The sequence below is a fragment of the Pseudomonas sp. P7759 genome (genome assembly GCF_013386445.1).
Classification (GTDB): Bacteria; Pseudomonadota; Gammaproteobacteria; order Pseudomonadales; family Pseudomonadaceae; genus Aquipseudomonas; species Aquipseudomonas azotoformans_A.
On sequence record NZ_JACART010000039.1, the window covers coordinates 54546 to 109955 of the forward strand.

A 55410-nucleotide genomic window follows, 5' to 3' on the forward strand; every position below is an offset into this window, starting at 1 on the left:
GTTGGTGCCCATCACGCGGTAGCCGCGATGGGAGTCACCTAGGGAAATCGGGATCGCCCATTTTACCTGGGGGCTGGCGGCGAAATGCTCGAAGCTGTCCCAACGGATGTTGTTGGTGGCGTTGCCGATGCGGAACACCGAATACAGCAGCAGGTTCACCGAGCCGGAGCGGGCGCCGACAATCAGGTCGGTGCCGCTGATGGTGCTGGCGAAACTATTGCGCGCCTCGACGCGCACGCGTTCCACCGCGAGCAACAGGCATACCGACAAGGCGATGGCGAAGGCGGTGAGGATCGCGGTAAAGCGGCGGTTAGCCAGGCTGGCCATGGCTAGACGGAACAGATACATCTCAAACCTCTGCGGGCGTGGCGGCGCGATTGAGTTCGGCCAGCGACAGGTTGCGGTCGAACAGCGAAGCCAGGCTCTGGTCATGGCTGACAAACAACAGGCTGGCGCCGGCTTCACGGCATTCGGCGAACAACAGCTGAAGGAAGGCTTCGCGGGCGTCGTAGTCCAGGGCCGAAGTGGGCTCGTCGGCGATCACCAGCTCCGGTTGGCCGATCAATGCACGGGCGGCGGCCACCCGTTGTTGTTGGCCGATGGACAGCGAGTCGGCGCGGCGCTCCAGCAGGGCTTTGTCTTTCAACCCGAGGTGTGCGAGTAAAGCGGCGGCGGCCTGGTCGACACTGCCGTGGCGCTGTTTCGCCCGTTGTGCACGCAACTTGGAAAAGTGGCAGGGCAACTCGACGTTCTCGCGCACCGACAGGAACGGCAGCAGGTTGAACTGCTGGAAGATGTAGCCGGTGTGGTCGACGCGAAAACGGTCGCGGGCGCCGGCTGAAAGCTCGGTCAGCTCCTGGCCGAGCAGGCGGATGCTGCCCTGGTTGGGTGTCTGCACGCCGCCCAGCAGGCCCAGCAACGTGGTTTTGCCGCTGCCGCTCGGGCCCTTGAGAAAAAGGGTTTCCCCCGCTTCCAGGCGGAACGCGGGGATGTCCAGCAACTGCGGGTGACCGGGCCAGTTGAAGCCCAGGTCAGACAGTTCGATCAATGCGTGGGTCATGTGAACTCAGAACTTCAGGGTGGCTGCTGTGGCCGTCGCTTCAACACCTTGCTGGCCGCTCGGGCCGATCAGTTGTACCTGAATTTTCTGGGTGGCGGGGAAGGTCTTGAATACCTGGGTCAGGTCGAGGTTGCTCAAAGCCGTCGGCGTGGCACAGGTGAACTGGTAGTGGGCGTGGATTTCGCTGTGGTCGTGATGGTGTTCGTGGGCGCCGTCTTTGGCGTCGTGATCGTGGTCATCATCGTCGTCGTGGTCCGCTTCAGGCTTGTCGCCAAACAGCGGGCTATTGAGCTCCTGGCTGCTGACCACGCAACCGGCACCCTTAGGCAGGTTGAACAGGGCGGCTGGGTTTTCCAGCTGTTTGCGCACGGCGGCGACCTTGGCTTTGTCCGACGGGGTGGTGGCCAGGTGTTCGAAACCCACCAGGTTCATCGCCGGGCTGTCCAGCTCCAGCTCCAGCGCCTGGCCGTCGAGTACCGCGTTGAGGCGACCGACGCCATGTTCGTGGGCGCCAAGGCTGCCGTGCTCATGGTCGTGATCATCATGAGCGTGGGCAACCGCCAATGGCAGCAGGGCAAACGGCAAAGCAAGCAACAGACGGCGCATGAGAAGGCTCCAGAACATGAAAGTTTTGTTATGTGATCTTATAACAATAGCGCCAGAGTTTGACCGCCCGCTTGGCGTTGCGCAAGCCGCATGGGAGCATGCCTGTCAGAAAAACTGCAGGAGGAAGGACGATGTTGCGAATTCGTGGAACCGTCGGCGACTTGCCGGTGGACTTGACCCTGGAACTGGACGACGGCGATTGGGCACGGCTGGGCGCACAGTTGCAGGCGGCGCCTGTACCCGCCGCAGCAACAGCGACACCGGTGAAGCAGAATGACGACCTGTGGCAGAACGCCCAGGACCTGTTGCGCAAAGCCGGGCAGCTCAGCGGCCTGGAGCTGCTCGATCAGTTGGAAGGTTTGGCCGGTGATGCCGCCTCCGGCAAGCGTCTGCTGGTGCGCCTGCGCCACAGTTCGAACGTTAAAGTGGCCAGCGGCGCCGATACGCCGCTGTACAGCTGGGTCGGCGATTAGTACAGCGCGGCAAACAACTTGCGGCGGTACACGGTCACCAGCGGGTGATCATTGCCCAGCAGTTCGAACACCTGCAGCAAGGTCTTGTGTGGCAGGCCTTCGCTGTAGCTGCGGTTGCGGATGAACAGCTTGAGCAAACCTTCCAGCGCCGCGTCGTACTGCTGGCGCGCCAGTTGCTGGATCGCCAGCTGATAGGCCGCTTCGTCGTCCTGCGGGTTTTGCGCCAGGCGGCTTTTCAGGTCGGCGGCGTCTGGCAGGTCGGCAGCCTGGCGCAGGAAGGTGATTTGCGCCTTGGCGCCGGCGAGGGCGGCTTTGTGGTCGTCGCTTTTCACCGCGTCCAGCACGGTCTGGGCTTCGCCCAGTTCACCACGCTCAGCCAGGCAGCGCGCGTACAGGATTAACGCCGCAGCGTTGGTGTTGTCCTCGCCCAGCAACGCCACCAGCACGGCCTCGGCATCGCTGATGCGACCCTCGGCAAACAACGCCTGGGCCTGCTCCAGCGGATCCGCCGCAGCTGGCGGCGGCATCTGTACATGGGGCTCCAGCATCGCGCGCACCGCCGACTCCGGCTGCGCTCCGGCAAACCCGTCCACCGGCTGGCCGTCCTTGAACAACACCACCGTCGGCAGGCTTTGAATGCCAAAGCGCGCAACAATATCCTGCTCGGCCTCGCAATCGACCTTGGCCAGCAGCAACTCACCCTGATAACTCTCGGCAACTTTCGCGAGCATCGGCATCAACGCCTTGCACGGCGCGCACCACTCGGCCCAGAAATCCACCAGCACGGGTTTTTCGAAGGAATTCTGGATCACTGCCTGGTCAAAATTGGCGGTGGTGACATCGAAGATGTACGGCGTGGGCTCACTCATGGGGCGTCTCGAATAAAGCGGGAATGGCGCAACTATAAGGTCTGGCGCTGGCTATCGGAAGCAGCATGGCGTTCAGGTTCGAGGTGCGTGCCAAAAAGGGTCTTGGTACCAGTCGTCAGGGAACCCCATTGCTTTCAGGCTGACTTCGGGGAACTCGCGGATGAGTTGATACAGGCGTTGGTCCCAACGGGTGTGGGGGCTCACTCGATGCATCAAGTGATATAAGAATGCAGAGCGCTGCGAAAATACGCGTGTGTGGCCCTGGCTGAAAAAGGTGTTCCGGCCATGGGAAGTTGGCTTTCCTCGGCAATTCGGGACGAATGCCCAACTCCCGGTTCCACATTCGCGAATGATGAGCGCACATGTTTCGAATGGTGGTCAGAGTGTGCAGCCATGACTGCAACAGGGGCGCTGCAAGTCCCAGGCGCTTGGCAATGGCCTTTTTATCCAGGTCCTTGGCCAGACCTTTGTACAAATGTGACAAGTCACCCAGCGTCAATTCTTCCAGCATGGCCCAGCCAGGCATCAAAGGAGGTTGAGCGTAGGTTGTCGAGTAATGACGGGCATAGCTTTCTTTCGCTCTGTGGCGTTTAAGCTTGGCTTTACTTTGCTCATCTGTGTGCAGTCTGTCGATGCGCTCGCATTCGCGCAAATAGTCACGGGTTGCGTTGGATTGTTTGATCGACAGAGTGGTCAGCAGGCGTTGATGATCAAATGCAGGGTTGAACATCTGTGGACGGGTATACCAGTGACTGCCATGTGTAGTTCCCATGTGGTTACTGATAACTGAGCGTGATGCAATTTCGACGCTTTCGATGGCATCCATCGTCAGTAAACGGAGCCGTCGGTCAAAATCGTATAGGCGGGTCAGTTGACGAAACTGGCAACCGTCACGAAAGCGATGGTCGATATCTTCTGGCTGTTGAAAGGGGCGCATGTAGGGGGTTAATCGAAAGAAGCTGACGGATTGTAAAAAAGACCCGGCCCGAACCTCATTTTGAATAAGCAAGCCGCGGCGCTTGAGCAGTTCCAGCTGAGCAGGAACGTCGATGGCAGGCTTGCTGAATGACCTCATGCCGAAAAAGCACCGGGCATAAAAAACCCGCACAATTTGTGCTTGGCTACTGACGCAACCAGAGGCATGGCGGGTGTATTGCCGCTGAGGTTAGGCAGCTGCCCTCGTTTTTGCAAGGCCTTTACGCGGCCTTCGATAAGCGAAATTGTTTGCGAATGCATGCTGGTCAATGGTCCATGCCGCGTGCGAAAGGGGGCATTTTCCACAGCCTTCGTTTTTTTGTCCTGACCAACGTATTGCTGGAAATTTGTAACGCACGGCTTACCTTTTCGAGTGGTACAGACTCACCTTGCGAAACTCCCAAGGCTCCGCCAGATCCGGCAACGTCAGCGCATCAAGAATCTCCAGCCGCCGATAATCCGGGTGCTGAAAATCCCGTACGCGTGAATCCGCTACCAACGCTTCGCGGCCTCGCGTGAGGAACTGATCCAGCAGCGGCAGGTTCGCCCGGTCGTAGAGCACATCCGCCACCAGAATCAGGTCGAAGCGGTCGGCCTCGGCGAAGAAGTCTTGCGAATAACCCAGCTCTACGCCGTTGAGTTCGGCATTCGCCCGGCAGGATGCCAGCGCCAATGGGTCGAGGTCGCAGGCCACCACTTCCAGCGCGCCGGCTTTGACCGCCGCAATCCCGGCCACGCCGGAGCCCGCGCCAAAATCCAGCACGCGCTTGCCCGCGACCCACTGCGGGTTCGCCGCCAGGTAGCGCGCCAGCGCCAGGCCACTGGCCCAGCAAAAGCTCCAGTAGGGCGGTTCATGCAGGATGCGCCGGGTTTCTTCGGGGCTGAAGGCGCGGTCCATGTTGTCTGCATCCAGCAGCCACAACGATAACGCGGTGCCCGGCAGCGGGCAGGGCACCAGGTGCGCGTCGCCGATCAAGTCGCTCAGTGCGGCTTGCAGGTCCAGCGGTGGCGTCATGGTGCCTTGACGAGTTGCAGGGGGCCGGTGGTCTGGGTGATCGCCTGGGTGATGCGCACGGCGGGCAGGTGCAGGATCAGTTGGCCGGACTGGCTGGCGCGGCCACGCAGTTCAACCCGCGCACCGGCCGGGAACGCCTCGGGGTTGAAGCGCAGGCGGAAGGCCAGGGGCTTACCGTTGCCGCTCAACACGCTGCTGGCGAGCAGTTGTTGCGGGCGCGAACGGTCATCGATCACCAGCAACGCCATCTCGACTTCGGCACCGGCTGGAATGTTGGTCAGGCTGCCGCTGATTTCCCGCTGGTAGGCGGGCAGGGGGCCCATGTCTTCAAGGCCGGGGACTTTTTTCTCTTGGGCCGGTGTGGGCTGAGGTGCGGCCGGCTTGGGGGTTTCGCTGCTGCAGGCGACCAGGAAACTGAACAGGGTGAGCAAAACAAGTGGTCGTAACTGCATGTACGGCTCCAGAAAGGACAAAATCCGTGGCTTGAAAAATATGAAACATAATAGTCAGCCTATATACCGTAAAGGCTATGGCTTGTCTTGCCACGGGGATGCGCTACCATGGCCCTCCCTTTATTTGTTGCCTGCCTACCATGCACTGTCCCTTCTGCGGTGCCAACGACACCAAGGTCATTGACTCGCGTCTGGTCGCCGAGGGCGATCAAGTGCGTCGCCGGCGCGAATGCCTGGCCTGCGGTGAACGTTTCACCACCTTCGAAACCGCCGAACTGGTATTGCCACGTCTGATCAAATCCGACGGCAGCCGCCAGCCTTTCGACGAAGAAAAACTGCGCGCCGGTATGCAGCGCGCCCTGGAAAAACGCCCGGTGAGTGTCGAGCGGCTGGAGGCGGCGCTGGTGCATATCAAGCACAAGCTGCGTGCAACCGGCGAGCGCGAGGTCAAGAGCCTGGTGGTGGGAGAACTGGTGATGGGCGAGCTGCAAAAGCTCGACGAAGTTGCCTACATCCGTTTCGCCTCGGTGTATCGACGCTTCCAGGACCTCAATGAGTTCCGCGAAGAGATCGACCGCCTGGCCCGTGAGCCTGCCAAAGAATGAACCCACCGTCTGCCGAACAAGCTGTGCTCGATGCCCATTACATGGCCCGTGCCCTGGAACTGGCACGCAAGGGCCTGTACACCACCCATCCCAACCCGCGCGTGGGTTGCGTGATTGTGCGGGACGGGCAGATTGTCGGCGAAGGCTGGCATGAGCGTACCGGCGAACCCCACGCTGAACCCAACGCCCTGCGCGCCGCCGGAGCCAAAGCCCGTGGCGCCACGGTGTACGTGACCCTCGAACCGTGCAGCCACCATGGGCGTACGCCGCCTTGTGCCGATGCGTTGGTTACGGCGGGTGTGGCCCGTGTCGTGGCCGGCATGCAGGACCCGAACCCGGAAGTGGCGGGGCGCGGCATGCAGCGCCTGGCTCAAGCCGGTATCGAAGTCCGTAGCGGTGTGTTGGAAGCGCAAGCTCGCGCGTTGAATCCGGGGTTCCTCAAACGCATGGAGCACGGCCTGCCCTTCGTGCGGGTCAAGCTGGCGATGAGCCTGGACGGCCGCACCGCGATGGCCAGTGGTGAAAGCCAGTGGATCACCGGCCCAGCCGCTCGCGCCGCCGTGCAACGCCTGCGTGCCGAGGCCAGCGTAGTGCTGACTGGCGCCGACACGGTGCTGGCCGACGGTGCTCGCCTGACCGTGCGCGCCGCCGAACTCGGCCTGGATGAAACCACTACCGCCCTGGCCATGTCGCGCCCGCCGTTGCGTGTGCTGATCGACGGCCGCCTGCGCGTGCCGCTCAATGCGCCATTCTTCAAGGCCGGCCCGGCGTTGGTCATCACCTGCGTGACCCCGGAAAACCAGTTCCCCCGTGGCCCCGAGTGCCTGGTGGTGCCGGGCGTCGACGGCCAGGTTGACCTGCGCTCGGCGCTGGTCGCGCTGGCGGCCCGTGGCGTCAACGAAGTGCTGGTGGAAGCCGGCCCAAGCCTGGCCGGTGCATTTGCCCAGCAAGGCCTGGTGGATGAATACGTGATTTTCATCGCCGGCAAATTCCTCGGCTCCGCCGCCCGGCCTTTGTTGGACTGGCCGCTTGAGAAACTGGCCGATGCCCCCCAACTCAAGATCACTGAAATGCGCGCTGTAGGCGACGACTGGCGAGTCACTGCCATCCCTGTGCCAGCAGCGAGCGTATAATTCTGACCGGACGCTCAAGTGTCCCGTACCGTTTTCCAGGAGAAGGCCATGTTCACCGGCATCATCGAATCCATCGGCAGCATTCGTGCAATGACCCCAAAAGGCGGCGATGTTCGCTTGTCGGTTGAAACCGGCAAGCTCGACCTGGGCGACGTAAAACTGGGCGACAGCATTGCCATCAATGGTGTGTGCCTCACCGTCATCGAGTTGCCAGGCAACGGTTTTGCCGCCGATGTCAGCCGGGAAACCCTGGACTGTACCGCGATGAACGACCTCAAGGCCGGCAGCCCGGTGAACCTGGAAAAAGCCCTGACGCCGACCACTCGCCTGGGCGGCCATCTGGTCAGCGGTCATGTGGACGGCGTCGGCGAAGTGGTTTCGCGCAGCGAAAACGCGCGTGCAGTCGAATTCCGCATCCGTGCGCCGAAGGAACTGGCTAAGTACATCGCCCACAAAGGCTCGATCACCGTCGACGGCACCAGCCTGACCGTGAACGCCGTGAACGGCGCCGAATTTGAACTGACCATCATTCCCCACACCCTCAGCGAAACCATCATGGCGTCTTACCAGCCAGGTCGCCGGGTGAACCTGGAAGTGGACTTGCTTGCCCGTTACCTGGAGCGCCTGTTGTTGGGCGATAAGGCCGCAGAGCCAGCCGCCGGGAACATCACTGAAAGTTTTCTGGCCGCTAACGGCTACCTGAAATCCTGACCAAGGGGGTGCCGCGTGGCGCTCAATAGCATCGAAGAACTGGTTGAAGACATCCGCCAAGGCAAGATGGTCATCCTGATGGATGACGAAGACCGCGAAAACGAAGGCGACATCATCATGGCCGCCGAGGCCTGCCTGCCTGAGCACATCAACTTCATGGCCAAGCATGCCCGCGGGCTGATCTGCATGCCCATGAGCCGTGAACGCTGTGAACTGCTCAAGCTGCCGTTGATGGCACCGCGCAATGGCTCGGGTTTTGGCACCAAGTTCACCGTCTCGATTGAAGCCACCACCGGCGTCACCACCGGCATCTCTGCCGCGGACCGCGCACGCACCGTGCAGGCCGCCGCCGCCAAAGACGCCAAGGCCGAAGACATCGTCAGCCCTGGCCACATCTTCCCGTTGATGGCCCAACCGGGCGGCACCCTGGCCCGTGCCGGCCACACCGAAGCCGCCTGCGACCTGGCGCGCATGGCCGGTTTTGAGCCGAGCGGGGTGATCTGCGAAGTGATGAACGACGACGGCACCATGGCCCGTCGCACCGAACTCGAAGCCTTTGCCGCTGAACACAACCTCAAGATCGGCACCATTGCCGACCTGATTCACTACCGCATGATCCACGAACGTACCGTTCAGCGGATTGCCGAGCAGCCACTGGACAGCGAACTGGGCCAATTCAATTTGGTGACCTACCGTGATTCAGTGGAAGGCGACGTGCACATGGCCCTGACCCTGGGCACCATTTGCGCCGAAGAACCGACCCTGGTGCGCGTGCACAACATGGACCCATTGCGCGACCTGTTGATGGTCAAGCAGCCGGGCCGCTGGAGCCTGCGCGCCGCCATGGCTGCGGTTTCCGAGGCTGGCAGTGGTGTGGTGCTGTTGCTCGGTCACCCGCTGGATGGTGATGTGTTGCTGGCGCATATCCGCGAAACAGCTGACCACGCACCGGTGAAAAAACCGACCACCTACAGCATCGTCGGTGCCGGTTCGCAGATTCTGCGTGACCTGGGCGTGCGCAAAATGCGCTTGATGAGTGCGCCAATGAAATTTAATGCGATATCCGGTTTCGACCTGGAAGTAGTAGAATACGTGCCCTCCGAATAAAGGCTGGCGATTTTCGCCCCTTGTTCGCGGTTCAAATATCACTAAGGGACGCGTCATACACGCGTCCCGGCTCTTTAAGAGATTTGTCGAATGACCCTGAAGACCATCGAAGGTACCTTCATCGCCCCCAAAGGCCGCTACGCCCTGGTGGTTGGCCGCTTCAACAGCTTCGTGGTTGAAAGCCTGGTAAGCGGTGCCGTTGACGCCCTGGTTCGCCACGGTGTGAGCGAGAGCGACATCACGATCATCCGCGCGCCTGGCGCCTTCGAAATTCCACTGGTTGCGCAAAAAGTTGCTCAACAGGGTGAATACGCGGCGATCATCGCCCTGGGCGCGGTCATTCGTGGCGGTACTCCGCACTTCGAATACGTGGCTGGCGAATGCACCAAGGGCCTGGCCCAGGTGTCCATGGAGTTCGGCGTGCCAGTCGCTTTCGGCGTGCTGACCGTGGATTCCATCGAGCAAGCCATCGAGCGTTCCGGCACCAAGGCCGGTAACAAAGGCGCTGAAGCTGCCCTGTCCGCCCTGGAAATGGTCAGCCTGCTGTCGCAGTTGGAGGCCAAGTGATTTCCGACGAGAGCGACAACTTCAACCCGCGTGAGCCACGTCCAGCCGATGCTGGCAAGCCGTCCAAGAACGAGAAGCGTCGTGCTGCTCGTCAATTGGCGACCCAGGCGCTGTACCAGCGTCACCTGGCGGGCGCTTCGTTGAACGAGATCGAAGCACAGTTTCGCGTCGACAACGATTTCACCTTTGCCGACCTGCCGTACTTCCACGACATCCTGCACGGTGTGCATGCGCACCTGACCGAGATCGACACGGCCCTGGCACCTTGCCTGGACCTGACCATCGAAGAGTTGGACCCGGTTGAACTGTGCGTGATGCGTCTGTCTGCCTGGGAACTGCTGTATCGCGTCGACGTGCCGTACCGCGTGGTGATCAACGAAGGTATCGAACTGGCGAAAGTCTACGGTTCGACCGACGGCCACAAGTTCGTCAACGGCGTGCTCGACAAGCTGGCGCCGCGCCTGCGTGAAGCCGAAGTGAAGGCGTACAAGCGCTAATTGGCGCTTGAGTCCTGAATGGGCGAGTTTGAGCTGATCCGCAATTACTTCGCCGCCGCGCCCTGTGCGCAAGGCGGCGAAGGCATTGCACTTGGGATCGGCGACGACTGCGCCTTGCTGGCGCTCCCTGCCGGGGAGCAGCTGGCGATCTCCACCGATACACTGGTGGCCGGGGTGCATTTTGCCGACCCCTGCGACCCGTTCCTGCTGGGCCAGCGCTCGTTGGCCGTGGCGGTGAGCGACTTGGCCGCCATGGGCACCAACCCCCTCGCCTTTACCCTTGCTCTCACCACACCGACGGTCGACGCCGATTGGCTGCAACGCTATGCCCAGGGGTTGAACCTGATGGCGCAGAGCTGTGGCGTGGGCCTGGTGGGCGGCGATACCACCCGTGGGCCGTTAAGCCTGACCCTCACCGTATTTGGTCGCGTACCCGCCGGGCAAGCCTTGACCCGCAGCGGGGCGCAGCCGGGTGACTTGCTGTGTGTCGGCGGCGAATTGGGCAATGCGGCTGGCGCGCTGCCGTTGGTATTGGGCCAGCGCAGTGCCGACGCAGCCATCGCCGACCCGCTGCTGGCCCATTACTGGTCGCCGCAACCGCAGTTGGCCCTGGGGCTGGCGTTGCGCGGCAAGGCCTCGTCTGCCATGGATATTTCCGATGGGCTCCTGGCCGATTGCGGGCATATCGCCACGGCCTCGGCTGTCAGCCTGTTGATCGAGCGTCAGCGGTTGCCTTTGTCCCAGGCGCTGTTGGCGTTTGTCGGCGATGACGCCGCGCGCGTGGCGGCCCTGAGCGGGGGCGACGATTATGTGCTGGCGTTCACCCTGCCACCCGCCGAGCTGGCGCCGTTGCTGGCCGACGGCTGGCCAGTCCATGTGATCGGCCGGGTTGAGGCGGGGCAGGGCGTGACGCTGCTCGACGCCAACGGGCAGGACATCACGCCGGTCATTCGTGGCTATCAACATTTTCGCGGGGCGCCCTGAATCGGCGAGCTGCGCTACCCTCTATAGCGTAATCACGGATGCAAGGCCCTGTAGGAGGTCGCCACCATGGATGTGCGCCGCTGGCTGCTGATAGTGCTGTGTGCCTTTACGTCGTTGGTCCAGGCGCAGGACGTGCCCGGCAAGGTCATGCTCGCCAGTGAAGAGTGGAACGACTACACCAACAAAGACGGCAGCGGCCTGGCCTGGGACGTGCTGCGCCAGGTGTTCGAACCCGCTGGAATCACGCTGCAGACCCGCTCCGTACCCTACACCCGCTCGGTCGGCCTGGCCCAGCGCGGCGAAGTGGATGGCTGGGTCGGCTCCTATCGCGATGAAGCCACGGGTGTGTTGTACCCCCACTGGAACTTCGATTCCGATCATATCTACGCCCTCGGCCTGGCCAGCACGCCAGCGCCGACGGCAGCCACGCTGGGCAATTACCGCCTGGCCTGGGTGCGCGGCTACAAGTACGAGGAGTACTTGCCCAATGTGCACCGCTTCAACCAGATCGAGCGGCGCGACGGTATTTTGCCGATGCTGCAACACGCGCGGGCCGACTTCTACATCGATGCGCTGACCGAGGCCAAGTACGTGCTGAATCAGGCGGATGACCCGTCCAATTTCACACTGACCCACATTGCCGAACTGCCGCTTTATATCGGGTTTGCCGATAACGAGCGAGGTCGCGCCTTGATGGCCGTGTTCGACCAGCGCATGGCGGCTCTGGTGAAAAGCGGCGAGTTAAAGGCGATTTTCGAGCACTGGAAACAGCCGTATCCGTTCTGACCTGCATAGAACCAAGGCGAAGGCCAATCGAACCTATTGATCTTTATCAGCGATAATTCAGCTTAAGCGTCTGTAGGAACCTGCTGTTACAATGGCCGCCATCGTAAAAACTGAAATCAGGAGCACACGGTGCCCGTCGTTTTCGTCGCCGCTTCCAAGCTGCCTACCCCTTTTGCCACGTTCACCATGAACGGCTTCCTCGAAGAAGCCACCGGGCGCGAGCACGTTGTGCTGAGCCTGGGCGATATCGCGGATGGCGCGCCAGTGCTGGGGCGTGTGCATTCCGAATGCCTGACCGGCGATGCGCTGTTCAGTCAGCGTTGCGACTGCGGTTCGCAACTGGAAGCTGCCATGCGGGCCATCGCCCGCGAAGGCCGTGGCGTATTGCTGTACCTGCGTCAGGAAGGCCGTGGCATTGGCCTGATGAACAAGATCCGCGCCTACGAGCTGCAAGACGGCGGCGCCGATACCGTCGAGGCCAACGAGCGCCTGGGTTTCGCCGCCGACCAGCGTGACTACGCGATCTGCCTGCCGATGCTGGAGCACTTGGGCGTCAAATCCTTGCGCTTGATGACCAACAACCCGCGCAAGGTCAAAGCCTTGACCGAGATGGGCATCACCGTGGCCGAGCGCGTGCCGCTGCACACCGGGCACAACCCGCACAACAAACTCTACCTGGCCACCAAGGCCAGCAAGCTCGACCACATGATGGGCAACGAGCATCAGGGCGAGGTCGACCGCGCGTGACCCGTGGCCAGGTGAAACGGCGACTGTCCTTCAACTGGTGGCAGTACCTGGCCCTGGCGCTACTGCCCCTGTTTGTGATCAACCTGGTGTTCGGCCAAGCCGAATCCTTGCTGCCAGTGCTGGCCATGCCGTTCTTCATTGCCGGCGTGGCCTCGATGTTTCTCAGCCTGCGTTACTTCAACGGCTATAAACACGCGTTGATCGCCACCTCCAAAGCCCTTGATACCCCGGAAGAACCGGCTGCCTGGATCACCCTGGCGGCCCGTCGGCGTACGGCGTTGCTGGTGGCGGCGGTTCCGGCCTGGATCGGCGCGCTGGCGGTGTTCGTCGGCCTGGAAGCGGTGCCGCTGTTTCTGCTGGCACTGTCGACGCTGGTGTTGTTCTACCTCTACCGCATTCCCCGTCAACTGGGATGAAGCGTGCTTGGCTGGCGGTCCTGCTGCTGGCGTTGAGTGCCCAGGCATTGGCGGCCGAGCGGGTGGTCAGCCTGGCGCCGTCCCTGTCTGAAATCGTTGCTGAGCTGGGCGCCGCTGACGTGCTGGTGGGTGTGCTCGATGGTGGCGAGCGCCCGGCTGCCCTGGCGCACGTGGCCTCGGTGGGGCATTACGGCCAATTGGATATGGAACGCCTGCTCAGCCTCAAGCCCGACTTGATCCTGCTGTGGCCCGGCAGCGTCGGCCCAGCCCAGCGTGAGCAGTTGCAACGGCTGAACATCCCGGTCTACGTCGCTGAACCCCATAGCCTTGAACAACTCACCACCCAGGTCCAGGCCATCGCCGAGCAATTGGGCCGTGCTGAAGCCGGCCGGCAATTGGCCGCGCAGCTGCGCCAACGCCTGGCCGAGCTGCGTCAGCGCTATCAGCGTGCGCAGCCATTGCGCGTGTTCTACCAAGTGTGGAACCAGCCGCTGTATACCGTGGGCGGCGGGCAGATCATCAGCGATGCGTTGAGTGTGTGCGGCGCGCGCAATGTGTTCGATGACCTCAAGTTGCCCGCGCCGCAGGTGAGCATCGAGTCGGTGTTGCAGCGTGATCCCGAGATGATTCTGGTGGGGGACCAGGCTCAGAAGGATGCGTGGAAGGTCTGGCCAGCGATGGCCGAACGGGTGCGTGTGGTGCCGGATAAAGGCCTGGAGCGGCCCAGCGGGCAGATGCTGGAGGCGGTGGGGCGGTTGTGTCAGGTGATTGCGCCCCGTTAGAGGTCCGGCGTCCAGATCATACCCACCATCAGCGCCCGGCCAGCTTCCCGGTAGCCATATTGCTGGCCTTGATACTGATACAGCGCGCGGCTGTAGGCTTTGTCCAGCAGGTTATCGACCTTCATGTTCAGCGTGATTTCACGGTTCACCGCCCAACTGGCGCGCAACCCGAGCAACCCATAGCCTCCCAACGGTTGCTGGTTCTTCGGGTCGTCGTAGCTGCTGCTGACCGCCTGCCAGCTGGCGCCGACGCCGAATTGGTCGAACTGGCGATCCAGGTCCAGGCTCACCGTGCGCCTGGCGCGCCGTGCCAACGTACGCCCGGAATCGCGGTCTCGTGGATCAATCATCGCCAGTCCCAGGCTGCTTTGCCAGCCGAACAGCTCCTGCTTGAGTGCGGCCTCGAAACCGTTGATGCGCGCCGAACTGACGTTTTGCGGGCCGTCGCTGCCGAACACGACCGCATCCTGGATATCGGTGCGGTACAGCGAAGCTTCCAGGCGGCGGGTGTCGCTGAGTTGGCTGCGCCATTGCATCTCGTAGCTTTTCGAGGTTTCGGGCTTCAGGTCAGGGTTACTGTTCTTGAAGCCGTATTCGTCCGGGTAATACAGATCATTGAAGGTCGGGGCGCGGAAGCCCTCGCTGTAGCTCAGCAGCAGTTCATTGTCCGGGTTGACCGGCAGGGTCAGAGTGCCGCTCCAGCTGTTCTGCCCACCGAACTGTTGGTTCTGGTCACGCCGCAGGCCCAGCTCGGTGGAAAACCATTCACTATGGAAGCGATGCTGCACAAAGGCGGCGCGGTTCCAGCGACTGCTCTCGGTAAAGGTGGTAGAGCCATGGAGGCGGTCTTCATACCAGTCGCCGCCGAGTATCAGGCTGTTCTGGTCATTGAGTGTCAGGTCGTTCTGCCAGTTGACCGAGTCGCGGTAGGTGTTGAACACGCTGAAATCGTCACTGAGGGTGTCGCGCTTGGTATCGCGGTTCTCGCTGTGGCCCAGTTCCAGGCGCGACTGCCAGCGCTCGTTGAGTTGGGCATCCACGTAGCCGCTGGCGCTGCTCACGGTGTAGTCGGTGTAGGGCTTTTGCCCCAGCGTTTGCCCGGTGACGTCGTCGTAGCGGCCGAAGCTGTTGTCGTACTCCGACTTGCCGCGGTTATCCAACAGATTGAAACCCGCTTCCAACTCATCGCTGAAGGCGTGGCTGAGGTTCAGGCTGACGGACTGGTTGCGGTAGGCATCATGGTCGCCATCGCTGGGGAATGACGTGTGTGTCGAATCGATGCCGGCGGTCTCATCCAGGCTCGCGCCGAGGTTGAAGCGCGTGTGCTCATCGCCACCGGACAGGCCGAGGCTGCGCTCCCACGTTTGGTGGCTGCCAAAGCCCACTTTCAGGCGCGGCTGTAGGCCCTGCTCGGCATTACGCCGGGTAAATACCTGTATCACCCCGCCTATCGCATCGCTGCCATAGATCACCGAACGTGAACCGCGCAGCACTTCCACCCGCTCAATCTGGTCGACGTTCAGGTATTGCAGGCCGCTATCGCCTGAGGTGGTGTTGGCGATGCGCTGGCCGTCCACCAACACCAGGCTTTGTGCGGATTTGGTGCCACGGATATAAATCCCCGGCAGGCTGCCACGGCCACCGGTCGGCGCGACTTGTACGCCAGGCACGCGGCTAAGCAGGTCCGTCACGCTGGTAGGTTGCAGGCGGTCGATATCGTCGCGGGTGAAGACGGTGTTGGCGGCGCTGCTGTCGTTGCGGGCCTGGACCTGGCGGTTGGCGCTGATGACTACGTTGGGGAGTTTCAGGGCGTCGTCGCGCTCGAACGTCTCGGCGAGCAAATCAGTGGTGGGCAAAAGCAGCAGGGGCAGGGCGAAGCGCAGGCTTTTCATGGCTATCCATAGCAAAGGTGGGAGCAGGCTCCCACCTTTCGTGGGTTACAGGCCGAGCAACGACATGCGCTCGCGAACCGATGCCTCGATACCGGCTTCATCCAGCCCGCATTCGGCCAGCATCTGCGCCGGCTTGGCGTGTTCGACGTACACATCCGGCAAGCCCAGGTGCAGCACCGACTTGAGGATGTTCTCCCGCGCCAGGAACTCGCTGACGGCCGCGCCGGCACCGCCCATGATGGCGTTTTCTTCGACGGTCACCAGCAGCTCATGGCTGCCGGCAATCTCACGCACCAACGCTTCATCCAGGGGTTTGACGAAGCGCATGTCGACCACGGTGGCGTCGATCTTCTCGGCCACCTTCAGCGCTTCGGCCAGCTGCACGCCGAACACCAGGAACGCAGTCTTGCTGCCTTGGCGACGCACGATGCCCTTGCCGATCTCGATAGGCTCAAGGTCCTTCTCGATCACTGCATTCGGGCCATTACCGCGCGGGTAACGCACGGCGGCCGGGCCGTTGTACAGGTGGCCGGTGCTGAGCATCTTGCGCAGTTCGTTCTCGTCGCTCGGCGTCATCACCAGCATGCCGGGGATGCAGCGCAGGTAGGACAGGTCGAAGCTGCCAGCGTGAGTCGGGCCGTCTTCGCCCACCAAACCAGCACGGTCGATGGCGAACAGCACGTCGAGGTTCTGCACCGCCACGTCATGCACCAACTGATCGTAACCGCGCTGCAGGAAGGTGGAGTAGATCGCCACTACCGGCTTGGCGCCTTCACAGGCCATGCCGGCCGCGAAGGTCACCGCGTGCTGTTCGGCAATCGCCACATCGAAGTAGCGCAGCGGGAAACGCTCGCTGAACGCGACCAGGTCCGAGCCTTCCTTCATCGCCGGGGTAATGCCCACCAGGCGCGGGTCGGCGGCGGCCATGTCGCACAGCCATTCGCCGAACACGCCGGAATACTTCGGCCCGCTGGCCTTTTTCGGCGCGGCGGCAGGCGCGTCCAGCGGTTCCAGCTTGGTGATGGCGTGGTAGCCGATCGGGTCGACTTCCGCCGGGGCGAAGCCTTTGCCTTTCTTGGTGACGATATGCAGGAACTGCGGGCCCTTGAGGTCACGCATGTTGCGCAGTGTGGCGATCAGGGTGGGCAGGTCGTGGCCGTCGATCGGGCCGATGTAGTTCCAGCCCAGCTCTTCGAAGAGGGTGCCGGGTACCAGCATGCCCTTGGCATATTCTTCGGTACGGCGGGCAATTTCCCACGCGCCAGGCAGACGCGAGAGTACCTTCTTGCTGCCTTCGCGCATGCTGGCGTAGGTGCGGCTGGAGAGGATCTTGGCCAGGTAATTCGACAGACCACCGACATTGCGCGAGATCGACATGTCGTTGTCGTTGAGGATCACCAACATGTTGGCGTCCACTTCCGGCGCATGGTTGAGCGCTTCGAAGGCCATGCCGGCGGTCAGCGCGCCATCACCAATCACCGCAATCGCCTTGCGATCGCTGCCTTGCAGGCGGGCGGCAATCGCCATGCCCAGCGCGGCGCTGATGGAGGTGCTGGAGTGGCCGACGCCAAAGGTGTCGTACTCGCTCTCGGCGCGGCGCGGGAAGGCGGCAATGCCGTCCTTCTGGCGCAGGGTGCCCATCTGCTCGCGGCGACCGGTGAGGATCTTGTGCGGATACGCCTGATGGCCCACGTCCCACACCAGCCGGTCGTCCGGGGTGTCGAACACGTAATGCAGGGCGATGGTCAGCTCGATGACGCCCAGCCCGGCACCAAAATGCCCACCGGTCTGGCCGACCGTGTAGAGCAATTCCAGGCGCAACTCATCGGCCAGGGTTTCCAGCTCGGCTTCACCCAGTCGACGCAGGCCGGCCGGCGTGACAGCACGGTCAAGCAGGGGCGTGGACGGGCGCTTGCGGGGAATCTCTTGAAACGTCGTGGGCATCAGGCGAATCGTTATAGGTATAGAAGAGGCTGCAGTTTACCTCAAGCATCGCGAACTGCCCACGCAGAGCGCTGAACTTGGCCGATATGCGGCCGCAATGGCCGCCGTTATCAGTGCCGGCGTTCGACGATATAGCGCGCCAAGTCACGCAGTGGCTCGGCCGCCGCGTCGAAAGGTCGCAGGGCGTCCAGGGCCTGGTCACGCAGTTCCAAGGCATAGGCCTTGGCTGCTTCCAGCCCGAGCAACGCAGGGTAAGTCGGTTTATCCCGTGCGATATCGGCGCCTTGGCGTTTGCCCAGGGTGGCCGTGTCACTTTCTACGTCGAGAATGTCGTCCTGCACCTGGAACGCCAGGCCGATGGCCAGCGCGTAGGCCTTCAACGCCGCCAGTTGAGCGGCTTCGGCACGCCCACTGGCCAGCGCGCCCAAGTGCACGGCGGCTTCAATCAAGGCGCCGGTCTTGTGGCGGTGCATGTATTCCAGGGCTTGTTGATCGAGCTTCTGGCCGACCGAACCCAAGTCGATGGCCTGGCCGCCGACCATGCCGGCCGGGCCTGCCGCCACGGCCAGCGCCGTGACCATGCGCAAGCGGATCTCGGCATTCACGCTGCTCAGCGTCGGGTCCAGCAGTGCGCTGAACGCCAGGCTTTGCAGGCCGTCACCGGCGAGGATCGCGCAGGCTTCATCAAAGGCTTTGTGGGTGGTGGGCTGGCCGCGACGCAGATCGTCGTCGTCCATCGCCGGCAAGTCGTCATGCACCAGGGAATAGGCGTGGATCAACTCCACCGCACAGGCCGCGCCATTCGCCTGTTCGGCGGTTGCGCCCAAGGCTTCACACGCTGCATACGCCAGCAACGGGCGCACGCGCTTGCCGCCGTTCATCACGCTGTAGCGCATGGCTTCGTAAAGACGCTTGAGTTCGGGGCTTGGCGCAACAAACAAGGGTTCCAAGGCCGCATTGACCCGGGCTTGGCTACTGGCCTGATACGCGTCGATCATTCGGGCTGTTCCGCATCGAAAGGTTCTTCGGCCAACTCCCCGTCGCGTTCCAGCAGCACTTGTACCTTCTGCTCCGCCTGCGCCAAGGCGCTCTGGCAGTCGCGGGTCAGGCCAATGCCTTGCTCAAACGCTGTCAACGAGTCTTCCAGCGACAACTCGCCGTTCTCCAGACGCTCGACCAGGGTTTGCAGGTCGGCGAGGGATTGTTCGAAATCGAGTGCAACTTTTTTGCGGGCCATGGCGGCTATTCCGGTAGACGGTAAACCGGCGCGACACTAGCAGACATGGGGATTCTGGGCAAATAAGCGGGCAAATGAGTGGGGATGTGCGTGCAAGACGGTGAGCCGAATAAATGGGCTATTCGGCTCACCAAATAAGCCGATTAGCGACTCTATTCGGCTCACACCTCTTTCAGTTCATTATTAGAAGTCGTACTTGAACCCCGTCATCACATTACGCGGCGCCCCATAAACCCCGGCGCTGGTGGTAGTGAAATACTCCTTGTCAAACACGTTGTTGAGGTTCACCGAGGCCGACAGGTTTGGCGTGATCTCATAGCGGGCCATCAGGTTGGCCACGGCGTAGCTGTCCTGTGTGTAGTAACGCAGGTCAAAGCCGGTTTTGCTCTGCCAGTTGAAGCCGCCGCCGACGGTCAGTTTGTCCAGTGGGCCGGACAGGCGGTATGTGGTGAACATCTTCACGCTATGACGGGGGATTTGCGTGGCGATGCGCTTGTCATCCGCGTCGGTGCTGACGCTATAGGTATAGCCGCCGGCAACGTTCCAGCCTTGGGCCAGTTCGCCGTTGAGTTCCAGTTCCACGCCCTGGGTGGTGGTGCCTTGCACGGCTTTGTAGGCCTGAAAACTCGTGGGTGTGAGGTTGTTGCCGTCGGGTTGCGACAGGTTGTCCTGCTCGAGTTTGAACAACGCCAGGCTGGCGTTGAGCATGTCGTCGTTGAAGCTGCCCTTGACCCCCAGTTCATAGCCGGTGCCTTCCAGCGGCGCCAGGTAGGAACCCGTGACGGTCTGGTCGCTTTGCGGGCTGAAGATCTTGGTGTAGCTGGCGTACACCGACCAGCTGTCGCTCAGGTCGTAGACGAGGCCACCATAAGGGATGAACACACCGTTTTCTTCACGATCAAGATGGATGTCGTCGTAGCCGGCGGCGGTGTAGGTTACGTCATCAGTCTGTTTCCAATTGATCAGGCGTCCGCCCAGGATCAGGCTGGTGGCGTCATTCAGATGCCAGCGCGAGGTCAGGTAGGCCGAGTACTGGTTTTCTTTGAAATCCTCTTCGCCTTTCTTCTCGAAATTGGGTTTGGGCGCGCCGCCGTCCCAGTCGTAGATAGGTCCGATGTTGCCGTTGTAGCCGGTCCAGGCGCGCATCCATCCGCCGTAGTCCGGCGCGTTGGTATTGCGGATCTGCGACAACTGCATGCCCGCAATCAGTTCGTGTTCGCGCCCCAGAAATTCGAACGGGCCAGTGACATAGGCGTCGATTGCATTCTGCTTGGGGTTGCCCTGGAATTTGTTGGGGATCACCACGCCGCCCAGGCCAGTGACTGGGTCTGGGTTGCCGGAGAGAAAATCGATGGCCGAGTCGTATTTGTTCTCGGTGCGGGTGAAGTCGAGCTTGGCACTCCAACCGTTATCGAACTGATGTTCCAGAGAGGCGAAATAGCTGGTCTGGTCGTGATCGTAGTAGGACCAATTGGCGGCGGTGTTGTAGGACCGCTTGAAATCCGTACGCCCGCCGGCACTGTCGAACAGTGGGAAACCGCTGCGAGGCGGCGCATTGGTGTGCACAGTCTGGTAGCTGAAACCCAGGGTCAGCAGGGTGCTTTCGTTGAGGTCGAATTCGCTGATGCCATACACCAGGTTGGTGTCCTGTTTATAGCGGTCGACCCAGGAGTGTTGGTTCTTGTAGTCCAGCACCATGCGGCCACGGATGTTGCCGGCGTCGTTGAGCGGGCCGGACACGTCCACCGATGTGCCGTAACGGTCCCAAGTGCCGGCTTCGCCGCTGATACTGGCCTGAGGCGTGGCGGTGGGGCGCTTGCGGATCAGGTTGATGGTGGCGGACGGTTGGCCCATGCCGCTGATCAGGCCAGTGGCGCCGCGCACCACTTCAACCCGGTCGTACATGGCGGTGTTCTGGGTGTAGTTGTCCATCCTCGATGAGGTGGGCACGCCATCGACCTCAAAGTTGGTGATGGCGAAACCGCGCGAGTAGTAAGCGTCGGAATCCGCACCCTGGCCTTCGCGGACCACGGTGATGCCGGACGTAGCCTCCATCGCGTCGGTCAGGTTCGACAGCTTTTGGTCAGCGATACGCTGCTGGGTAATCACCGTGACGGACTGGGGTGTTTCCTTGAGTGCGATGTTCAGTCGGTTGGAGCTACTGGAGGATTGCGTGGTGTAGGAGCCGGTACCTTCGGTGGTCGAACCAGGCGCCTTGCCAGAAATACTCACAGGCGACAATTGCAAGGTATCGCCGGCGCTGGCCGGGATATCAATGACAAAACTGCTGGCATTGGGCTGGCTGTAACGGGCGTGAGTGCCGCTGGTGAGAATGGCCAGGGCTTGCTGCGGCGTATGTTCGCCGTTCAGTGTCGTGGAGCGCAGACCGGTGGCTTGCGCCGCGTCGTAGATCACCTGATAGCCACTTTGCCGGGCGAACTCGTCCAATGCATCAGTAAGCGATTGCGCGGCGATATTGAAATTCACGCGCTGGCTCGTGGCTTCGCTCGCCGCAGGCGTGGCGGCTTGGGCGTAGGACAAAGGCAAGCCGGCCGCCATCAAGGCGACCGCCAGCGGTAAGTAGTTGAACCCTGTGACCTGTGAATACTGCATAGATTCTCCCCCGAGCTACAAATGATAATGCTTCCTAAGTGCGGGGTGAGACGCAGCAGAAATCCAAATTACCGTGGGCAGCGTAAATAATTTTTCGAAGGCCTCAGCCGCGGACGATCAGGATGCGGCGAGTCAGGGAGGTGGCGCGCAGTTTATGCGTGGTGATCAACGCGTCGAGAGCACTGTCGATTTGCTTGAGATTGAAGCTGGCACTGATAGGGCGTTGCGCGGCCTGGTCGTCGAGCCAGATCACGCGGCCGCCCTGGTAACGCATCAACTCGTCCAGCACTTCGCGCAGCGGCGCATTGCGCACCCGCAGTTGGCCGTCGCGCCAAGCCAGCAGGCGGTCGGCGTCGACAGCAAGAGGCGCTTGGATCTGGCCACTGATGACCTTGAGTTGTTCGCCTGGTTGCAGCGGCTGATGCCTGCCGCCAGCCATCACTTCAACGCGGCCGCGCAGCAGCGTGACCTCGTCCTCGGCCGATCCGTGACTGACGGAGAACGCGGTGCCCAACACCTTCACCCGCGTGTTTCCAGCCCGAACCACAAAGGGGCGACCGTCGTGACTCACGTCCAGAAACACCCGACCGCGCAACAGGTTCACGCGTCGTTCATCGCTGGTCAGCGTGATGTCGACTGCGCTGTCGCTGTCCAGATGCAGCTGTGAGCCGTCAGCCAGGGTAATGTCTTGTTGCTGCCCGGTGGCCGTGGCGTAATCGCTGCCCCAGGTACTCATTGGCGGTGTCATCAACATCACTGTGGCGAACGCGAGTACCAGGCAGGCTGCCGCCGCATAGATCGCCCGTCGCGGCACCGGCTTACGCCGCTCGTGACGCCGAACCGCGTGTGCAGGCTGCTCCAGTAGTTTCCAGAGCGTTTCCACATTCTGATAGGCGTTGGCATTCAACGGGTCCGCACGCCAGAGCTCGAACGTGTTGCGCTGCTGGGCCGTGACGTGGTCGCCACGCAGGCGCGTCCACCAATCCAGCGCTTGCTGATCACGTTCGGACGGCGAGGGGCTTGGCTGATTGTTCATCGCGACTCGTTGGCGTGCAGGACAGCGGCGCAATGCGCCATGGCCTTGTTCAAATGCCGCTCGACCGCACGGGCATCCAGGCCCAGGCGAATGGCGATCTCCTTGTAACTCAACTGCTCGACCCGGGCCAGCAGAAACACTTCCCGTGTGGGCGAGGGTAGCCCATCGATCAAGCGCTGCAAATGTTCCAGAGTATTTCCGGCAATTGCACTGCTTTGCGGATCGGCATCACTCGCCAGATCCTGCAAATCCTGCTCGTCATTGATGCCACGCACACGGTTTCGCCGCGCATGGTCGATGCTCAGGTTGTTGGCAATACGGTACAAAAAGGCGCGCACATTACCAATCTTGGTCACTTCGCTGTTCATCAAGCGGATGAACGCGTCCTGCAGCAGATCGTTGGCGGTTTCGCGACAGTTGACCCGGCGAGCGAGGTAAGCCAGCAGCTCACTACGGTGCCGGCGGTAGAGCGGGCCGAGGTTGCGATTGCCAGGGTCTTCGGACATGGCGGAGGACGCCGCTCTGGGGAGTAGGGGAAGGCGATGTTAGTGCTAATGAGAAATTGTCGCAAGAACGTCAGGTGTTCAAGGCACACTGCCCATGCGCCGTTTGCAACTGCGCCTCAAATGCCTGCAAACCGGCGTGCATCTTCTGCAATTCGGCTATTTGCATGGCCAGTTGATGTTTCTTGTTGGCAATGGCCTGGTCTGCGCGGTCCCACGGCAATGCATCGCCTTGATGATCCTGCAGAATCGCCTGCAATTCCTTTAGCTTGAAACCCAGTTGCTGCGCGCACTTGATAAACATCAACAGTTCAACGCTTTGGGCTGAATACACCCGGTACTGCCCTAAACGCTGCGGCGCAGGCAACAGTCCGATGGCTTCATAGTGACGAATCGCCTTGATGGTCGTGCCCGACAACTGCGCGGCTTTGCCGATGTACATGAAAACTCCCTTTTCCCAAGAGTGCGCCGGCTTGCTTCAGCCACTTTTTCCGCTGCTCCGGTGTAGAGCCCAGCACCGGGCCGAACAGCAGCGTCTTGATTGGCTTGATGCCACAAAACGCCAGGGTGGTCTTGCGCATCTGGTGGATGCCCGGCATGCGGTAGAACCATCGGTAATACCATGGCGGCGTGTCCAGGGTCACCAACAAATGCGCGGTACGGCCCATTAGCAGCTTGTCAGGGAAGGCCTTGCCTGCATGGTATTTAAAGGCAAAGCCGGGTAGGAATATTCGGTCTATAAAGCCCTTCATCAGGGCCGGGATGCCACCCCACCAGATTGGAAACACCAATGTCAGGTGAGTGGCCCAGAGAATGTCGGCTTGCGCGCTGAGCAGGTCGGGTTCCAGCGGCTGAATCTGGGTGTAACCATGATGAAGGGTGGGGTCGAAAGCCAGGTCACCTAAACGTAGGACGCGTACTTCATGGCCGGCGATTTCTGCGGCCTGGATGTAGGTATTGGCCAGGGCTGAACAAAAGCTGGAGGCGCAAGGATGGCCGAGGATCACCAGGGTACGCGGGGTCATGGGGAGGTCCTGAACAGGGCGTTCCAGGGTAAAGGCTGCTGTATAGGGGAGAGTCAAGTCAGTAGTCCGCAATGGCCAGCAGGACGTTTCTGTAGTTATTGAGGGGTCCTTCCTGGAACGACCTTCGCCCCTTGTGACAGTCAGTGCGCCTGACTAGCCTGCCTCAAAACTCCAGAGTGACATGGCATGAGCGAACCCTGTATCGGCTTGACCGCACCACCCGCGGGCTACAGTGACTGGCTGACCGACCTGAAAGGCCGTATTCATGCGGCGCAGCAGCGCGCAACACTGGCAGTGAATCGGGAATTGGTGTTGCTCTATTGGCAGATCGGCCACGACATTTTGACCCGCCAGGCGGAGCAGGGCTGGGGCAGCAAAGTCATAGATCGACTTGCCCAGGATCTGCGTGCGGCCTTTCCACGAATGAAGGGTTTTTCGCCGCGTAATCTCAAGTACATGCGGGCTTTTGCCGAGGCGTGGCCAGATGCTGAATTTGTGCAAGAGGTGCTTGCACAATTGCCTTGGTACCACCATCTGGCATTACTGGACAAACTCCCCGGCCCCGAAACCCGCCGCTGGTACATCACCCAGGCAATTGAAAACAACTGGTCGCGTAACTCGCTGGTGATGCAAATCGAAAACCGCCTGCTGGAGCGCAGTGGCAAGGCCGTCAGCAACTTCGAGACCCACCTGCCCAAACCGCAATCCGACCTGGCGCGTGAGTCGCTGAAAGACCCTTACCGTTTTGACTTCCTCAGCCTGGCCCTGGACGCGCAGGAGCGCGACATAGAAAACGCCTTGATCAAGCACGTCACCGACTTTTTGTTGGAGCTGGGCGCCGGTTTCGCCTTTGTCGGCCAGCAAGTGCTGCTGGATGTCGGGGGCGATGAGTTCTTTGTCGACCTGCTGTTCTATCACGTGAAGCTACGCTGCTACGTGGTCATCGAACTGAAAGCCGGCAAGTTCAAACCCGAGCATCTGGGGAAGCTGAGCTTTTATCTGGCTGCCGTCGATGCCCAGCTTAAACATCCACAAGATGGGCCCACCATCGGCCTGCTGTTGTGCAAGAGCAAGAACGAAGTCGTCGCCGAATATGCGTTGCGCGATAACAATCGACCGATTGGCGTGGCGGAATATCAACTGGTGGAGTCGTTGCCCGCAGAACTGCGAACCAGCCTGCCAAGCATCGAGCAGATCGAGCGTGAGCTGGCGGGTTAAAACCGACTGACAGCCTCAAAACCCCGGCGGAATATAACCCGGCACAAATGGCACATTCAGGCACTTGCCATGCAGGATCCGGCCATCTTCAATCCTGAACAGCACGATCTTCTTCGTTTTATCCACCGTGGCTTCCAGCTTGCAATCCGAACTGTGCCCGACCTGCTGATAATACTCCGTATACACCATCCCGTTTCCGGTGTGATTCATTGAAGTTCCGGCGGCTTCAGTGGTCGTCCATGAAGAGGACTTGTGCCAAGTCATCACCACCTGCGTGTCGCCATTGGGTGCATTCTGCTTCTTCATCGAGTCGGGTTTGCCGAATAAATCCAGCGCCTCTTGCACGTCACGACCTTCCCAGCGTGACTGCGCAATCAGGTGGCACCCACTGATAAACAGTACGGCAGGCAACAAAAGCCCAGCCAGTAACAGCCTTGTCCATGTAGGCATGGTGAATCCTTCTTGTAGGTGAGTGTGACTCAGCGCTTGTTGCCCAGCATGTCGTCGAGGTCATCGATCATCTGGCTTTTTTCCTGAGTCGGCCCCAATTGCTGGAACATCGCTTTGGTGGTCTGGATCATCTGCAGGTGGGTCATCTTGCCCATGGCGATGGTGTCCTTACTCTTGCCCGGTTCGCAGACATACGCGAGCGTGCGATCGAGCCAGAATTCCTTCGGCGTCTGCCACGTGTTGGAGACTTTCAAGTGCGTAAGGGTGTAGGAAAATGGTGCGACCGACTGGCCGTTGAGAAAGCGCAACTTGCGCGTGGAACACTGCACCTCGATGTTGTACACATCGATCATCGGCTTGCCCGGTTCTTCATACACCACCGTGACAGCCACCAGCTTCGCACCCTTGTTGTGGTTCGAGGGCACCACGGAGGTACGGTCGGCCACATACATCACATTTTTATGCGCTCGGCCGCTGCCGTAGATGATCGACCAGTCGCCGATCGGTGTTTCTTCATCGGCCAATACCGACGGTGTGCTGGTCAGCAAGACGGGCAACAGTGCCAGGCAGCGCCCGACTTTGGTTAAGGTATTCAATAGCGTCCTTCCTTGAGGCTCGAAATAAGCGAAGGACTTTAGTGGTGAGGCGGTGCCGTCACAATTAGGGCGAGTGTGCTAATGGCGCATTGCTAGTTAACCAAAAAAGCCTGCGTTTCAAGGCAGGCTTAGTGTGTGCAGCGGTTGAGTTAGTCCTTACGCGCCGTCAACGCCGAGTAACCATTCATCAAGTTGCGATAGTTGGGAATGCGCTGGGACAACAGGTTCCCCAGGCCTTCGATATCGTTGCGCCAGTCGCGGTGCAACTCACACGCCACCGAGAACCAGTTCATCAACTGCGCACCCGCTTGCGTCATCCGGCTCCACGCCGCCTGCTGCACCGTGGTATTGAACGTGCCTGACGCATCGGTCACCACAAACACCTCAAACCCTTCCGCCAGCGCCGACAAAGTCGGGAACGCCACGCACACATCCGTCACCACACCGGCAATGATGATCTGCTTGCGGCCGGTGGCCTTGATCGCCTTGACGAAGTCTTCGTTGTCCCATGCGTTGATCTGGCCTGGGCGGGCGATGTACGGCGCGTCCGGAAACATCTCTTTCAATTCTGGCACCAGCGGGCCGTTGGGGCCTTGCTCGAAGCTGGTGGTGAGGATGGTCGGCAGGTTGAAGAACTTGGCCAGGTCGGCCAGGGCCAGCACGTTGTTCTTGAACTCGTTGGGCGAGAAGTCCTGCACCAGGGAAATCAGGCCGGTCTGGTGGTCGACCAGCAGAACAATGGCGTCGTCTTTGTTGAGGCGGTTGTAGGTTGCAGTGCTCATGGTTGAATCCTTTTTTGTTTAGGTTGGTTGGGCGTTGCGTTCAACATGGGCACAGATTAATGGGTGAGCATGGGGTGATAAATCGTCTGCGGTGTGTCTTACCGTCAACCCTAAGGAGACAATGTGAACACAGGTGTTTTTTGCCCGTTCGGCGTCGGTGCGAAGGCCACTTTGAGCCGTTGGCCGATGCGTAACTGTCGTGGCTCGTCGCACTGGACAACCGATAATATTGTTGGCCTTTCGTCGAGCGTTACGTAGGCGATGCAATACGTCTCATGGTTCCGCCCGCTGTAGCTGAAGCTGTACAAGGTGGCGTTGCCGCTGGCGACGATCCAATCGGTGTGGGCGCTGCCAGTAAACGGGCTGTGGTCGCGGGGGTAGAAATACGGCTTGCCGGTGTCGAGGCAGCGGCGCAGCAGTAGCTGTTCGCGGTTGGCGGCCTCCCAGAACGGTGCGCTTTCGGGGGTGATGTGCGGTGAGGTCAGGTGCATATCAAAGGCGCTCCAGAATAAGCGTCGCGCTGCCGTGCCGTGAGCCCAGCAAACCCCCGGTGCCGTGGGCCAGGGCCAGCGCGCAGTCGGGCCGTTGCACCGCCGGGTGAGCTTCTCCACGGAGTTGCCGCACCGCTTCTATCAGCCGGGCCATGCCGCCGCGATTGCCAGGATGGTTGTTGCACAGCCCACCGCCGTCGGTGTTGATTGCCAGCGGACCCACGCCGCTGATCAATTTGCCGTCGGCAACAAAGGCGCCGCCCTGACCAGGTGCGCAGAAACCGAGGTTTTCCAGCTGGATCAGGACAGTGATGGTGAAGCTGTCGTACAGCGAGGCGTAGCGGATATCCCCGGGTTTGAGCCGTGCTTCGGCGAACGCATCGGCACCCGACTTCACCGCACCGGAAGACAGCAGGTCGAAATAGCCGCCGTTCAAATGGCTGATCGAATAACCGGCGCCAATCGGTGTAATCAACGGCCGCTTGAGGGCGCGCGCGATGGACGGATGCACCACCACCAGCGCGCCACCGCCATCGCTGATCACGCAGCAATCCAGCCGTCGCAAGGGCGCTGCGATCAACGGCGAGCTCAACACATCCTCCACCGTCACAATCTTGCGCAACATCGCCTGGGGATTGTGCTGGGCATGGTGCGATGCCGCGACTTTGATCCAGGCCAGTTGCTCGGCGGTGGTGCCGTGTTCGTACTGATGGCGCATGGCGCACATCGCGTAGAGGTTGGTCACGGCGGCGCCGTATGGCATTTCAAAGGGCGCTTCGCAGGTGGTTTGCGGTTGATCGAGGTGACTGGTATCCGGTCGCTGGCGCTCGGCGCGTGGGCGGCCGGCCTGGGTGATCAGGGCCACGGTGCAACGCCCGTCGGCAATGGCGCGGGTGGCTTGGGCGACGTGATGAAGGTAGGAAGAGCCCCAGCTTTCTGTAGTCTCCAGGTGCCGGGGTTGTATGCCTAGGTATTCGACCATGGAGAAAGGTCCTACGCCGGGTGCGTCCCAACCGGGTACGTCACCTGCACAGAAGTAACCGTCCACATCGCTGAGGCTAAGCCCCGCATCCGCCAAGGCGCCTCGGGCCACATCCGCATGCAGTTGCGCGAGAGAGCGATCCACCGCATGACGTGTGGGATGTTCATAAGCGCCGACAACAAAGGCTTTGCCCTTCATGATTGGCACCTGCGGTTGGCGTATTCGATAAAAAACGCCAGCGCCTGTGGATCGCGCATGGCGCTGGGGTTGGCGACGCTTTGCGGGTCGTGGCCCATCAGGATTCGGCGCACAGGCACTTCCATTTTTTTACCGGTAAGCGTCAGCGGAATCAGCGGCACTGCGATGATCTGGTCCGGCACATGCCGGGGCGTACAAGCCTGCCGCAAGCACTCACACACGCGTTGGCGGAATGCTTCGTCCAGCACGGCACCAGGGTGCAGTTGGATAAATAGCGGCATGAAGAAACCACCCTCGGGCAGATCCAGATTCACGATCAGGGCATCGTCGATTTCCTCTATCGGCTCCAGCGCCCGGTAGATCTCTGCCGTGCCGATCCGCACCCCAAAGCGATTCAGCGTCGCATCCGAACGCCCGAGCACCTGGCAGCCTCCGCGGGCATTGAGCAGGAAAAAATCCCCATGACGCCACACGCCAGGCCAGGGTTGGAAATAGCTGTCGCGGTAACGCTCATCCCCCGGATCATTCCAGAAATACACCGGCATCGACGGCATCGGTGACGTCACCACCAACTCGCCCACTTGATCAATCACCGCCCGGCCCTGTTCATCAAACGCATGGGCATCCACCCCCAAGGCTTGCGCCTGGATCTCCCCGGCATACACCGGCAGCGTGGGCACGCCACTCACCAGGCCGGTGCAAATATCCGTGCCACCGCTGCCCGTGGTCACCCACACATCGGCCTTGAGGTGGCGATAAAACCAGGCGTTGCACTGTGGCGAAACCGGCGAGCCCACGGGCATGACGGTGCGTAGCGCGCCCAGGTCAAAGCGCTCCCGAGGCACCACGTCGTGACGCTTCATCAATTCGATATAGGTTGGGCTGGTGCCGAAAAAACTGGCGCGACTGTCTTGCAGAATTTGCCACAGCGTATCGATATTCGGCCAAGTGGGACGGCCGTCGTACAGCACCGGCCGCACCCCGCAGAGCAACGCGCTGAACAAGGTGTTCCACATCATCCAGCCCGTGGTGGTGAAGATGAATGCGGCATCACCGGGGCGAAAATCCAGGTGCAGATGCAGGGCCTTCAGCTGCTCCAGCAGAATGCCACCATGGCTCTGCACGATGGCTTTGGGTAGTCCGGTCGTGCCGGAAGAAAACAGCACCCAGAGCGGATGATCGAAAGGCAGTTGCTCGCAATGGAAATCGGCGGCGGGCACCGTCGGACGTTGCTGCAACGTAGGCCAGCCGATGGCGTTCGCGAGCATCAGCGGGTCATCGGGAAACAGTGCCGGCAACACAATGATTTGCTCGATACTCTTCAGCTCGCGGGCGATATGCCGTACCTGCTCTCGCCGGTCAAACACCTTGTCGCCATAGCGATATCCATCCACCGCCAACAGCACCTTGGGCGACAATTGTTGCACCCGGTCCAACACGCCCTCTGCGCCGAAATCCGGTGAGCAACTGGCCCAGACAGCACCGATGCAAGCACACGCACACAGCGCGATCATCGCCTCGGGGATGTTCGGCAGGTAAGCCACCACCCGGTCACCCGGCACGACGCCCGACTCGCGTAGATAGGTCGCCAGCCTGCGCACTTGGTCGGCGAATTCACTCCAGGGCAAGCCTTGCAGGCCGGTGGTTTCATTCACGTAGAGCAGCGCGTCACCGTCCTGCTCATTGCGCAGAATATGCTCGGCAAAGTTCAAGCGTGCGCCGGGAAACCACTGCGCACCGGGCATTGCTCGATCACCCAGCACTGCCTGATGTGGGCTGCTGGCCTGCACCTGAAAGTGATCCCAGATCGACTGCCAGAAGGCTTCCGGTTTATCGACCGACCACTGCCATAGGCCTTGATAGTCGGCAAACCTGAGCCCGCGCTCGCGCCTCAGCCAATCCAGATAATGCGTGAGTCGGGCGTGTTGAAGGTGTTCAGGGGAGGGCAGCCAGAGCAGTTGGCCCTGGACCACGTTGTCGAATGCAGTTGCCACGATAAAAGACCTCTGACGTTTTTGTTATTCGAGTCATGGGTGCTCTTGCGTGGCGGACTGTAGCGATAAGCTGTACATCGTACAATTAGTGGCGTTTCTGGTTTTGTTGTACGAATTTTCAGCAGCGCAAGGCTTGGGTTTCCAGGCCGCAGAGGAGGGTATCGACGTAAAACGTGAAGCTCTCATCAAGCGCCGCGTCCACCCCATTTTGCCAGCGCAGGCTGAAACCGCGATTGCTCAACTGGTCCATATTCTGCGCGAGAGTGGGGTGTTTTTCGGCGTCGACGGCACGCAGGTTTTCCTGCACCTGGTGCTGCCATGCCTCGGTGTTTTCCGGCAATGGCGCGTACTCCAACGTGGTGAAACCGGCAAGCGCGGCAATGAACGTATTGTAGGCACCGACCAGGGAAGGGCCGCTGAAACCCGCCTGTTGCAGGGCCGCCAACACGCCTTCGACCAACTTGAAGTCAGTGCTGGAATTGGACACCAATTGCGACCCCAACAACGGCGCGATATTCGGGTGCTGGTGCACGGCGTCATGGCAGTTGACCATCGCCGCACGCAGGTAGTCTTGCCAACGTTCCTGACGCGCTGGGGCGACATCTTCGAGGACTTTGGCCAACACTTCGCTCAACAACAACTCCCGCGACGAGACGTACCAATAGATCGCCGTCGGGTACACCCCAAGACTGCTGGCCAGGTTGCGCAGGCTGCATTTGTCCAGGCCATCGCGATCGATCAGCGCCAGCGCGGCGGCGATGATGGTGTCTCTGTTCAATGGGCTTTTCGCGTCTTCGCCAGTGGTCTTCTTGCGCCTGCCCCGAGGGTTTGCGGTTTTGCTGGTCATTGTTGTGGGTTCCGGTTGAGCGACGGCGAAAGGATAGCGGTTCACCGATTCGCTGTCGCTCTGCCGGGGCGGTGTCAACTTCCTCCGTAGCGCTCGGCAAATGCTTGTGTGGCCGATGTCAGCCTGCTTAGTTCGCGCTCAGTCAGTGGCAAGCTCAGCGCAAATAAACCACGGCGTGCGCTATAGATCCCACATTCGAGCAGGTGAAAGAAGAACAGGTCGCGTAGGTCGTTTCGTTCCGTTGGAATATCCGAGGGCCGACGGATGAGTAAGCCCGTGGGATGCAGATTCATCACCGAACCTTGTCCGGTAAATTGCATCGCCATGGGGGCCAGTGCTTGATTGAGCTGTCCGCGTAGCTTGTCGCCTCGAGCATTCAGGTCCAATGCGGCTTCGCGGGTATACACCTGCTCCAATCCGGCGAGACCCGCTGCCATGGTCAGCACATTGTTGTTGAACGTGCCCGCATGGGAGAGGCACCCGTGACGCGGGTCGAACTGCCCCATGATGTCCCGTCGCCCACCGAGGACACCGCACGGCATGCCGCCGCCGATGTATTTGCCCAGGGTGATCAGGTCGGGCGTGATGCCGAGTTTTTCCTGCAGGCCACCGGGGCCAAGGCGCGAGGTCATCACTTCGTCGAAGATCAGCAGTGAACCGTGGGCCTGGCTCCTTTCCCTTAGGCCTTTGAGAAAACCCGGCTCTGCGCAAATACACCCGCCTGCACCGAGCATCGGCTCTACCAGGATGGCCGCGATGTCGACATGCTCACGCAGCAAACGCTCGACGCTCTCCAGGTCGTTATAGTCAGCCAGGTACACCCGATGCGGCACATTCATCGCTGTGCTCGTCCCGGCAAAACTTAACACGCCACCATGGTAACCGCCGTTGAACGCGATGACGCCGTTGCGCCCCGTGTAGGCTTTTGCCGCTGCCAGTGCGAGCAGATTCGCCTCGGTGCCGGAGTTGGTAAAGCGCACCTGCTCAATGCAACTGAAGCGTTCCACAATCAGCGTCGCCAACCGCGCTTCCAGTTCTGTGTGTGCGCTCAGGTTCAACCCGTTCGCCATCGCTTCTGACAGCGCATGGATGATCACCGGATGAGAGTGCCCATACAACGCCGCCGTGTATTCGGCCAAAAAGTCGACATAACGGTGCCCGTCCAGATCGTCGAGAAAGCACCCATTGCCGCCCGTCATCACCAACGGAAACGGCTCGTAAAACAGCACCGAGCGGGTGTTACCCCCTGGCATCACCCGCGCCGCCCAATCCAGTTGACGTGCACTGTTGGGATTGGCCTGGATGTACCGTTGAATGCAATGTTCCAGCTCAAGCATTCCAGGCATCACCCACCCCCTTCTTCAGCGCCGCACGTTTCGGATACACCAGCATCAACAACCCGAACCACGCCGCCGCAACATAAAACGCCGCCCGCGTTTCCGGGTCGCGGATCACCAACACCGTCAGCACACCCAGGTAACCCAGCACCAAGACACTGCTGACCTTGGGCCAGGGCAAACGGTAATGCACCTGCGCCAAGCCATTGCGCTGCACCTTGCGGCGATAAGCCATATGCGCGGTGATAATCACCACCCATACCCAAATCAACAGGCCCAGAATGCCGGTGATCAACAAGCTGAAAATGCGCTCCGGAATCAGGTAATTAAGTAGCACCCCCACCAGCAAAATCGCAGTCGACACCATCAAGCACCGAGCCGGTACCTGGCGCGGGCTCAACACCCGCAACTGACGCGGCGCCTGCTGAATATGTGACAGTGCAAATAACATTCGGCTGGTGGCAAACAGCCCGGTATTACAGGAAGACGCCAACGCGCTGATCACCACAAAATTGATCAACCCAGCCGCCATCCCCAGCCCGATGCTGTCGAACACCATCACAAACGGGCTTTGCGACGTATCGATCTGATTCCACGGATACAGCGCCATGATCACCGCCGTCGACCCCAGGTAAAAAATCGCCATCCGCCACAAAATGCTATTGATCGCACGGGGCAACGTGCGCTGCGGCTCCGCCGTTTCCGCCGCGACCAGACCGACTACTTCAATGCCCGCAAAGGTAAAAGCGGCGACAGGCACCGCAAACCAAAACCCACTCCAGCCATTCGGAAAAAACCCACCGTGCTGCCAGAGATTGGCCACCGAGGGTGTCGTCTGCGCCGACGTCTCCAGCCCAAACAGCAGAATCACCAACCCCGCCCCAATCAGCCCGACAATCGTCAACACCTTGATCAACGCCAGCCAGAACTCCACCTCGCCGAAGGTCTTCACCGCAAACAGATTGATCACCATCAACACCCCAACAGTGACCAATGCCGGAATCCACTGCGGCAACTCCGGAAACCAATACTTCATCAACACCCCGATCCCGGTCACCTCCAGCACCCCCACCAGAATCCAGATCATCCAATACGACCACCCCGTGATAAACGCCACTCGCGGCCCCAAAAACTCCTCCGCATAGGTCGCAAACGACCCACTGCTGGGCCGATACAACGACAACTCCCCCAACGCCCGCGCAATCAGATAAACCATCCCCCCACACAACGCATACGCCAGCAACAATGCCGGCCCCGCCGTGGCAATCGCTTTGCCCGACCCCAAAAACAAACCGGCCCCGATAATTCCGCCGATTGCGATCAACATCACATGGCGCTCTTTAAGCGATCGCGCCAAGCCATGGTTGGAAGAGTGAAGCGGTGTTGTGGACATCAGCATTCCCCCGTACTGCGTTGCGCAGTGGTTGTGGGTGATGGTCCGGCTTGGGCCGGTTTTATTGTACGGTGTGCAATAAGCAGGTTTTGGGCCATCGAGGAGAGGCCGCGAAGAATCGGGGTTTAAATGACTTGTTTAGATATGCGTGTAAGAAAGTTTTCTTGATGTTCATTTTGTGTAGGAGAGCGGGGTGAGTGTCACCTGGGAACACAGGTGTGTGGGGGGAACCCAAAGGCGGGAACGGCCTGATTTTCAAGAGCCAGCAGGGCACATCCCTTTCATTTGCAGGACGTTTCCGAGAGAATCCCCAGCGCATTGCGCCAGCGGGGATGGGTGACTAGGCTGGGGATCGTCACTGCTTATTCAGTGATCGGGTTTAGTCGCCCGGATTCGATTGGCGTATGAGCAACTCATAAGTCAGGCACCCTTTCGCCTGCATCTTATGGTGGCTGTGCGCAGGGCACCTCCGGGTGCGCCGGGTTTCCAATCGACCGGTCGACTAACCTGCGTACAGCTGCCGCCTTTTGTTTAGTCGCGGGAAGTGGCAGCTCCAAATTATCGATTGGAGGTTTGCTATGGATAAAGTTGTTTCGGATTTATCATCGTCGCGCGCACCCAACCCATTTGTCGTTAATGAAGAACTGAGCTTTGAGGATGCCTGGGTGCGTGTGGCGGAGTTGCTGCAATGTGCGGTGGCGACGTCGCAGGTGCTCGGGGAACCCCTGGGTGCGCCGCAGAGGGCGGTGATGCATTTGGTGGAGATGGCGAAGATGGTGGCGGATCGGGCTGTGGAGTGTATGCAGCCTAGCTAAGCGGTCCGCTTTGGGTCATTCAATTGTCCAGCAGCCTGTTGGACAATTGACTTGGGATATTTTCAGGCATTAAAAAGCCGGCTTGTGGCCGGCTTCTCGCTGACTGCTTCAGCTTGTTTTTGACAAACCTCACCAGCCTTCAAATCGCTCAGCCCACATTGCGTCGGGCTGAATAGTAGGGGCATCAGCGGGAACTCCTCCGCATCGCCAAGCAGGGTGGATAGCCTTCGCCACCCCCTGCCAAATGTGCGGCGCATGATACCCACATTCACTTCAGTTGCCCACCTCTGGATCCGATTTAGAGCCTTCCCAACCCAACAAATGCTCATCCAGCGGTACGGGCGGGCGGCGGTTATTCAGGGTGGACCACCAGAATACCCAGCCCACAATCTGGAAGTTCTGCTCGAACCGTTGCTCGTACGTCAGGTACTCGTCCGGATGCTCGTTGGCATTGTGGCTACGCATGCGCAATCCGCCGCCGGGTCGGTTGTAGAGGTATTTGATGCGCAGCATGCCGTCGTGTTCGACGGCGTAGATTTCGCCGTCGATGATTTGGGTGCGGCCTCGGTCGATGGCGAGGGTGGCGCCTTGTTGGATGATGTCGATCATGCTGTTGTCGACCATGTAGGCGCCCAGGGCGCGGTCGGGGTTGACGTTGAGGGCTTGGAGGGTGTGCAGGGTGACGCGGATGCGTTCGGTGGAGGTGAATGAGGGGTGGAGGTCGATCTCCACGTCGATTTTTTCTGGAAGACAGGCGGGGCCTGTGAGGTATTTGCCGCTTCCTTCGCGGATGGTGGGCAGTCCTTTTCGGGTGGTCGGGCCTTCCAGCAGGAAGTTGGCCGGTGGGTGTTTGGGGCCTTCGCCGGTGCGCAGCCAACGGCTGGAGATGCACAGCAGTTCTGCGATCTCGTTGAGTCGGCCCATGGGTACACCGCGCTTGAACCAGTTGTTCACGTGTTGAGGCGTGACGCCGCGGTTCTTGGCGAAGTCGGAGGCGGAAAGATGGACTTCCCGCAGTAGCGCTTTTAAACGATCACCTGATGTATTCATAAACACAAAGCTTACTGACCGGGACAACAGATCAAATAAACCATGCGTTGAGTGGGTCATGTAGGTCTTTGCTTAGTTGTAGCCTGATACTTCGGATTAATGTCGAAATTAAACATTTACTATAAGTAATTGAACTTGCCGTTTAATTTTTCCCACAAAAAAAGCCCCGAATGATCGGGGCTTTTTCAATTGCCTGGGCAATGAGGAGCGGGTATCAGCCTTTGTAGGCAGCGACCGACTTCAGGATCTCGGCGCGGGCGGCGTCTGCGTTGCCCCAACCGTCGATCTTCACCCATTTGCCTTTTTCGAGGTCTTTGTAGTTCTCGAAGAAGTGTTTGATCTGCTCCAGCAACAGCGGCGGCAGGTCGGTGTATTCCTTCACGTCCACGTACAGCTGGGACAGCTTGTCGTGTGGCACTGCGATGACTTTGGCATCGCCGCCGCCGTCGTCGGTCATGTTCAGGATGCCGACCGGACGTGCGCGGATTACCGAGCCTGGGGTAACCGGGTAAGGGGTTACGACCAGCACGTCGAGGGGGTCACCGTCGTCAGCCAGGGTGTTAGGGATGAAACCGTAGTTGGCCGGGTAGAACATCGGGGTGGCCATGAAACGGTCAACGAACAGGCAGTCGCTGTCTTTGTCGATTTCGTATTTGATCGGCGCGTGGTTGGCCGGAATCTCGATGGCGACGTAGATGTCGTTCGGCAGGTCTTTGCCAGCCGGAATCTTGCTGTAGCTCATTGGGCGTTGCCCCCGTTAATTGGCCATTAAACATGGCCGGATTGGCCTAAAAGTGGCGGCGATTATAGGCACATTCTGACGCCGATGCCATGCGCCAGACGTCGTACGGTCATTCGCCTTGTGGCTGATAACGCGGGTCGCTGGCTTGCAGTTGGGTGAGGCGGGCCAAGGGATCCTGACGATAAAAGCGGCTGAGTTGGGCGTACACCTGTGGATAATGGCTGACCAGCAAATCCGGGGCGCTGAAAAAATATTCGCTGGTGACGGCAAAGAATTCAGCCGGGTTTTCGGCGGCGTAGGGGTCGATCTCGGTCTCGGCGTCCGGGTTGGCGTCGAGTTGGCGATTGAGGTCGTCGTAGGCGGTCTGCATCACGCTGGCCCATTCCTGCACGCGCATGTCGTTGTGCAGCGGCGGCAGGCCGTTGGCGTCGCCGTTGAGCATGTCGAGCTTGTGCGCCAGTTCGTGGATGACCAGGTTGTAGCCCTCCCAATTGCCACTGGCCAGCACGCCGGGCCAGGCGAGGATCACCGGGCCCTGTTGCCAGGCTTCGCCGCTGTGTTCGCCGTCCCATTCGTGCTCGATGCCGCTGCTGTCGCGATGGCGCTGCGGGCTGACGAAGTCGTCGGGGTACAGCACGATTTCATGGAAACCCTGGTACCAGTCGAGGTCACCCAGGTTCATCAGCGGCAATTGCGCCTGGGCGGCGAGCAGCAGGCGTTGTTCCTGATGCAGCTCGACGCCGGGCAGGGCAGTCAGGTGCTTTTCGGCGAGGAACATCACGCAGGCTTCGCGCAGCCACTGGTCCTGCTCGGCGCTGATGCCGTCGAGGAAGGTCAGGTGATGGCGCACCCGCTGCCAGGTTTCATCGGCAATCGGGTGCTTGGCCAGCAAGCGCCGGCGACGCCAGGCGCTGAGGGACCACATATCCGGTTACTGCGGCTTGGCTTCGGAGGACGCGCGGCCAAAGCGGCTGCGGAACACACCAATGATCATCGGCACCAGCGACAGCAGGATGATGAACACCACCAGCAGCGACAGGTTTTTCTTGATAAAGGGCACGTTGCCGAAGAAGTAACCCAGGGTCACCAGGCCGCCGACCCAGAGGATGGTGCCGAATACGCTGAAGCCGAAGAAGCGTGGGTAAGGCATCTTGGCGATACCCGCCACGAACGGTGCGAAGGTACGCAGGATGGGCAGGAAGCGCGCCAGGGTCACGGTTTTGCCACCGTGCTTGTCGTAGAAATCGTGGGTTTTTTGCAGGTAGTCGCGACGGAAGATTTTCGAGTTCGGGTTGTTGAACAAGCGTTCGCCGACCGTTCGCCCGATCACGTAGTTGGTGCTGTCGCCCAGGATCGCCGCCAGCATCAACAGGCCGCCGAGCAGCACCGGGTCCATGCCGCCGCCCGCGGCCACGGCGCCGGCAATGAACAGCAACGAGTCACCCGGCAGAAACGGCATGACCACCAGGCCGGTTTCGCAAAAGATGACCAGAAACAGAATGGCGTAGATCCACGGACCGTAATTGGTTACCAGCAGGTCGAGGTAGACGTCGAGATGCAGGATAAGGTCAAGCGGGTTGAAATCCATGGATGGCACCTGTGTGAATGGCCCGGCTCAGCAGGCCTGTGCGGAAGCTCGGGTAATAAGGCTACAAGTGTATGCCGCAATTCTTACAACCCTGAAAGGTCCGCATTATACGGATTGAGAGGTGAAAAGCGTGTTGGTTTTGTAGCGGGGGATGTCGTGGTTTCTCTGGCGTACACGATCTAAATGTGGGAGCGGGCTTGCTCGCCTTCGCGAGCAAGCCCGCTCCCACAAGGGATTTTTGGTGTTGTCGGGGCTCAGTCTTCGCTGATGGGCAGTGTGTAGTTCTTGAACTCCGTGTCTTCGCGAAACCCAATCGACTCGTAGGTCTTTTGTGCCACTTCATTGTCGCTGCTGGTCGACACCCGCAGCCGCACCGCGTGGGTCTCCTTGGCCATCTTCTTGGCCGTGCGCATCAGGTTATCCGCCACCAGTTGCCGGCGTGCGTCTTCAGCCACGTAGATGTCATTGAGGATCCACACCCGCTTGAGCGACAACGACGAAAAGCTCGGGTACAGCTGGCAAAAGCCCAACAGTTTTTTGTCGTCATCATCCGCCAGGGCCAGGTAAATCACCGATTCCTTGCGGCGCAGGCGCTTTTCCAGGAAGTCCCGCGATGAATCCGGGAAGGGCAAGGCCCCGTAGAACTCGCGGTATTTGACGAACAATGGGGTCAACAGGTCCAGGTGTTCCAGGGTCGCTTGAGTAATCCGCATGCCAGGCCTCAACTTCCAAATGGGGGATGACCACACAAGCGGCCGTGACTCGATGCTGCCTAATGGCGCGAAAAAGCGCAATCGTGCAGCGATCAGTCATCCGGTGAGCTGAGCAGGAAATTGCCTTTCATCAGGTCCGGATCATCCGATTCGATGGTCTGGACCTGCGCCTCGTCCTTGAGATTGACCCCCGACAGCTGCCGACGACACGCCTCTCGCATCAAGTACAGCAAACGATGGGCCGCCATGCCATAGCTCAGGCCTTCCAGGCGCACATTGGAGATGCAATTGCGATAGGCGTCGGTGAGGCCGACCTTGGGGTTGTAGGTGAAATACAACCCCAGGCTGTCCGGTGAACTGAGCCCCGGCCGTTCGCCGATCAGGATCACCACCATCTTGGCGCCGAGCAATTGCCCGATTTCATCCGCCACCGCCACCCGGCCTTGTTCCACCAGAATGACCGGCGACAACGACCAGCCTTCGGCGTGGGTTTGTTCTTCCATGCGTGTCAGAAACGGCAAGGTGTGTTTATGCACGGCCAGGGCCGATAAACCATCGGCTACTACCACGGCTAAATCCACGCCGCCGGGGTTGGCTGACGCATGGTCGCGCAGCGCTTGGGCGGATTCATCACTCAGACGCCGCCCCAGGTCCGGGCGTTGCAGGTAGCTGTGGCGGTCGGCAGCCGCGCTGTGCAGCAACAGTGTGTCACGCCCGCGTTCGGCCAGCTGGCTGCTGAGGCCCGCGTGGTCAAAGGGCAAATGCACCGCGTCGCGCGCCTGGGCGTGGGCAAATTGAAAGTCCAACTGCGCGTTGGTGGGAATGCTGGTGCCGGTTCGGCCCAGGGCAATGCGCGCCGGGGTCAGGCGGCGCAGTTCCAGCCAGGGGTTGTCAGGCAGGTCGAGTTGCACAGGCGGCTCCTTCATCCCAGTTGCGCCAAGGCTTGGCGAAAGGCCGGTGGCAGGCTGTTGCCGAAGTGCACCTTGCCGTCGGCTTGCGTGAAGATGCCCATTTTTGCCAGCCACTGTTCGAATTCCGGCGCCGGTTTTAAACCCAATGTTTGCCGGGCATAGAGCGCGTCGTGGAACGAGGTGGTCTGGTAATTGAGCATGATGTCGTCGGAACCGGGGATGCCCATGATGAAGTTGATCCCGGCCACGCCCAGCAGGGTCAGCAGGGTGTCCATGTCGTCCTGGTCGGCTTCGGCGTGGTTGGTGTAGCAGATGTCGCAACCCATGGGCACGCCGAGCAGCTTGCCGCAGAAGTGGTCTTCGAGGCCGGCGCGGATGATCTGCTTGCCGTTGTACAGGTACTCCGGACCGATAAATCCTACGACGGTATTCACCAGAAACGGCTTGAAATGTCGGGCTACCGCGTAGGCGCGGGTCTCGCAGGTTTGTTGGTCGACGCCAAAGTGCGCGTTGGCCGACAAGGCGCTGCCCTGGCCGGTTTCGAAATACATCAAATTCTGGCCCAAGGTGCCGCGATTGAGGCTCAACCCTGCTTCATAACCTTCCTGCAGCACGCTCAGGCTGATGCCGAAACTGGCGTTGGCCGCCTCGGTGCCTGCGATCGACTGGAACACCAGGTCCAGCGGCACGCCACGGTTGATGGCCTCGATGGAGGTGGTGACGTGGGTCAGCACGCAGGCCTGGGTCGGAATTTCGTAGCGCTGGATGATCGCGTCGAGCATCTCCAGCATGGCGCAGATCGAGGCGATGCTGTCGGTGGCCGGGTTGATGCCGATCATCGCGTCGCCATTGCCGTACAACAGGCCATCCAGAATGCTCGCGGCGATACCGGCCGGCTCGTCTGTCGGATGGTTGGGTTGCAGGCGTGTGGATAAACGCCCGCGCAGGCCCATAGTGCCGCGAAATTGCGTAACCACGCGGATCTTCTGCGCCACCAGTACCAGGTCCTGCACGCGCATGATCTTGGACACGGCGGCGGCCATCTCTGGTGTCAGACCTGGCGCCAAGGCGCGTAGGGAATGTTCGTCGGCCGCGTCGCTGAGCAGCCAGTCACGCAGACCGCCGACGGTCAGATGGCTGACGGCGGCAAACGCCTGTTTATCGTGGGTGTCGATGATCAGGCGGGTGACTTCGTCGCTTTCGTAGGGGATCAGCACTTCTTGCAGGAAATGCTTCAGCGGGATATTTGCCAGCGCCATCTGCGCCGCCACGCGCTCACCGTCGTTCTGTGCGGCGACGCCGGCGAGGAAGTCCCCGGAACGCGCGGGGCTGGCCTTGGCCATCACGTCCTTGAGGCTGTCGAAGCGATAGGTTTGTGCACCCACCGCGTGGGAAAAGCTTGCCATACAGTGTCTCCTTGGCGACGCGAGCAACTGCCCGCGTCGAGGTTTACGGCAGTTAGTGCAGGGCGGCCTCTGCGGCCTGGATCGCCGCGAATTCCTCTTCGGGCGTGCCTGCTACCAAGTGATGCCGGCTGTAGAAAGCAAAGTAAGCAATTAATACTCCATAGATGATCGCGGCGCCAATCACCACCCGCGGATCCACCAGAAAGCCCGCCACCACGGCCACACAGGCCAGCACCAGCGCAACGCCGGAGGTGAAGATACCGCCCGGCGTGCGGTACGGACGGTCCATTTTGGGGCGACGGATGCGCAGGGTGATGTGCGCGGCCATCATCAGCACGTAGGAAATGGTTGCGCCAAACACCGCCACCAGAATCAGCAGGTCACCCTGGCCGGTCAGCGACAAGCCGAAGCCGATGATGCCGGGGATCACCAAGGCCAACACGGGTGCCTTGCTCTTGTTGGTCTGAGACAGTTTGCGCGGCAGGTAGCCAGCACGGGACAGTGCGAAGATCTGCCGCGAATAGGCGTAGATGATCGAGAAAAAGCTCGCGATCAGGCCAGCAAGCCCCACCAGGTTCACGAAACTGCCCATCCAGGTGGAACCGCCGTAGGACAGCGCCAATGCTTCAACCAGTGGGTTGCCGGATTTGATCAATGCGTAAGTGCCGGCGCCGCCCGGTGCGATCACCAGGATCAACAGGGCAAAACTGGTCAGCACCACAATGGCGCCGATCAGGCCACGCGGCAGGTCGCGTTTCGGGTTCTTGGTTTCTTCGGCGGCCAGGGGCACACCCTCAACGGCCAGGAAGAACCAGATGGCATAAGGAATTGCGGCCCACACACCGACATAGCCAAACGGCAGGAAGGTGCTGGCGCCCTTGGCTTCAGTCACCGGAATGTCCAGCAGGTTGGCGACATTGAAGTGCGGCACCATCGCCACCAGGAACACACCCAGCGCGATTGCGGCAACGGCGGTGATCACGAACATCAACTTCAGGGCTTCGCCCACGCCAAAGATGTGGATGCCGATAAAGATGATGTAGAACGCCAGGTAAATCATCCAGCCGCCAATGCCAAACAGCGATTCGCAGTACGCGCCGATAAACACTGCAATAGCGGCAGGGGCGATGGCGTATTCGATCAGAATGGCGGTGCCCGTGAGGAACCCGCCCCAAGGGCCAAAGGCGCTGCGGGCAAAGCCGTAGCCGCCGCCAGCGGTGGGAATCATGGAAGACAGTTCGGCCAGGGAAAAACACATGCACAGGTACATGGTGGCCATCAATAAGGTGGCAAGGAACATCCCGCCCCAGCCACCTTGGGCCAGGCCGAAGTTCCAGCCGGCGTAGTCGCCGGAGATCACGTAGGCAACGCCGAGGCCGACCAGCAACACCCAGCCGGCGGCGCCTTTTTTAAGTTCGCGTTGTTGGAAGTATTGGGAGTCGACTTTTTCGAAGTCGACAGATGAACTTGTAGGTTCGCTAGACATGGAAAAGTACCTTCCGTTGTTATTGTTTTAACTCGGCCTCTTTGTGCCGAATGCAATTCGCAAGTACTTATGAAGATCTAAATGTGGGAGCGGGCTTGCTCGCGAAAGCAGTGGGTCAGTTAATAAATCATTGACTGTTACACCGCTTTCGCGAGCAAGCCCGCTCCCACATTTTTAATTGCATTTCAACTGTGAGGGCGGGGTGTCAGTTAGAAAAAGCCCAATGGATTAATGTCGTAACTCACCAGCAAGTTTTTAGTCTGCTGGTAGTGATCCAACATCATCTTGTGCGTTTCACGCCCCACGCCGGACTTTTTGTAACCGCCAAACGCGGCATGCGCCGGGTACAGGTGGTAGCAGTTGGTCCACACGCGGCCCGCCTTGATTGCGCGGCCCATGCGGTAGGCGCGGTTGATGTCGCGGGTCCACACGCCGGCGCCCAGGCCGAACTCGGTGTCGTTGGCGATCGCCAGGGCTTCGGCTTCGTCCTTGAAGGTGGTGATGCTCACCACCGGGCCGAAGATTTCTTCCTGGAACACGCGCATTTCGTTGGTGCCCTTGAGCAGGGTCGGCTGGATGTAATAGCCGCCGGCCATGTCACCGGTGAGCTTCTCGACCTTGCCGCCGGTCAGCAGTTGCGCGCCTTCGCCCTTGGCGATTTCCAGGTAGGACAGGATCTTGTCGAATTGCTGCTCGGACGCCTGGGCGCCGACCATGGTGTCGGTGTCCAGCGGGTCGCCGCGTTTGATCGACTCGATTTTCTTCATCACGACTTTCATGAAGTCGTCGTAGATCGACTCCTCTACCAGCGCACGGGAAGGACAGGTGCACACTTCGCCCTGGTTGAAGAACGCCAGCACCAACCCTTCGGCGGCTTTCTCGATAAAGGACGGCTCGGCTTTCATGATGTCGGCGAAGAAGATGTTCGGCGATTTGCCGCCCAGTTCCACTGTCGACGGAATGATGTTCTCGGCCGCCGCATGCATGATGTGCGAGCCCACGGGCGTCGAGCCAGTGAAGGCAATCTTGGCGATGCGCTTGCTGGTGGCGAGGGCTTCGCCGGCTTCTTTGCCGAAACCTTGAACCACGTTCAATACGCCAGGTGGCAACAGGTCACCGATCACCTCCAGCAACACGGTGATGCCCAGCGGGGTTTGCTCGGCGGGCTTGAGCACCACGCAGTTACCGGCGGCCAGGGCCGGGGCGAGTTTCCACGCGGCCATCAGGATCGGGAAGTTCCACGGGATGATCTGGCCGACCACGCCCAGCGGTTCATGGAAGTGGTAGGACGCGGTGTGTTCGTTGATTTCGGCGCTGGTGCCTTCCTGGGCGCGGATGCAGCCGGCGAAGTAGCGGAAGTGGTCGGCGGCCAGTGGGATGTCGGCGTTGAGGGTTTCACGCACGGCCTTGCCGTTGTCCCAGGTTTCGGTGATGGCCAGCAGTTCGAGGTTCTGTTCGATGCGGTCGGCGATTTTCAGCAGGACCAGCGAACGGTCCTGGGCCGAGGTCTTGCCCCAGGCGTCGGCGGCGGCATGGGCGGCGTCCAGGGCCTTGTCGATGTCTTTGGCGGTGGAGCGCGGGAATTCGGCAATTGCCTTGCCGTTGACCGGCGAGGTGTTGGTGAAATAGTTGCCATCGACCGGCGCAACGAACTCGCCACCGATGTAGTTGCCGTACTTGGCTTTGAACGAAACGATGGCGCCTTCAGTACCGGGGTGTGCGTAACGCATGGTGGGTATCTCCTGGCTTTTATGTTTATTGGGAGCGCAGCGCAGCAAGCGCTTGATAAAGCGTAGAGCAAAGGTTGGGCCACCGCCTTGCTGGCCAGGCAAATCAAGGGGTTAGGCTTTGTAGCAAGGCGTTGCTGTGGCAAGCTCGATACACCCGGTGTGACAGTTTGTGCCACAAACGGTACAGCCTGTGACCGGTGAGTCGCTCCGGGATTGCATTGCCTGGAGGGCTGGGGGATGCTGGTGGTTCTCACGCAGGGAGAATAATAAGAAATGCACAACGATCATTTCAGTCGCCATGCCCAGCAAGTCCTTACCGTGGCGCATGGCCGCGACCCGTCCAGCGATCCGTCCATCGCCCGCTCCTGGCTGCGTTGTCTGGAGGACTACCACCTCGACCCTGCGCAAACCATTGCTCCGACTGTGCTTGAACATGGTCGCTTGCTGGAAAGCCGCGAGCGCCTGCAACAAGTGCTGCACATCGCCGGCAACGAGATGAACAGCCTGCATCAGCAGCTCTCGGGCGCCGGCCATGCGGTGTTGCTCACGGATGCACGCGGCGTGATCCTCAACTGTGTCACCGCGCCGTCCGAGCGCAAGATCTTCGAGCGCGCCGGGTTGTGGCTGGGCGCGGATTGGAGTGAGGCCTGTGAGGGCACCAACGGCATCGGCACCTGCCTGGTGGAACGCCAATCCCTGACCATTCATCGTGACGAACACTTTCGTGGCCGGCATACCGGGCTGACCTGCTCGGCGAGCCCGGTGTTCGATCCCCATGGGGATCTGCTGGCGGTGCTGGATGTGTCCTCCGCGCGGGAAGCGGTGTCGCGCCAGAGCCAGTTTCACACGATGGCGCTGGTGAACCTGTCGGCGAAGATGATCGAGAGTTGCTACTTCCTGCGTCATTTCGAGAACCACTGGCTGCTGCGTTTTCACTTGCAGGCCGAGTCGGTGGGGCTGTTCAGCGAAGGGTTGCTGGCCTTTGACGGAGAAGGGCGCATCTGTGCGGTCAACCAGAGCGCGTTGAACCTGTTGGGCCAGATGCGTGGCGGCTTGTTGGGGCAGCCGGTGGAAGCGTTTTTCGACTGTTCCCTGGATCAATTACTCGGCCGCGCCAGCGCCAATGCCACGGCCAGTTGGCCGCTGCGCACCCGCGATGGTCGACAACTGTTTGCCGCATTACGTGGGCAAGCGCGCAGCGCACCAGCACCTTTCATTAAGCCTGAGCCTGCTCCGTTGCCAGGCATCTGCCTGGGCGATCCCGCGTTGCAACAGGACTTTCGCAAGGCGCTGCGGGTGTTCGAGCGTGATGTGCCGCTGTTGATCAATGGCGAAACCGGTTCCGGCAAAGAGGCCTTCGCCAAGGCGGTGCACCTGGCCAGCCAACGTGCCGACAAGGCATTCGTCGCGCTCAACTGCGCCGCCATCCCGGAAAGCCTGATCGAAAGCGAACTGTTCGGCTATCGCGGCGGCAGCTTTACCGGTGCGCGCAAAGAAGGCATGCAAGGCAAGTTGCAGCAAGCCGACGGCGGCACCCTGTTCCTCGATGAAATCGGCGACATGCCCCTGGCGCTGCAAACCCGACTATTAAGGGTACTGGAGGATCGGCTGGTGGTGCCGCTCGGCGGCGAGCCCCAGGCGGTGAACGTACGAATTATCAGCGCAACCCACCGCAATCTACTGGAGCGCGTGCAGGACGGCAGCTTCCGCGAAGATTTGTATTACCGGCTCAATGGCCTGGAAGTCGGCTTGCCGCCGTTGCGCGAGCGTAGCGATAAGTCCCAGTTATTGGATTTCCTGCTGGCCCAGGAGGCCAATGGCGAGTCGGTGGCTCTCGACCCATCGGCGCGTGGCGCGTTGTTGGCGTTTGCCTGGCCGGGTAACGTCCGCCAGTTGCGCACGGTACTGCGCACCCTGGTGGCGCTGTGTGATGGAGGACGTGTCGGCCTGGAGGATTTGCCCGCGCAGATTCGTCAGGCCCGACCCTTGCCGGTTGCGCAGGCCAAACCGTTGGAGTCGCCGCTGGAAGACGCCGAGCGCCTGGCGTTGCTCGCCGCGTTGCAGCAGCAGCGCTGGCACATGACGCACACGGCAGAGCAACTGGGCGTCAGCCGCAACACGCTGTATAGGAAGCTGCGCCGGCACGGCATCGCACGTCACACCCTCAGCTAAAGGGTGCGATTTTCGCCCCCCTGCGCTAACCTGCCTCGATGTTTTACGAGGTCGACTATGCACATTCATATTCTCGGTATTTGCGGCACGTTCATGGGCTCGATGGCGGTTCTGGCCAAAGAGCTGGGCCATCACGTGACAGGCTCCGACGCCAACGTCTATCCGCCCATGAGCACGCAACTCGAGGCCCAGGGCATCGAGCTGACCCAAGGCTACGACCCGTCGCAATTCGACCCGGTCCCGGACCTGGTGGTGATCGGCAATGCCATGTCCCGTGGCAATCCGGCGGTCGAATACGTACTCAATAAAGGTTTGCCTTATGTGTCCGGCCCGCAATGGTTGGCTGACCATGTATTGCAAGGCCGTTGGGTACTCGCGGTCGCCGGCACTCACGGCAAAACCACCACCAGCAGCATGCTGGCCTGGGTGTTGGAACATGCGGGCATGAGCCCGGGCTTCCTGATCGGCGGCGTGCCGCAGAATTTCTCGGTGTCGGCGCGCCTCGGCGATACGCCGTTCTTTGTGATCGAGGCGGATGAATACGACAGCGCCTTCTTCGACAAACGCTCCAAGTTCGTTCACTACCGCCCGCGCACGGCGATCCTGAACAATCTGGAGTTCGATCACGCTGACATCTTCCCCGATTTGCCGGCTATCGAGCGTCAGTTCCATCACTTGGTACGCACCATTCCAAGCGAAGGTCTGGTGATCCACCCGACCACCGAACCCGCCTTGCAGCGTGTGATCGAGATGGGCTGCTGGACCCCGGTACAAACCACCGGCGTGGACGGGCAGTGGCAGGTCAAGCTGCTCAGCGAAGACGGTTCCAGATTTGAAGTGCTGTTCGAAGGCGAGGCGCAAGGCGTCGTTGAGTGGGACATGACCGGCCAGCACAACGTCGCCAACGCCTTGGTCACCCTGGCGGCTGCGCGGCATGTTGGCGTGGTGCCGTCCATGGGCATTGCTGCGTTGAGCGCTTTCAAAAGCGTGAAGCGCCGCATGGAAAAAGTTGCCGACGTGAATGGGATTACCATCTACGACGACTTTGCCCACCACCCGACGGCCATTGCGACTACGTTGGACGGCCTGCGCAAGCGTGTCGGCGATGCGCCGATCATTGCGATTGTCGAGCCGCGTTCCAACTCCATGAAGCTGGGTGCCCACCGCGATGGCCTGCCGGAAAGCGTCAACGATGCCGACCAGGTGGTCTGGTACGCACCGGCCAACCTCGGCTGGGACCTGCCGGGAATCGCAGCGCTGTGCACCGTGCCTTCAACTGTGTGTGACTCCATCGAAGGCATTATCGAACACGTCAAGCATCAGGCCAAGCCGGGCACCCACGTGGTGGTCATGAGCAACGGCGGCTTTGGCGGCCTGCACGGCAAACTGGCCGAGGCGCTGAAATGAGTGGCCCGGAACGCGTCACGCTGGCGATGACCGGCGCCTCCGGTGCGCCTTATGGTTTGCGCCTGCTGGATTGCCTGGTGCGTGAAGACCGTGAGGTGCACTTCCTGATCTCCAAGGCCGCGCAACTGGTGATGGCCACCGAGACCGACGTGGCGCTGCCGCCCAAGGTGCAGATGATGCAGGCCTTCCTCACCGAATACACCGGTGCGGCGGCGGGGCAGATCAAGGTCTACGGCAAAGAGGACTGGATGTCGCCCGTGGCGTCTGGTTCGGGTGCTCCGGCGGCGATGGTGGTGGTGCCGTGTTCCACCGGCACCCTGTCGGCCATTGCTACGGGAGCCTGCAACAACCTGATCGAGCGCGCAGCGGACGTGACCCTGAAGGAGCGTCGCCAGTTGATCCTGGTGCCCCGTGAAGCGCCGTATTCGAGCATTCATCTGGAACACATGCTCAAGCTGTCGAACATGGGCGTGACGATCTTGCCGGCCTCGCCGGGTTTCTATCACCAGCCGCAGACCATCGATGACCTGGTGGATTTTGTGGTGGCGCGCATTCTCAACCTGCTGAATATTCCCCAAGACATGCTGCCGCGCTGGGGCGAGCACCATCTGAGCAGCGATGAATAAGGCGCTGCTGATCCTGCTGGCGCTGCAACTGACGGGCTGCGCCACGGCGCGCACGTTGGACGCGGCGCAACCTGGCGCGCCGGTGGTGTATGCCGGTACGCGGTTGGATTTGTATGCAATGAATGGCGGTTGCTGCGCCAAGGACAGGTTTGGTGCAGAGGCGCCGGCTTATCCCGGTGTGGATCTGCCGGCGAGTGCGTTGCTCGATACGTTGTTGTTGCCGCTGTCGGTGTTGACGGTGTTGGGCGTTGGCTTCAATGCCACAGGCGGTCTTTGACCGCAACACAAAACCAATGTGGGAGCGGGCTTGCTCGCGAAGGCGTTATTTCAATCGATGCATAGGTTGACTGATCCACCGCTTTCGCGAGCAAGCCCGCTCCCACATTTGGATCTCTGTCAGGCCGCTAAATTGGGTTATTTACCGAGTTTGCGCAGCTCATCCGACTCCACCACCCGCACCCCGTCCTGCTCTTCCAGCGCCAGGCGCCACATGGCCCGGGCCAGCTCGCACACTTCAATGCCGTGGTATTTGCCCGGAATCAGCCGCGACAACGGCCCGGCCAGTTGCTCCGCCAAACGCGGCTCCAGCCGTTCCCCCAATAGCAACGACGGCCGCACGATGGTCAGTTGTGGCCAGCCTTGGGCTTTGAGTGCTGCTTCCATTTCCCCTTTGACGCGGTTGTAGAAGATCGAGGATTTTGGATCGGCGCCAATCGCGCTGATCACGATCAGGTGGCGTGCGCCCATTTCCCGCGCACGCTTGGCGAAGGCCACGACCATGTCCAGATCGACGGCGCGAAACGCCGCTTCGGAGCCCGCCTGTTTGATGGTGGTGCCCAGGCAGCAGAAGGCCAGGTCCACCTGGCCACTCAGCTGCGGCAGGAACACCGCCGGGTCGCCCACCGGGTTTTCCAGGTGCGGGTGTTCGGCCAGTGGCTTGCGGCTGGGCGCGAGCACGCGGGTCACGGTGGGTTCGTTGAGCAGGCGATCGAGCAGGTGTTCGCCGGTAAGGCCGGTGGCTCCGGCGAGCAAGATATGCTGAGGCGTCAGGTACATGGTGTTTCCCCCTTGTTACACAGTTCAGCTTAGTTGCCTTTGGCTTCCTTGCTATTCATTGAGACGCTTTCGAGCGCCTTTCGTGCCTGCTGTTTGCGTAATAATTGCCAATGGGCGATCACACCCTTGGGGGCCCAGATCTGCGGTTCGGAGGCTTCGAAGTTGTCCGCCTGCTCGCGTTCGGCCACATGCAGCTGTGCCAGCTTGAAGGCTTGCTGCAAGTCGTCGGTCTGGTTGAAGGCTTGGGCGAAGAGGGCGTCGCCGAAGTAGGTGAAGTCGGCTTCTTCGGAGCAGCCGAAGGACACGCGATCGGCGCGGGAAGCGGTCATGATCAGGGTGCGCTCGTCCTTCAGGGCCGGGATGAAACCACCGGAGTAGCAGGCCGAGATCACCACGATCTTGTCGCGGTTCTTCAGTGGTGCCAGCACGGCGGCCAGCTCATCGGCGGGCAGGTCGGCCAGCTCCATGCGCGGTTGGTCGAGCACCAGTTCGTGTTCGTGGGTGCCGTGGCTGGTCATGTAGATAAACACCAGGTCTTCCGGGCCGGTGCGGTCGGCCAGGGTCTGCACGGCGCGGCGCAGGCTTTCGCGAGTGGCCAGCGGGCGGTCGGCAATGTGGTCGCGGTGGTTGACCAGGCGAATCTGCCCGCGTGCACCGAAACGGGTGGCGAGCATGTTGCTGACGTAATCGGCTTCGCGCAGGAACACGCTCTGCTTGCCATCGCCAGCCACGGCCAGGGTGTACAGCTCCACGGCAGGGGTGGAGGCGGGCACGGCGGCGAGGGCGGCGTCGAGCAGGCGACCCTGGGCCAACACGCCGATTTCCAACGGGTCGGGCAGCAGTTTGCCGTCGGCGTCCCGCACGCGCATGCCGTTGACCCAGGTGCCGGCCTGTACAGTACCGTCGGTGAGCACCAGGGTGCCTTTGCCTTGATAGCTGTCGCTGTCGAAACCGCCGATATAGAAGCTGCCGTCGGTGAGGTTCAGGCGACCTTCGCCGGTGAACCGCCAATCGCTGAACTGGCCGACATAGTGGCTGCCATCCACGCCGATCAATTCGCCCTTGCCACTGAGCGCGCCTTCCTTGAACTGGCCGATCCACACGTCGCCGTCGGCGTTCTCGTAGCGGCCCTTGCCGTTCAGTTGGTTCTGTTTGAACTGGCCGACATAGATGTCGCCATCGGCGCTGTTGAACGTGCCATTGCCTTCCAGCTGGCCATCAACGAAATGACCGCTGAACTGGTTGCCGCTGTCGTCGTTGCGCTGGCCTTCGCCATTCGGCTTGCCGTGGGCGAACTGGCCCTGGTATTGGCTGCCGTCGGCCAGCTCCAGGCGGCCGAGGCCGGAATACTGGTCGTCCTTGAACTCGCCGCGATAGGTCATCTGCCCCTCTTTGAGGGTGCCTTCGCCATTGCGTCGACCATTTTTGAAGCCGCCGACATAGTGGCTGCCCGCCGTGGTCAAGCTGCCTTGGCCGTCGAACAGGCCCTGCTGGAACTGGCCTTTATAGACTTCGCCGTTGCTGCCATGCCACTCGCCCTGACCGTGCCACTGGCCTTTGTCGAACTGGCCGGCGTACCAGCTGCCGTTGGGGTAGTCCACGCGGCCCTGGCCTTGCAGCAAGCCATCGACCACGTCGCCCCGGTAACGGCCGCCGTCGGGCAGGCGCGCATCGGGCGGCAACAGCGATTCGCCGTCTCCGCAAGCGGTGAGCAACAGGGCAAGGGCGAGGGGGGCGAGTGGGCGCATAGCGGGATCCGGATAATTGAGCGCCGAGTATGCCGCAGCTGCGAGTTTCATACATAAATTTACATACACTGTGGTGAGGTTTATATCCCCACCACAGGCGCGGGCTTACACGAAGTAGAGCGACAACGACTCGGCAATGTAAGCCGGTTTTTCCTGGCCTTCGATTTCCAGGGTGGCAGTGGCCTTGAGCAGCCATTGGCCGGGTTTTTTCTCGGTGACGTCATTGAGCGTCACGTTCAGGCGCACCTTGGAGTTGACCTTGACCGGCTGGATGAAACGCACGCTGTCCAGCCCATAGTTGACCGCCATCTTCAGGCCTTCGGGCACGATCAGCAGGTCTTCCATCAGCTTGGGCATCAGCGACAGCGACAGGAAACCGTGGGCGATGGTGCTGCCGAACGGCGTCTGCGCGGCCTTGACCGGGTCGACGTGGATGAACTGATGATCGCCAGTGGCCTCGGCGAACAGGTTGATACGCGCCTGGTCGATGGTGAGCCATTCGGAACGTCCCAGTTCCTTGCCGACATAATCTTTGAGCTGCGCTACGGGTACATAGGGCATTGCGTCTCTCCTTGGTTCATCACGCTGTGTACAACGTCTGGTTTTTTATGGGTTACAGAGAACCAATGTAGATCATCATGGCCAATCGGCTCGGTCAACCCACCATGCTTTTGGCGAATGCCGGTGCATAGGGCGGGCGTGCTTATAATGCGGGCGAGTCTTGAGGGGGAAGAACGGATGCTGTTACGTGGCCTGACCTGGCTGGTGCTGTTTCAACTGATCGGCACGGCGATCAATCATTTGCTGTTGCCGGTGCTGCCGGGGCCGATCATCGGCCTGCTGCTGATGCTGGGTTTCCTGATCTGGAAGGGCGAGGTCGGCGAGCCCTTGAGCCTGGCGGCCAGCAGCCTATTGCGTTACTTGCCGTTGCTGCTGGTGCCGCCAGCGGTAGGGGTGATGGTGTATGCCAAGGACATTGCCGCGGATTTCTGGGCCATTGTCGGCGCGCTGGTGCTGTCGCTGGTGATCGCCATGGGCTTCGTCGGTGTGTTGATGCAGCAGATGGTCAAGCGCAAGGAGAAGGATCAATGATCTTCGACTGGCAGGGCGCGTGGACGGCAGTCATTCATCACCCGTTGTTCGGCATCGGCATCACCCTTGGCGCTTATCAACTGGTACTGGCAGGGTTCGAGAAAACCCGCTGGATCTTCCTGCAGCCGGTGCTGGTGTCCATGCTGCTGGTGATCGGCGTGCTGATCACCTGCGGCCTGAGCTACGCCGAGTACCGCAAGAGCACCGAGATCATGGGCATCCTGCTCGGCCCGGCAACAGTGGCCCTGGCGGTGCCGCTTTACCTGAACCTGCGGCGCATTCGCCAATTGTTCTGGCCAATTTTTACTACGCTGGTGATAGGTGGGGTCCTCGCCACCGGCCTGTGTGTGCTGCTGGGTTGGTGGTTCGGTGCCGAACACATGATGTTGATGACCATGGCGCCCAAGTCGGTGACCTCGCCGATCGCCATGCTGGTGGCCGAGCAGATCGGTGGCGTGGCGGCCCTGGCGGCGGTGTTTGTATTGATCACCGGGGTGGTCGGCGCGATGATCGGCCCGGCCTATTTGTCGCGCCTGGGTGTGCACAGCCCCGAGGCGCGCGGCATGGCGCTGGGCATGACGGCCCACGCCGTCGGCACGTCGGTGGCCCTGCAGGAAAGCGAAGAATGCGGCGCCTTTGCAGCGCTGGCGATGAGTCTGATGGGCGTGGCCACGGCGGTATTCCTGCCGCTGGCCGTGTCGGTGATCGTTTAAACCGGGTTTAAGGAAACCTTTATGAGTCTGGCGCTGTTCCCGCTCAATACCGTGCTGTTCCCTGGCTGCACCCTCGATCTGCAACTGTTCGAGGCGCGCTACCTGGACATGGTCGCCCGTTGCATGAAAAAAGGCGAAAGCTTCGGCGTGGTGTGCATTCTTGACGGCCAGGAGGTGGGCACGGCGCCGGATGGCTATGCGCTGATCGGCTGTGAAGCGCTGATCCGCGACTTCAAGCAACAGGACAATGGCTTGTTGGGGATTCGCGTCGAGGGCGGGCGCCGCTTCCGCGTACGGGACGCTGGCGTGCAAAAGGACCAATTGCTGGTGGCTGAAGTGCAGTGGCTCGAAGAGCTGCCGGACCAACCGTTGGAAGAGGAAGACGCCGACCTGCTGGCGCTGCTCCAGGCGTTGGCCGAGCACCCCATGGTGGCCTCGCTGGACATGGACGCCCACGCCGACGGCCAGCAAGCCTTGGGCAATCAGTTGGCGTATCTGCTGCCCTTTACCGAGGCCGACAAGATCGACCTGCTGCAACTCGACGACCCGCAACAGCGCCTGGACGCGATCCAGATGCTGCTCGACGAGTTGCAGGGCGAACTGTTCACTCAGTAGGCATAGCGCAGCAGGGCGTGGGGCGTGCCGGTGAGCGCGATGAAACTCAGCACCGCGACCAGTGCCGGCAGCAACAGCCACCAGGTCTTTTGCGACATGGCCGGCAGCGGGTTTTTGTACTGGCTCACGCCTAGGCTGAACGCACACACCGTCATCGCCAGCAATGTGCCGGCCAGGATGTCCGTGGGCCAATGGGCGCCGAGGTAGACGCGCGATAGCGCAATGAACGCGGCAGGAATACAGCCCAGCAGCATCCAGGTCAGGCGCAACCGCACGGGTTGCCCGCGACCGGCCAGGATCGCCAGCGCCAGGAAAAACGCGAACGCGCCGGACGCATGGCCGCTGGGCATGCTGAAACTGGTCAATGGGTCTGTCAGGATTTCCGGGCGGCCGCGTGCGAAAAACAACTTGGTCCCGGTGTTGATCACCGCAGCCCCGGCCAGCGTTGCGCCGACAAACACGGCATGGCGCCATTGTCGCGCCAGCAGTAGCAGGCCAGTGAACACGGCGCTGGCGAAGAACATCTTCTTGAATTCGCCCAACTGGGTGATGCGCACCATCACCTCGTCCAGCCACGGGCTGCGGTGTTCCTGCACCAGAGCGCTCAGGCCCTGGTCGAAGTCATTGAGGTGGGGGTAGCCGATAAACAAGGCGATCAATACCGTCAGGCTGGCGCAGCCGATCCACAAGGTGGCGCGACGATGGCCGCGCAGGCTGCTGTTCAAGCTCAGCCCGATCACGACCGCAAGGCATCCCGCAACGACTGCTGCTTCAGGCCAGAAACCTTCGGGCAATGGCAGGCGGAAAGCCGCGCCGGTCGCCCAGCCTGGCAGCAGATACGCCACCGACCAACCCGCCGCCGCGACGACGCTGACAATCGCAAAGCGTGGGAAGGGCATGTCGCACATCCCGGCCACCATCGGCAGCATGGGGCGCAGCGGGCCGATGAAGCGGCCGACCAGCAGGCTGGCGATGCCGTACTTGTGGAAGTAGGTTTCGGCGCTGTTCATCCATTCTGGGTGGTGGCGCAAGCCGGGTAAGCGCCGGATGTTCTGATGGAAATGTCGGCCCAGGAAGTAGGAAACCGCGTCACCCAATAACCCGCCGAGGAAGCCCAGCAACAACGTTTCGCTGAGTGACAGCGCACCGCTGCCGGCGAGGGCGGCAATGGCAAACAACAATACCGTGCCTGGCACGATCAGCCCGGCGATGGCCAG

The 55410-nt window shown here is 60.8% G+C and carries 59 protein-coding genes (2 of these 59 running past the window's edge); 21 read left to right on the forward strand and 38 right to left on the reverse strand.

Annotation, left to right across the window (positions count from 1 at the left end):
* The 3 genes in view from HX823_RS24200 to HX823_RS24210 are tightly spaced (at most 6 nt apart) and all read right to left on the reverse strand, a layout consistent with a single transcriptional unit that may run on beyond the window.
* Positions 1-348 carry the beginning of an ABC transporter permease gene (locus HX823_RS24200; protein WP_016978529.1) on the reverse strand. It extends 918 nt beyond the left edge of the window, so 348 of the gene's 1266 nt are visible here — the first part of the coding sequence; its start codon is at positions 346-348; its stop codon lies off the left edge, out of view.
* A gap of 1 nt (position 349) precedes the next feature.
* Positions 350-1060 carry an ABC transporter ATP-binding protein gene (locus tag HX823_RS24205; RefSeq protein ID WP_038850114.1) on the reverse strand — a complete coding sequence of 237 codons (711 nt, stop codon included), beginning with the start codon at positions 1058-1060 and terminating at the stop codon, positions 350-352.
* Between the two features lie 6 nt (positions 1061-1066).
* Positions 1067-1666: a DUF2796 domain-containing protein gene (locus tag HX823_RS24210; RefSeq protein WP_033897968.1), complete on the reverse strand. Its 600-nt coding sequence runs from the start codon at positions 1664-1666 to the stop codon at positions 1067-1069.
* 131 nt (positions 1667-1797) lie between these two features.
* Between HX823_RS24210 and HX823_RS24215 the strand changes: the two genes are divergently transcribed.
* Entirely contained in the window at positions 1798-2139 is a 342-nt protein-coding gene (locus HX823_RS24215) for a hypothetical protein (RefSeq protein WP_038850113.1), read from the forward strand.
* On the opposite strand, the gene trxA is transcribed toward HX823_RS24215, so the two are convergent.
* The 4 genes from trxA to HX823_RS24235 form a co-directional block, all read right to left on the reverse strand.
* Positions 2136-3008, reverse strand: coding sequence for a thioredoxin (trxA, locus tag HX823_RS24220; protein WP_033897966.1), 873 nt, complete (start codon positions 3006-3008; stop codon positions 2136-2138). The two genes, HX823_RS24215 and trxA, sit on opposite strands and share 4 nt — an antisense overlap.
* A gap of 115 nt (positions 3009-3123) precedes the next feature.
* Positions 3124-4083: an Abi family protein gene (locus tag HX823_RS24225; RefSeq protein WP_256350238.1), complete on the reverse strand. Its 960-nt coding sequence runs from the start codon at positions 4081-4083 to the stop codon at positions 3124-3126.
* Between the two features lie 261 nt (positions 4084-4344).
* Positions 4345-4998: a methyltransferase gene (locus HX823_RS24230; protein ID WP_038850109.1), complete on the reverse strand. Its 654-nt coding sequence runs from the start codon at positions 4996-4998 to the stop codon at positions 4345-4347.
* Positions 4995-5450 carry a YbaY family lipoprotein gene (locus HX823_RS24235; RefSeq protein WP_038850107.1) on the reverse strand — a complete coding sequence of 152 codons (456 nt, stop codon included), beginning with the start codon at positions 5448-5450 and terminating at the stop codon, positions 4995-4997. The genes HX823_RS24230 and HX823_RS24235 overlap by 4 nt, the downstream gene beginning before the upstream one ends.
* Before the next feature lie 140 nt (positions 5451-5590).
* On the opposite strand from HX823_RS24235, the gene nrdR reads away from it, so the two are divergent.
* The 11 genes from nrdR (at position 5591) to HX823_RS24290 (ending at position 13785) form a co-directional block, all read left to right on the forward strand.
* On the forward strand, positions 5591-6055 hold the full coding sequence (gene nrdR, locus HX823_RS24240; RefSeq protein ID WP_010206843.1) for a transcriptional regulator NrdR: 465 nt from the start codon (positions 5591-5593) through the stop codon (positions 6053-6055).
* Entirely contained in the window at positions 6052-7188 is a 1137-nt protein-coding gene (gene ribD, locus HX823_RS24245) for a bifunctional diaminohydroxyphosphoribosylaminopyrimidine deaminase/5-amino-6-(5-phosphoribosylamino)uracil reductase RibD (protein ID WP_177077071.1), read from the forward strand. Before nrdR ends, ribD begins: the two co-directional genes overlap by 4 nt.
* 48 nt (positions 7189-7236) lie before the next feature.
* The gene (locus HX823_RS24250; protein ID WP_177077140.1) at positions 7237-7899 is read left to right on the forward strand and encodes a riboflavin synthase; all 663 of its coding nucleotides are present in this window, start codon (positions 7237-7239) and stop codon (positions 7897-7899) included.
* A gap of 15 nt (positions 7900-7914) precedes the next feature.
* A complete protein-coding gene (ribBA, locus tag HX823_RS24255; RefSeq protein WP_033897960.1) occupies positions 7915-9006 on the forward strand; it encodes a bifunctional 3,4-dihydroxy-2-butanone-4-phosphate synthase/GTP cyclohydrolase II in 1092 nt (363 codons plus the stop codon).
* 90 nt (positions 9007-9096) lie between these two features.
* A complete protein-coding gene (gene ribE / locus HX823_RS24260; RefSeq protein WP_003176356.1) occupies positions 9097-9573 on the forward strand; it encodes a 6,7-dimethyl-8-ribityllumazine synthase in 477 nt (158 codons plus the stop codon).
* Entirely contained in the window at positions 9570-10070 is a 501-nt protein-coding gene (nusB, locus tag HX823_RS24265; protein WP_010206836.1) for a transcription antitermination factor NusB, read from the forward strand. Before ribE ends, nusB begins: the two co-directional genes overlap by 4 nt.
* 18 nt (positions 10071-10088) lie before the next feature.
* Positions 10089-11054 (forward strand): thiamine-phosphate kinase, encoded by a 966-nt coding sequence (thiL, locus tag HX823_RS24270; RefSeq protein WP_177077073.1) that lies wholly within the window; start codon positions 10089-10091, stop codon positions 11052-11054.
* Positions 11055-11120: 66 nt separating this feature from the next.
* A complete protein-coding gene (locus HX823_RS24275) occupies positions 11121-11840 on the forward strand; it encodes an ABC transporter substrate-binding protein (RefSeq protein ID WP_177077075.1) in 720 nt (239 codons plus the stop codon).
* Between the two features lie 129 nt (positions 11841-11969).
* Complete coding sequence (gene ribA, locus HX823_RS24280) at positions 11970-12587, forward strand: GTP cyclohydrolase II (protein ID WP_016978544.1); 618 nt, start codon at positions 11970-11972, stop codon at positions 12585-12587.
* A complete protein-coding gene (locus tag HX823_RS24285; protein WP_033897956.1) occupies positions 12584-13003 on the forward strand; it encodes a nuclear FMR1 interacting 1 family protein in 420 nt (139 codons plus the stop codon). The genes ribA and HX823_RS24285 overlap by 4 nt, the downstream gene beginning before the upstream one ends.
* Entirely contained in the window at positions 13000-13785 is a 786-nt protein-coding gene (locus HX823_RS24290; protein WP_177077076.1) for a cobalamin-binding protein, read from the forward strand. The genes HX823_RS24285 and HX823_RS24290 overlap by 4 nt, the downstream gene beginning before the upstream one ends.
* Here the strand turns inward: HX823_RS24290 and HX823_RS24295 are convergent.
* The 9 genes from HX823_RS24295 to HX823_RS24335 all read right to left on the reverse strand — a co-directional run bounded on the left by HX823_RS24295 (position 13782) and on the right by HX823_RS24335 (position 24035).
* Positions 13782-15677, reverse strand: a complete 1896-nt coding sequence (locus HX823_RS24295; RefSeq protein ID WP_177077078.1) for a TonB-dependent receptor domain-containing protein — start codon at positions 15675-15677, stop codon at positions 13782-13784. The two genes, HX823_RS24290 and HX823_RS24295, sit on opposite strands and share 4 nt — an antisense overlap.
* A 45-nt stretch (positions 15678-15722) precedes the next feature.
* Positions 15723-17621, reverse strand: a complete 1899-nt coding sequence (gene dxs / locus HX823_RS24300; protein WP_177077080.1) for a 1-deoxy-D-xylulose-5-phosphate synthase — start codon at positions 17619-17621, stop codon at positions 15723-15725.
* A gap of 110 nt (positions 17622-17731) precedes the next feature.
* Positions 17732-18619 carry a (2E,6E)-farnesyl diphosphate synthase gene (gene ispA, locus HX823_RS24305; RefSeq protein WP_177077082.1) on the reverse strand — a complete coding sequence of 296 codons (888 nt, stop codon included), beginning with the start codon at positions 18617-18619 and terminating at the stop codon, positions 17732-17734.
* Complete coding sequence (locus HX823_RS24310; protein ID WP_003176346.1) at positions 18616-18858, reverse strand: exodeoxyribonuclease VII small subunit; 243 nt, start codon at positions 18856-18858, stop codon at positions 18616-18618. The genes ispA and HX823_RS24310 overlap by 4 nt, the downstream gene beginning before the upstream one ends.
* Positions 18859-19041: 183 nt before the next feature.
* Complete coding sequence (locus HX823_RS24315; protein ID WP_177077084.1) at positions 19042-21471, reverse strand: TonB-dependent receptor; 2430 nt, start codon at positions 21469-21471, stop codon at positions 19042-19044.
* A 103-nt stretch (positions 21472-21574) separates the two neighbouring features.
* On the reverse strand, positions 21575-22507 hold the full coding sequence (locus tag HX823_RS24320; RefSeq protein WP_033897949.1) for a FecR family protein: 933 nt from the start codon (positions 22505-22507) through the stop codon (positions 21575-21577).
* Positions 22504-23013 carry an RNA polymerase sigma factor gene (locus HX823_RS24325; protein WP_051421997.1) on the reverse strand — a complete coding sequence of 170 codons (510 nt, stop codon included), beginning with the start codon at positions 23011-23013 and terminating at the stop codon, positions 22504-22506. The genes HX823_RS24320 and HX823_RS24325 overlap by 4 nt, the downstream gene beginning before the upstream one ends.
* 70 nt (positions 23014-23083) lie before the next feature.
* Positions 23084-23452, reverse strand: coding sequence for a MerR family transcriptional regulator (locus HX823_RS24330; protein WP_177004219.1), 369 nt, complete (start codon positions 23450-23452; stop codon positions 23084-23086).
* On the reverse strand, positions 23391-24035 hold the full coding sequence (locus HX823_RS24335; protein ID WP_177077086.1) for an NAD(P)H-dependent oxidoreductase: 645 nt from the start codon (positions 24033-24035) through the stop codon (positions 23391-23393). The genes HX823_RS24330 and HX823_RS24335 overlap by 62 nt, the downstream gene beginning before the upstream one ends.
* 186 nt (positions 24036-24221) lie before the next feature.
* On the opposite strand from HX823_RS24335, the gene HX823_RS24340 reads away from it, so the two are divergent.
* Complete coding sequence (locus HX823_RS24340) at positions 24222-25253, forward strand: YhcG family protein (protein ID WP_177077088.1); 1032 nt, start codon at positions 24222-24224, stop codon at positions 25251-25253.
* Positions 25254-25268: 15 nt separating this feature from the next.
* Here the strand turns inward: HX823_RS24340 and HX823_RS24345 are convergent, their stop codons facing one another.
* The 9 genes from HX823_RS24345 to HX823_RS24385 all read right to left on the reverse strand — a co-directional run bounded on the left by HX823_RS24345 (position 25269) and on the right by HX823_RS24385 (position 34257).
* The gene (locus tag HX823_RS24345; RefSeq protein ID WP_038850084.1) at positions 25269-25703 is read right to left on the reverse strand and encodes a hypothetical protein; all 435 of its coding nucleotides are present in this window, start codon (positions 25701-25703) and stop codon (positions 25269-25271) included.
* A 29-nt stretch (positions 25704-25732) separates the two neighbouring features.
* Entirely contained in the window at positions 25733-26299 is a 567-nt protein-coding gene (locus HX823_RS24350; RefSeq protein ID WP_038850082.1) for a hypothetical protein, read from the reverse strand.
* A 149-nt stretch (positions 26300-26448) separates the two neighbouring features.
* Positions 26449-27081: an isochorismate family cysteine hydrolase YcaC gene (ycaC, locus tag HX823_RS24355; protein ID WP_016978556.1), complete on the reverse strand. Its 633-nt coding sequence runs from the start codon at positions 27079-27081 to the stop codon at positions 26449-26451.
* A 110-nt stretch (positions 27082-27191) separates the two neighbouring features.
* Positions 27192-27572, reverse strand: coding sequence for a Zn-ribbon domain-containing OB-fold protein (locus tag HX823_RS24360; protein ID WP_177077090.1), 381 nt, complete (start codon positions 27570-27572; stop codon positions 27192-27194).
* Between the two features lies 1 nt (position 27573).
* Positions 27574-28752, reverse strand: coding sequence for a thiolase domain-containing protein (locus tag HX823_RS24365; protein WP_038850078.1), 1179 nt, complete (start codon positions 28750-28752; stop codon positions 27574-27576).
* Entirely contained in the window at positions 28749-30746 is a 1998-nt protein-coding gene (locus tag HX823_RS24370) for an acetoacetate--CoA ligase (RefSeq protein ID WP_177077092.1), read from the reverse strand. Before HX823_RS24370 ends, HX823_RS24365 begins: the two co-directional genes overlap by 4 nt.
* A gap of 118 nt (positions 30747-30864) precedes the next feature.
* On the reverse strand, positions 30865-31593 hold the full coding sequence (locus HX823_RS24375) for a TetR/AcrR family transcriptional regulator C-terminal domain-containing protein (protein ID WP_177077094.1): 729 nt from the start codon (positions 31591-31593) through the stop codon (positions 30865-30867).
* Positions 31594-31667: 74 nt separating this feature from the next.
* Positions 31668-32930 (reverse strand): aspartate aminotransferase family protein, encoded by a 1263-nt coding sequence (locus HX823_RS24380; protein WP_256350242.1) that lies wholly within the window; start codon positions 32928-32930, stop codon positions 31668-31670.
* Positions 32923-34257 carry an amino acid permease gene (locus HX823_RS24385; RefSeq protein ID WP_235165497.1) on the reverse strand — a complete coding sequence of 445 codons (1335 nt, stop codon included), beginning with the start codon at positions 34255-34257 and terminating at the stop codon, positions 32923-32925. Before HX823_RS24385 ends, HX823_RS24380 begins: the two co-directional genes overlap by 8 nt.
* Positions 34258-34901: 644 nt before the next feature.
* On the opposite strand from HX823_RS24385, the gene HX823_RS24390 reads away from it, so the two are divergent.
* A complete protein-coding gene (locus tag HX823_RS24390) occupies positions 34902-35138 on the forward strand; it encodes a hypothetical protein (protein ID WP_177077098.1) in 237 nt (78 codons plus the stop codon).
* A gap of 273 nt (positions 35139-35411) precedes the next feature.
* Here the strand turns inward: HX823_RS24390 and HX823_RS24395 are convergent, their stop codons facing one another.
* The 9 genes from HX823_RS24395 to HX823_RS24435 form a co-directional block, all read right to left on the reverse strand.
* Positions 35412-36188, reverse strand: coding sequence for a helix-turn-helix transcriptional regulator (locus HX823_RS24395; protein ID WP_177077100.1), 777 nt, complete (start codon positions 36186-36188; stop codon positions 35412-35414).
* Positions 36189-36402: 214 nt separating this feature from the next.
* Positions 36403-36930 carry an inorganic diphosphatase gene (ppa, locus tag HX823_RS24400; protein WP_003219382.1) on the reverse strand — a complete coding sequence of 176 codons (528 nt, stop codon included), beginning with the start codon at positions 36928-36930 and terminating at the stop codon, positions 36403-36405.
* Between the two features lie 109 nt (positions 36931-37039).
* Positions 37040-37855, reverse strand: coding sequence for a zinc-dependent peptidase (locus HX823_RS24405; protein ID WP_038850068.1), 816 nt, complete (start codon positions 37853-37855; stop codon positions 37040-37042).
* A 6-nt stretch (positions 37856-37861) separates the two neighbouring features.
* Positions 37862-38518 carry a DedA family protein gene (locus HX823_RS24410; protein ID WP_033898377.1) on the reverse strand — a complete coding sequence of 219 codons (657 nt, stop codon included), beginning with the start codon at positions 38516-38518 and terminating at the stop codon, positions 37862-37864.
* Positions 38519-38772: 254 nt separating this feature from the next.
* Positions 38773-39231, reverse strand: coding sequence for an N-acetyltransferase (locus HX823_RS24415; RefSeq protein ID WP_038846327.1), 459 nt, complete (start codon positions 39229-39231; stop codon positions 38773-38775).
* Positions 39232-39323: 92 nt separating this feature from the next.
* Positions 39324-40157, reverse strand: a complete 834-nt coding sequence (gene eutC / locus HX823_RS24420; protein ID WP_038846326.1) for an ethanolamine ammonia-lyase subunit EutC — start codon at positions 40155-40157, stop codon at positions 39324-39326.
* Positions 40154-41548 carry an ethanolamine ammonia-lyase subunit EutB gene (locus tag HX823_RS24425; protein WP_028618091.1) on the reverse strand — a complete coding sequence of 465 codons (1395 nt, stop codon included), beginning with the start codon at positions 41546-41548 and terminating at the stop codon, positions 40154-40156. Before HX823_RS24425 ends, eutC begins: the two co-directional genes overlap by 4 nt.
* 52 nt (positions 41549-41600) lie before the next feature.
* A complete protein-coding gene (eat, locus tag HX823_RS24430) occupies positions 41601-43034 on the reverse strand; it encodes an ethanolamine permease (RefSeq protein WP_016978565.1) in 1434 nt (477 codons plus the stop codon).
* Positions 43035-43243: 209 nt separating this feature from the next.
* Positions 43244-44764, reverse strand: a complete 1521-nt coding sequence (locus tag HX823_RS24435) for an aldehyde dehydrogenase family protein (RefSeq protein WP_016978566.1) — start codon at positions 44762-44764, stop codon at positions 43244-43246.
* Between the two features lie 273 nt (positions 44765-45037).
* On the opposite strand from HX823_RS24435, the gene HX823_RS24440 reads away from it, so the two are divergent.
* Genes HX823_RS24440 through HX823_RS24455 form a run of 4 tightly spaced genes read left to right on the forward strand, consistent with a single transcriptional unit; the run spans position 45038 to position 49246 of the window.
* Entirely contained in the window at positions 45038-46936 is a 1899-nt protein-coding gene (locus HX823_RS24440) for a sigma-54-dependent Fis family transcriptional regulator (RefSeq protein ID WP_177077102.1), read from the forward strand.
* A 57-nt stretch (positions 46937-46993) separates the two neighbouring features.
* Entirely contained in the window at positions 46994-48343 is a 1350-nt protein-coding gene (gene mpl / locus HX823_RS24445; protein WP_177077104.1) for a UDP-N-acetylmuramate:L-alanyl-gamma-D-glutamyl-meso-diaminopimelate ligase, read from the forward strand.
* Positions 48340-48969, forward strand: coding sequence for a flavin prenyltransferase UbiX (gene ubiX, locus HX823_RS24450; protein ID WP_017735613.1), 630 nt, complete (start codon positions 48340-48342; stop codon positions 48967-48969). Before mpl ends, ubiX begins: the two co-directional genes overlap by 4 nt.
* A complete protein-coding gene (locus tag HX823_RS24455; RefSeq protein ID WP_016978571.1) occupies positions 48962-49246 on the forward strand; it encodes a YceK/YidQ family lipoprotein in 285 nt (94 codons plus the stop codon). The genes ubiX and HX823_RS24455 overlap by 8 nt, the downstream gene beginning before the upstream one ends.
* 137 nt (positions 49247-49383) lie before the next feature.
* Here HX823_RS24455 and HX823_RS24460 read toward each other — a convergent pair whose 3' ends face one another.
* The 3 genes from HX823_RS24460 to HX823_RS24470 all read right to left on the reverse strand — a co-directional run bounded on the left by HX823_RS24460 (position 49384) and on the right by HX823_RS24470 (position 52334).
* Complete coding sequence (locus HX823_RS24460) at positions 49384-50025, reverse strand: oxidoreductase (protein WP_177077106.1); 642 nt, start codon at positions 50023-50025, stop codon at positions 49384-49386.
* Positions 50026-50054: 29 nt separating this feature from the next.
* Complete coding sequence (locus tag HX823_RS24465) at positions 50055-51773, reverse strand: C13 family peptidase (protein WP_177004231.1); 1719 nt, start codon at positions 51771-51773, stop codon at positions 50055-50057.
* Positions 51774-51878: 105 nt separating this feature from the next.
* Positions 51879-52334 (reverse strand): MaoC family dehydratase, encoded by a 456-nt coding sequence (locus HX823_RS24470; protein WP_010206803.1) that lies wholly within the window; start codon positions 52332-52334, stop codon positions 51879-51881.
* Between the two features lie 177 nt (positions 52335-52511).
* Between HX823_RS24470 and HX823_RS24475 the strand changes: the two genes are divergently transcribed.
* Genes HX823_RS24475 through HX823_RS24485 form a run of 3 tightly spaced genes read left to right on the forward strand, consistent with a single transcriptional unit; the run spans position 52512 to position 54193 of the window.
* Positions 52512-52865 carry a CidA/LrgA family protein gene (locus HX823_RS24475; RefSeq protein ID WP_016978575.1) on the forward strand — a complete coding sequence of 118 codons (354 nt, stop codon included), beginning with the start codon at positions 52512-52514 and terminating at the stop codon, positions 52863-52865.
* A complete protein-coding gene (locus HX823_RS24480; RefSeq protein WP_038847488.1) occupies positions 52862-53578 on the forward strand; it encodes an LrgB family protein in 717 nt (238 codons plus the stop codon). The genes HX823_RS24475 and HX823_RS24480 overlap by 4 nt, the downstream gene beginning before the upstream one ends.
* A 21-nt stretch (positions 53579-53599) precedes the next feature.
* Complete coding sequence (locus tag HX823_RS24485; RefSeq protein WP_038847489.1) at positions 53600-54193, forward strand: LON peptidase substrate-binding domain-containing protein; 594 nt, start codon at positions 53600-53602, stop codon at positions 54191-54193.
* Here the strand turns inward: HX823_RS24485 and HX823_RS24490 are convergent.
* On the reverse strand, positions 54187-55410 hold the 3' portion of the coding sequence (locus HX823_RS24490) for a bifunctional DedA family/phosphatase PAP2 family protein (protein ID WP_177077108.1). It continues 93 nt past the right edge of the window; only the last 1224 of its 1317 coding nucleotides appear in the window; its start codon lies off the right edge, out of view — the gene reads right to left on this strand; its stop codon occupies positions 54187-54189. The genes HX823_RS24485 and HX823_RS24490 overlap by 7 nt on opposite strands.

Coding starts and splice junctions, on each gene's coding strand:
- HX823_RS24290 (WP_177077076.1), top strand. CDS start 13,000: ATGAAGCGTGCTTGGCTGGCGGTCCTGCTGCTGGCGTTGAGTGCCCAG.
- HX823_RS24225 (WP_256350238.1), bottom strand. CDS start 4,083: ATGAGGTCATTCAGCAAGCCTGCCATCGACGTTCCTGCTCAGCTGGAA.
- ppa (WP_003219382.1), bottom strand. CDS start 36,930: ATGAGCTACAGCAAGATTCCGGCTGGCAAAGACCTGCCGAACGACATC.
- dxs (WP_177077080.1), bottom strand. CDS start 17,621: ATGCCCACGACGTTTCAAGAGATTCCCCGCAAGCGCCCGTCCACGCCC.
- HX823_RS24365 (WP_038850078.1), bottom strand. CDS start 28,752: ATGAAGGGCAAAGCCTTTGTTGTCGGCGCTTATGAACATCCCACACGT.
- HX823_RS24360 (WP_177077090.1), bottom strand. CDS start 27,572: ATGCACCTGACCTCACCGCACATCACCCCCGAAAGCGCACCGTTCTGG.
- ribD (WP_177077071.1), top strand. CDS start 6,052: ATGAACCCACCGTCTGCCGAACAAGCTGTGCTCGATGCCCATTACATG.
- HX823_RS24435 (WP_016978566.1), bottom strand. CDS start 44,764: ATGCGTTACGCACACCCCGGTACTGAAGGCGCCATCGTTTCGTTCAAA.
- nrdR (WP_010206843.1), top strand. CDS start 5,591: ATGCACTGTCCCTTCTGCGGTGCCAACGACACCAAGGTCATTGACTCG.
- ispA (WP_177077082.1), bottom strand. CDS start 18,619: ATGATCGACGCGTATCAGGCCAGTAGCCAAGCCCGGGTCAATGCGGCC.
- HX823_RS24315 (WP_177077084.1), bottom strand. CDS start 21,471: ATGCAGTATTCACAGGTCACAGGGTTCAACTACTTACCGCTGGCGGTC.
- HX823_RS24395 (WP_177077100.1), bottom strand. CDS start 36,188: ATGAATACATCAGGTGATCGTTTAAAAGCGCTACTGCGGGAAGTCCAT.
- HX823_RS24470 (WP_010206803.1), bottom strand. CDS start 52,334: ATGCCCTATGTACCCGTAGCGCAGCTCAAAGATTATGTCGGCAAGGAA.
- HX823_RS24485 (WP_038847489.1), top strand. CDS start 53,600: ATGAGTCTGGCGCTGTTCCCGCTCAATACCGTGCTGTTCCCTGGCTGC.
- ubiX (WP_017735613.1), top strand. CDS start 48,340: ATGAGTGGCCCGGAACGCGTCACGCTGGCGATGACCGGCGCCTCCGGT.
- HX823_RS24375 (WP_177077094.1), bottom strand. CDS start 31,593: ATGACCAGCAAAACCGCAAACCCTCGGGGCAGGCGCAAGAAGACCACT.
- HX823_RS24330 (WP_177004219.1), bottom strand. CDS start 23,452: ATGTACATCGGCAAAGCCGCGCAGTTGTCGGGCACGACCATCAAGGCG.
- HX823_RS24215 (WP_038850113.1), top strand. CDS start 1,798: ATGTTGCGAATTCGTGGAACCGTCGGCGACTTGCCGGTGGACTTGACC.
- HX823_RS24455 (WP_016978571.1), top strand. CDS start 48,962: ATGAATAAGGCGCTGCTGATCCTGCTGGCGCTGCAACTGACGGGCTGC.
- HX823_RS24210 (WP_033897968.1), bottom strand. CDS start 1,666: ATGCGCCGTCTGTTGCTTGCTTTGCCGTTTGCCCTGCTGCCATTGGCG.
- HX823_RS24295 (WP_177077078.1), bottom strand. CDS start 15,677: ATGAAAAGCCTGCGCTTCGCCCTGCCCCTGCTGCTTTTGCCCACCACT.
- ribE (WP_003176356.1), top strand. CDS start 9,097: ATGACCCTGAAGACCATCGAAGGTACCTTCATCGCCCCCAAAGGCCGC.
- HX823_RS24480 (WP_038847488.1), top strand. CDS start 52,862: ATGATCTTCGACTGGCAGGGCGCGTGGACGGCAGTCATTCATCACCCG.
- HX823_RS24465 (WP_177004231.1), bottom strand. CDS start 51,773: ATGCGCCCACTCGCCCCCCTCGCCCTTGCCCTGTTGCTCACCGCTTGC.
- HX823_RS24230 (WP_038850109.1), bottom strand. CDS start 4,998: ATGACGCCACCGCTGGACCTGCAAGCCGCACTGAGCGACTTGATCGGC.
- HX823_RS24405 (WP_038850068.1), bottom strand. CDS start 37,855: ATGTGGTCCCTCAGCGCCTGGCGTCGCCGGCGCTTGCTGGCCAAGCAC.
- HX823_RS24410 (WP_033898377.1), bottom strand. CDS start 38,518: ATGGATTTCAACCCGCTTGACCTTATCCTGCATCTCGACGTCTACCTC.
- HX823_RS24390 (WP_177077098.1), top strand. CDS start 34,902: ATGGATAAAGTTGTTTCGGATTTATCATCGTCGCGCGCACCCAACCCA.
- HX823_RS24325 (WP_051421997.1), bottom strand. CDS start 23,013: ATGTCCGAAGACCCTGGCAATCGCAACCTCGGCCCGCTCTACCGCCGG.
- HX823_RS24475 (WP_016978575.1), top strand. CDS start 52,512: ATGCTGTTACGTGGCCTGACCTGGCTGGTGCTGTTTCAACTGATCGGC.
- HX823_RS24425 (WP_028618091.1), bottom strand. CDS start 41,548: ATGGCAAGCTTTTCCCACGCGGTGGGTGCACAAACCTATCGCTTCGAC.
- HX823_RS24235 (WP_038850107.1), bottom strand. CDS start 5,450: ATGCAGTTACGACCACTTGTTTTGCTCACCCTGTTCAGTTTCCTGGTC.
- eat (WP_016978565.1), bottom strand. CDS start 43,034: ATGTCTAGCGAACCTACAAGTTCATCTGTCGACTTCGAAAAAGTCGAC.
- HX823_RS24335 (WP_177077086.1), bottom strand. CDS start 24,035: ATGACCCCGCGTACCCTGGTGATCCTCGGCCATCCTTGCGCCTCCAGC.
- HX823_RS24415 (WP_038846327.1), bottom strand. CDS start 39,231: ATGCGGATTACTCAAGCGACCCTGGAACACCTGGACCTGTTGACCCCA.
- thiL (WP_177077073.1), top strand. CDS start 10,089: ATGGGCGAGTTTGAGCTGATCCGCAATTACTTCGCCGCCGCGCCCTGT.
- mpl (WP_177077104.1), top strand. CDS start 46,994: ATGCACATTCATATTCTCGGTATTTGCGGCACGTTCATGGGCTCGATG.
- ycaC (WP_016978556.1), bottom strand. CDS start 27,081: ATGAGCACTGCAACCTACAACCGCCTCAACAAAGACGACGCCATTGTT.
- HX823_RS24460 (WP_177077106.1), bottom strand. CDS start 50,025: ATGTACCTGACGCCTCAGCATATCTTGCTCGCCGGAGCCACCGGCCTT.
- HX823_RS24310 (WP_003176346.1), bottom strand. CDS start 18,858: ATGGCCCGCAAAAAAGTTGCACTCGATTTCGAACAATCCCTCGCCGAC.
- HX823_RS24275 (WP_177077075.1), top strand. CDS start 11,121: ATGGATGTGCGCCGCTGGCTGCTGATAGTGCTGTGTGCCTTTACGTCG.
- HX823_RS24440 (WP_177077102.1), top strand. CDS start 45,038: ATGCACAACGATCATTTCAGTCGCCATGCCCAGCAAGTCCTTACCGTG.
- trxA (WP_033897966.1), bottom strand. CDS start 3,008: ATGAGTGAGCCCACGCCGTACATCTTCGATGTCACCACCGCCAATTTT.
- HX823_RS24205 (WP_038850114.1), bottom strand. CDS start 1,060: ATGACCCACGCATTGATCGAACTGTCTGACCTGGGCTTCAACTGGCCC.
- HX823_RS24385 (WP_235165497.1), bottom strand. CDS start 34,257: ATGTTGATCGCAATCGGCGGAATTATCGGGGCCGGTTTGTTTTTGGGG.
- HX823_RS24320 (WP_033897949.1), bottom strand. CDS start 22,507: ATGAACAATCAGCCAAGCCCCTCGCCGTCCGAACGTGATCAGCAAGCG.
- eutC (WP_038846326.1), bottom strand. CDS start 40,157: ATGAAGGAGCCGCCTGTGCAACTCGACCTGCCTGACAACCCCTGGCTG.
- HX823_RS24380 (WP_256350242.1), bottom strand. CDS start 32,930: ATGCTTGAGCTGGAACATTGCATTCAACGGTACATCCAGGCCAATCCC.
- HX823_RS24250 (WP_177077140.1), top strand. CDS start 7,237: ATGTTCACCGGCATCATCGAATCCATCGGCAGCATTCGTGCAATGACC.
- HX823_RS24345 (WP_038850084.1), bottom strand. CDS start 25,703: ATGCCTACATGGACAAGGCTGTTACTGGCTGGGCTTTTGTTGCCTGCC.
- HX823_RS24340 (WP_177077088.1), top strand. CDS start 24,222: ATGAGCGAACCCTGTATCGGCTTGACCGCACCACCCGCGGGCTACAGT.